44 protein-coding genes (1 of these 44 cut by a window edge) are annotated in these 57,671 nt (G+C 69.2%); 19 read left to right on the top strand and 25 right to left on the bottom strand.

Features of this window, described 5'->3' with window-relative positions; all coding sequences use genetic code 11:
* Window positions 1–1,669 carry the 5' portion of a hypothetical protein gene (locus PZE19_RS09415; RefSeq protein WP_277860334.1) on the bottom strand. Its footprint begins 545 nt before the window's first position, so only the first 1,669 of its 2,214 coding nucleotides appear in the window; its start codon is at window positions 1,667–1,669; its stop codon lies beyond the left edge, outside the window.
* A gap of 492 nt (window positions 1,670–2,161) precedes the next feature.
* Between PZE19_RS09415 and PZE19_RS09410 the strand changes: the two genes are divergently transcribed.
* Together PZE19_RS09410 and PZE19_RS09405 are read left to right on the top strand one after the other, a co-directional pair.
* A complete protein-coding gene (locus tag PZE19_RS09410) occupies window positions 2,162–4,216 on the top strand; it encodes a CRTAC1 family protein (RefSeq protein WP_277860333.1) in 2,055 nt (684 codons plus the stop codon).
* Window positions 4,217–4,250: 34 nt separating this feature from the next.
* Entirely contained in the window at window positions 4,251–4,691 is a 441-nt protein-coding gene (locus tag PZE19_RS09405; RefSeq protein ID WP_277860332.1) for a hypothetical protein, read from the top strand.
* A 27-nt stretch (window positions 4,692–4,718) separates the two neighbouring features.
* Here PZE19_RS09405 and argJ read toward each other — a convergent pair whose 3' ends face one another.
* The gene (argJ, locus tag PZE19_RS09400; RefSeq protein ID WP_277860331.1) at window positions 4,719–5,909 is read right to left on the bottom strand and encodes a bifunctional glutamate N-acetyltransferase/amino-acid acetyltransferase ArgJ; all 1,191 of its coding nucleotides are present in this window, start codon (window positions 5,907–5,909) and stop codon (window positions 4,719–4,721) included.
* A 463-nt stretch (window positions 5,910–6,372) separates the two neighbouring features.
* Between argJ and PZE19_RS09395 the strand changes: the two genes are divergently transcribed.
* Window positions 6,373–8,589 carry a hypothetical protein gene (locus PZE19_RS09395; protein ID WP_277860330.1) on the top strand — a complete coding sequence of 739 codons (2,217 nt, stop codon included), beginning with the start codon at window positions 6,373–6,375 and terminating at the stop codon, window positions 8,587–8,589.
* Between the two features lie 137 nt (window positions 8,590–8,726).
* Here the strand turns inward: PZE19_RS09395 and rdgB are convergent, their stop codons facing one another.
* The 6 genes from rdgB to argB all read right to left on the bottom strand — a co-directional run bounded on the left by rdgB (window position 8,727) and on the right by argB (window position 14,770).
* Window positions 8,727–9,383 carry an RdgB/HAM1 family non-canonical purine NTP pyrophosphatase gene (rdgB, locus tag PZE19_RS09390; RefSeq protein WP_277860329.1) on the bottom strand — a complete coding sequence of 219 codons (657 nt, stop codon included), beginning with the start codon at window positions 9,381–9,383 and terminating at the stop codon, window positions 8,727–8,729.
* Between the two features lie 151 nt (window positions 9,384–9,534).
* A complete protein-coding gene (locus PZE19_RS09385) occupies window positions 9,535–10,584 on the bottom strand; it encodes a hypothetical protein (protein ID WP_277860328.1) in 1,050 nt (349 codons plus the stop codon).
* A 212-nt stretch (window positions 10,585–10,796) separates the two neighbouring features.
* Window positions 10,797–11,501 carry a ribonuclease PH gene (gene rph, locus PZE19_RS09380; RefSeq protein WP_277860327.1) on the bottom strand — a complete coding sequence of 235 codons (705 nt, stop codon included), beginning with the start codon at window positions 11,499–11,501 and terminating at the stop codon, window positions 10,797–10,799.
* Window positions 11,502–11,514: 13 nt separating this feature from the next.
* Entirely contained in the window at window positions 11,515–12,483 is a 969-nt protein-coding gene (gene argF / locus PZE19_RS09375) for an ornithine carbamoyltransferase (protein WP_438269969.1), read from the bottom strand.
* An 83-nt stretch (window positions 12,484–12,566) separates the two neighbouring features.
* A complete protein-coding gene (locus PZE19_RS09370; protein WP_277860325.1) occupies window positions 12,567–13,781 on the bottom strand; it encodes an aspartate aminotransferase family protein in 1,215 nt (404 codons plus the stop codon).
* Between the two features lie 104 nt (window positions 13,782–13,885).
* Window positions 13,886–14,770 carry an acetylglutamate kinase gene (argB, locus tag PZE19_RS09365; protein WP_303652570.1) on the bottom strand — a complete coding sequence of 295 codons (885 nt, stop codon included), beginning with the start codon at window positions 14,768–14,770 and terminating at the stop codon, window positions 13,886–13,888.
* Window positions 14,771–15,120: 350 nt separating this feature from the next.
* On the opposite strand from argB, the gene PZE19_RS09360 reads away from it, so the two are divergent.
* Window positions 15,121–16,413 carry a citrate synthase gene (locus PZE19_RS09360; RefSeq protein WP_277860323.1) on the top strand — a complete coding sequence of 431 codons (1,293 nt, stop codon included), beginning with the start codon at window positions 15,121–15,123 and terminating at the stop codon, window positions 16,411–16,413.
* A gap of 66 nt (window positions 16,414–16,479) precedes the next feature.
* On the opposite strand, the gene PZE19_RS09355 is transcribed toward PZE19_RS09360, so the two are convergent.
* Window positions 16,480–19,848: a glycoside hydrolase family 38 N-terminal domain-containing protein gene (locus PZE19_RS09355; RefSeq protein WP_277860322.1), complete on the bottom strand. Its 3,369-nt coding sequence runs from the start codon at window positions 19,846–19,848 to the stop codon at window positions 16,480–16,482.
* Between the two features lie 273 nt (window positions 19,849–20,121).
* On the opposite strand from PZE19_RS09355, the gene mscL reads away from it, so the two are divergent.
* Window positions 20,122–20,532, top strand: coding sequence for a large conductance mechanosensitive channel protein MscL (gene mscL / locus PZE19_RS09350; RefSeq protein WP_368411287.1), 411 nt, complete (start codon window positions 20,122–20,124; stop codon window positions 20,530–20,532).
* On the opposite strand, the gene PZE19_RS09345 is transcribed toward mscL, so the two are convergent.
* A complete protein-coding gene (locus PZE19_RS09345) occupies window positions 20,492–21,421 on the bottom strand; it encodes an FAD:protein FMN transferase (protein ID WP_277860320.1) in 930 nt (309 codons plus the stop codon). The two genes, mscL and PZE19_RS09345, sit on opposite strands and share 41 nt — an antisense overlap.
* 190 nt (window positions 21,422–21,611) lie before the next feature.
* Here PZE19_RS09345 and PZE19_RS09340 point away from each other — a divergent pair, with 190 nt between their 5' ends.
* The 5 genes from PZE19_RS09340 to PZE19_RS09320 all read left to right on the top strand — a co-directional run bounded on the left by PZE19_RS09340 (window position 21,612) and on the right by PZE19_RS09320 (window position 28,031).
* Entirely contained in the window at window positions 21,612–22,661 is a 1,050-nt protein-coding gene (locus PZE19_RS09340; protein WP_277860319.1) for a formylglycine-generating enzyme family protein, read from the top strand.
* Window positions 22,662–22,811: 150 nt separating this feature from the next.
* Complete coding sequence (locus PZE19_RS09335) at window positions 22,812–24,077, top strand: Gfo/Idh/MocA family oxidoreductase (protein ID WP_277860318.1); 1,266 nt, start codon at window positions 22,812–22,814, stop codon at window positions 24,075–24,077.
* A 174-nt stretch (window positions 24,078–24,251) separates the two neighbouring features.
* A complete protein-coding gene (locus tag PZE19_RS09330) occupies window positions 24,252–25,136 on the top strand; it encodes a ThuA domain-containing protein (RefSeq protein WP_277860317.1) in 885 nt (294 codons plus the stop codon).
* Window positions 25,137–25,314: 178 nt separating this feature from the next.
* Entirely contained in the window at window positions 25,315–27,318 is a 2,004-nt protein-coding gene (locus tag PZE19_RS09325; RefSeq protein ID WP_303652567.1) for a M13 family metallopeptidase, read from the top strand.
* 173 nt (window positions 27,319–27,491) lie between these two features.
* Window positions 27,492–28,031: a hypothetical protein gene (locus PZE19_RS09320; RefSeq protein WP_277860315.1), complete on the top strand. Its 540-nt coding sequence runs from the start codon at window positions 27,492–27,494 to the stop codon at window positions 28,029–28,031.
* A 22-nt stretch (window positions 28,032–28,053) separates the two neighbouring features.
* Here the strand turns inward: PZE19_RS09320 and PZE19_RS09315 are convergent, their stop codons facing one another.
* The 4 genes from PZE19_RS09315 to PZE19_RS09300 are packed head-to-tail and all read right to left on the bottom strand — an operon-like array spanning window position 28,054 to window position 32,089.
* The gene (locus PZE19_RS09315) at window positions 28,054–29,205 is read right to left on the bottom strand and encodes an HlyD family secretion protein (protein ID WP_277860314.1); all 1,152 of its coding nucleotides are present in this window, start codon (window positions 29,203–29,205) and stop codon (window positions 28,054–28,056) included.
* A gap of 33 nt (window positions 29,206–29,238) precedes the next feature.
* Window positions 29,239–29,991 (bottom strand): ABC transporter ATP-binding protein, encoded by a 753-nt coding sequence (locus tag PZE19_RS09310; RefSeq protein WP_277860313.1) that lies wholly within the window; start codon window positions 29,989–29,991, stop codon window positions 29,239–29,241.
* Window positions 29,992–29,997: 6 nt separating this feature from the next.
* Window positions 29,998–31,437 (bottom strand): ABC transporter permease, encoded by a 1,440-nt coding sequence (locus PZE19_RS09305; RefSeq protein ID WP_277860312.1) that lies wholly within the window; start codon window positions 31,435–31,437, stop codon window positions 29,998–30,000.
* Window positions 31,438–31,447: 10 nt separating this feature from the next.
* Window positions 31,448–32,089, bottom strand: coding sequence for a CerR family C-terminal domain-containing protein (locus PZE19_RS09300; protein WP_277860311.1), 642 nt, complete (start codon window positions 32,087–32,089; stop codon window positions 31,448–31,450).
* Between the two features lie 179 nt (window positions 32,090–32,268).
* Between PZE19_RS09300 and holA the strand changes: the two genes are divergently transcribed.
* Window positions 32,269–33,273, top strand: coding sequence for a DNA polymerase III subunit delta (gene holA / locus PZE19_RS09295; RefSeq protein ID WP_277860310.1), 1,005 nt, complete (start codon window positions 32,269–32,271; stop codon window positions 33,271–33,273).
* Window positions 33,274–33,521: 248 nt separating this feature from the next.
* Window positions 33,522–33,770 carry a BON domain-containing protein gene (locus PZE19_RS09290; protein ID WP_277860309.1) on the top strand — a complete coding sequence of 83 codons (249 nt, stop codon included), beginning with the start codon at window positions 33,522–33,524 and terminating at the stop codon, window positions 33,768–33,770.
* Window positions 33,771–34,083: 313 nt separating this feature from the next.
* On the opposite strand, the gene PZE19_RS09285 is transcribed toward PZE19_RS09290, so the two are convergent.
* Entirely contained in the window at window positions 34,084–34,995 is a 912-nt protein-coding gene (locus tag PZE19_RS09285) for a hypothetical protein (RefSeq protein ID WP_277860308.1), read from the bottom strand.
* A gap of 276 nt (window positions 34,996–35,271) precedes the next feature.
* On the opposite strand from PZE19_RS09285, the gene PZE19_RS09280 reads away from it, so the two are divergent.
* The 5 genes from PZE19_RS09280 (at window position 35,272) to PZE19_RS09260 (ending at window position 41,970) form a co-directional block, all read left to right on the top strand.
* The gene (locus PZE19_RS09280; RefSeq protein WP_277860307.1) at window positions 35,272–36,891 is read left to right on the top strand and encodes a hypothetical protein; all 1,620 of its coding nucleotides are present in this window, start codon (window positions 35,272–35,274) and stop codon (window positions 36,889–36,891) included.
* 128 nt (window positions 36,892–37,019) lie between these two features.
* Window positions 37,020–37,280: a hypothetical protein gene (locus PZE19_RS09275; protein WP_277860306.1), complete on the top strand. Its 261-nt coding sequence runs from the start codon at window positions 37,020–37,022 to the stop codon at window positions 37,278–37,280.
* A gap of 537 nt (window positions 37,281–37,817) precedes the next feature.
* Window positions 37,818–38,366 carry a helix-turn-helix domain-containing protein gene (locus PZE19_RS09270; RefSeq protein WP_277860305.1) on the top strand — a complete coding sequence of 183 codons (549 nt, stop codon included), beginning with the start codon at window positions 37,818–37,820 and terminating at the stop codon, window positions 38,364–38,366.
* A gap of 145 nt (window positions 38,367–38,511) precedes the next feature.
* Window positions 38,512–38,982: a hypothetical protein gene (locus PZE19_RS09265; protein ID WP_277860304.1), complete on the top strand. Its 471-nt coding sequence runs from the start codon at window positions 38,512–38,514 to the stop codon at window positions 38,980–38,982.
* Window positions 38,983–39,108: 126 nt separating this feature from the next.
* Complete coding sequence (locus PZE19_RS09260; protein WP_277860303.1) at window positions 39,109–41,970, top strand: tetratricopeptide repeat protein; 2,862 nt, start codon at window positions 39,109–39,111, stop codon at window positions 41,968–41,970.
* Window positions 41,971–42,061: 91 nt separating this feature from the next.
* On the opposite strand, the gene PZE19_RS09255 is transcribed toward PZE19_RS09260, so the two are convergent.
* From PZE19_RS09255 to PZE19_RS09215, 9 genes are all read right to left on the bottom strand, one after another.
* Window positions 42,062–42,445, bottom strand: a complete 384-nt coding sequence (locus tag PZE19_RS09255; RefSeq protein ID WP_277860302.1) for a hypothetical protein — start codon at window positions 42,443–42,445, stop codon at window positions 42,062–42,064.
* A gap of 185 nt (window positions 42,446–42,630) precedes the next feature.
* The gene (locus PZE19_RS09250) at window positions 42,631–43,743 is read right to left on the bottom strand and encodes a Gfo/Idh/MocA family protein (protein ID WP_277860301.1); all 1,113 of its coding nucleotides are present in this window, start codon (window positions 43,741–43,743) and stop codon (window positions 42,631–42,633) included.
* Window positions 43,744–43,793: 50 nt separating this feature from the next.
* Window positions 43,794–44,609 carry an acyl-ACP--UDP-N-acetylglucosamine O-acyltransferase gene (lpxA, locus tag PZE19_RS09245; RefSeq protein WP_277860300.1) on the bottom strand — a complete coding sequence of 272 codons (816 nt, stop codon included), beginning with the start codon at window positions 44,607–44,609 and terminating at the stop codon, window positions 43,794–43,796.
* Between the two features lie 79 nt (window positions 44,610–44,688).
* Window positions 44,689–46,035, bottom strand: a complete 1,347-nt coding sequence (gene fabZ, locus PZE19_RS09240; protein ID WP_277860299.1) for a 3-hydroxyacyl-ACP dehydratase FabZ — start codon at window positions 46,033–46,035, stop codon at window positions 44,689–44,691.
* Between the two features lie 161 nt (window positions 46,036–46,196).
* Window positions 46,197–46,946 carry an OmpH/Skp family outer membrane protein gene (locus tag PZE19_RS09235; protein WP_277860298.1) on the bottom strand — a complete coding sequence of 250 codons (750 nt, stop codon included), beginning with the start codon at window positions 46,944–46,946 and terminating at the stop codon, window positions 46,197–46,199.
* Between the two features lie 271 nt (window positions 46,947–47,217).
* Window positions 47,218–47,631 carry an ArsR/SmtB family transcription factor gene (locus tag PZE19_RS09230; protein ID WP_277860297.1) on the bottom strand — a complete coding sequence of 138 codons (414 nt, stop codon included), beginning with the start codon at window positions 47,629–47,631 and terminating at the stop codon, window positions 47,218–47,220.
* A gap of 332 nt (window positions 47,632–47,963) precedes the next feature.
* Window positions 47,964–48,857, bottom strand: coding sequence for a 4-hydroxy-tetrahydrodipicolinate synthase (gene dapA, locus PZE19_RS09225; protein ID WP_277860296.1), 894 nt, complete (start codon window positions 48,855–48,857; stop codon window positions 47,964–47,966).
* Window positions 48,858–49,068: 211 nt separating this feature from the next.
* Complete coding sequence (locus PZE19_RS09220) at window positions 49,069–49,824, bottom strand: pyridoxine 5'-phosphate synthase (RefSeq protein ID WP_277860295.1); 756 nt, start codon at window positions 49,822–49,824, stop codon at window positions 49,069–49,071.
* A 32-nt stretch (window positions 49,825–49,856) separates the two neighbouring features.
* Window positions 49,857–52,145, bottom strand: coding sequence for an ATP-dependent helicase (locus PZE19_RS09215; protein WP_277860294.1), 2,289 nt, complete (start codon window positions 52,143–52,145; stop codon window positions 49,857–49,859).
* 198 nt (window positions 52,146–52,343) lie between these two features.
* On the opposite strand from PZE19_RS09215, the gene acpS reads away from it, so the two are divergent.
* The gene (gene acpS / locus PZE19_RS09210) at window positions 52,344–52,772 is read left to right on the top strand and encodes a holo-ACP synthase (RefSeq protein WP_277860293.1); all 429 of its coding nucleotides are present in this window, start codon (window positions 52,344–52,346) and stop codon (window positions 52,770–52,772) included.
* A gap of 23 nt (window positions 52,773–52,795) precedes the next feature.
* Here the strand turns inward: acpS and topA are convergent, their stop codons facing one another.
* Window positions 52,796–55,492 carry a type I DNA topoisomerase gene (gene topA / locus PZE19_RS09205; protein ID WP_277860292.1) on the bottom strand — a complete coding sequence of 899 codons (2,697 nt, stop codon included), beginning with the start codon at window positions 55,490–55,492 and terminating at the stop codon, window positions 52,796–52,798.
* A gap of 245 nt (window positions 55,493–55,737) precedes the next feature.
* On the opposite strand from topA, the gene PZE19_RS09200 reads away from it, so the two are divergent.
* On the top strand, window positions 55,738–57,621 hold the full coding sequence (locus PZE19_RS09200) for a SurA N-terminal domain-containing protein (RefSeq protein ID WP_277860291.1): 1,884 nt from the start codon (window positions 55,738–55,740) through the stop codon (window positions 57,619–57,621).
* The last annotated feature ends 50 nt before the right edge of the window (window positions 57,622–57,671 follow it).

Genomic DNA, 57,671 nt, shown 5'->3' with positions numbered 1-57,671 from the left:
AGCCGCGGGCGTCGGCGGCGAACTCGGGCGGCTGCGAGGGCCGGCGGATCCGCAGGGCCTGCACCTTGGGGTTGTTGGCCTTGCGGGCCTCGTCGACGGCCTTCAGGTAGGTCGGGAAGTCGACGTTGCGGGTGATCGTCGCGGCCTGGGCCGGGGGCGTGCCCGGGGGCACGTCGTGGGTAACGATCATCAGGTTCTCGACGGCCTGGACGTCGGGACGCCGGAAGAGGGCGTCGACGGCGCTGGTCATGACCGAGCCGACGTGGACGTCGGCGGTCAGGCCGGCGTCGGGGGCGGCGAAGCGCGTCGGCTGAGGGGCGTCGGCCCCGCGCTGGGTGTCGCCGGTGCGGGACTGGAAGAGCCCGCCGACGTACACGGCGTCGGGCCGCGACCGCAGCGACAGCCCGGAGACGAGGAATTCCTGGATGGCCAGCAGGTCGTTGCCGATGAGGAATCGCTGGATCTGGGCGTTGCGCTGGGCGGTCTCGCCGGCGATCCGCTCCATCGCTTCTTCCTGGGCCTCCTGGGGGATCCGTTGCTGGAACTGGGCCAGGGCGTTCTGGTAGACCTCGTTCGTGATCCGGTTCTGGCCGTATCCGACGAGGCCGGCGATCGCCCGGGTCAGGCCGCCGCCCGGCTGCGGGGTCGAGCAGATCTGGGCGTTGACGTTGTGCGACGCCTGGGGCGTGAGCGACAGGCCCGAGGTGCTGATCGTGGCATAGACGGTCTGCTCGGCCGAGTCGAGGCTCGTGGCCGTGAACTGGTACATCTTGGCCGCCCGCTGGCCCTTCTGGTCGGAGGCGACCTGGTTCTGGAAGTCGGTGATCGGCGTCGTGCTCTGGAGCATCTGCTTGTTGTAGAACACGATCCCCTGGTCGCTGGGGAGCAGGCCGAAGCCCGTCTTGGGGCCGGCCGTCACCTGCGACCAGTAGCCCTTGCGGAAGATCGGCCCGGTCGTCACGAGCGGGGCGTCGAACAGGGGCTGGACGATCGAGAGGTCGGCGGTGATGTCCAGGTTGGGCTGGTTGAACAGCCCGCTGATGGCATTCTGGAGGTCGGCCGACGGCTGCCAGGGCTGCGCGGCGTTCCGCTGGCTGAGGGCCGTCAGGGCCTGGTGGATCGCCTTCAGGCCCTCCTGACGCTGGCCGACGGTGGTCGCGCCATGATACTTCGTCAGCGCCTGGGCGAGGTCGCCGGCGACGAACGTGGACCAGGCCTGGCGGTTCGCCTGCACGGCGGGGTCGTTCGTGGGCGGGAGGCCCTGGAGCCTCTCATTGATGCGGCGCTCGGCCCAGGCGAGCTGGACGCGGGGGCGGAGCCAGGCCCGCAGCTCCTCGCGGATCGTCTGGGCCGGCTGCCAGGGGACCGGGGCCAGGGCGGCCGACATCTGGTAGAGCTGGTTCAGCGGCCCGACGCGGTCTTCGGGCGTCTGGGCCTCGGTGTACGCCTTGAGCTGGCCCAGCATCGCGTCGAAGAAGACGCCCCAGCCGGGGGCGTTGGGATCCTTGGGGACCTCGGGCCGCGACCAGGCTGCGTTGAGGTCGCGGATCGCCTTCTCGACGTTCGCATAGGTGGAAGGCGCCGGCGCGGCCGACGCGCGTGGCTGGCCGAAGGTCCCCAGGGCGACGGCTATCGCCGCCAGGACCGCGGTCGACACGAGACGTTGCATGTATTCGCTCCCAGGTTGATTTCGCACCCGCCGCGAGAGGGCCATTGGACTCTCTATCGCTCGGGTGCGACTGTCGGATGATCGATTCCCCGACGAGGCACGACGAGGAGGACGCAACCTGACCGTCCCAACGGATGTACGGGGCCGATCGAGATCGACTATGGGTAAGATACACAATCTGTACCGACGCTGGAAGGACGCCGCCGCCCCGCGTGCGGGATGGGGGTTTTGAGCGATCCTTGGCGATCGTGACGACCGTCGACGTTGCGAACGACGTTCCAGTCGTCGGAAAAGCGGGAATCGAATCGCCGTGCCCGAGCGTCGCGAGGGCCTTCGCCTGGCGCGGCCGACCGTGATACGATCGATCCCGCGTCGGCCCGTCGTGTGCGACGACGTCCGCGAGCGACGGCGGGATCCGGGTGCGGGCCGGCGACGATCTCATCTTCCATCATCAGCGCCGCCGGGATCCCGCGGGCGAGAAGAAGGTACGTCATGAGAGGCACGACTCGATCCGGGCCGGGCACCCGCGTCGCCGGCTTATCCCGGGGGCTTGCGGGGGCGGCGTTCGCGGCCCTGCTGGCGCTCGCAGGCTGCGGCGGGGGGGGCGGCGGGCCCGACCCCGAGGCTCGACCGGCGGGCAAGGTCGCCGCGGCTTCCGGTCGCCCCGGCCCCACGTCCAAACCCTCGACTCCCCGCCCGACCGCCAAGAAGCCGGCGCAGGCGGTCTCCTCGATCCCCGGCGACCGCGTGACGCTCGTGACCAGCTCGGTCGTGCTGTCCAAGCAGACCGAGTCGAGCCCCTTCCGCTTCGCCGAGGTCTCCAAGGAGTGGGGCGTCGACTTCGTCCACTTCTCGGGCATGGTCGACGAGAAGCACTTCCCGACCGCCAACGGCTCGGGCGTGGCGATCTTCGACTACGACGGCGACGGCCGGCTGGACCTCTATTTCGCCACCCAGACCCTGCTCCCCCTGGGGACCGCCGAGAAGGGCTCGAACCGGCTCTTCCGGAACCTCGGCGACGGCCGATTCGAGGACGCCACCGAGCGTTCGGGCCTGGGCTTCCGCGGCTTCTGCCACGGCGTCGTGGTCGGCGACGTCGACAACGACGGCGACCGCGACGTCTTCCTCTGCAACTACGGCCCCAACAGGCTCTACCGCAACAACGGCGACGGCACGTTCCTGGACGTGAGCGCCAAGGCCGGCGTCGACAGGCCGTCGTGGTCCTCGGGCGGGGCCATGCTCGACTACGACAACGACGGCGACCTGGACGTCTACGTCGCCAACTACGGCCGCTGGAACTACCCCGAGGACCACGCCCGCGTCGGCGACGCCGAGAAGAAGATCTGGCTCTACGCCTCGCCCCGGTCGATCGTCCCCGTCAAGCACATGCTCTACCGCAACAACGGCGACCTGACCTTCACCGACGTCTTCGACCAGGCCATCACCGTCGAGACCGAGGTCGTCACCGGCCAGAAGGAGGAGGTCGACCCCAAGACCGGGGCCAAGAAGAAGGTGGACGTCGTCGAGAAGAAGCGGGAGCCGCACCCCCGGGCCGACGGCCACGGCTTCGGCGTCGTCGCCGCCGACCTGAACGACGACGGCCTGGTCGACCTCTACGTCGCCAACGACATGAACCCCAATTTCCTCTTCTTCAACCGCGGCGACGGCACCTTCGACGACGCCACCGAGCTGTCGGGCGCGGCCTTCGACTACAACGGCGTCGCGCAGTCGGGGATGGGGGTGGACGCCGAGGACGTCGACGGCGACGGCTTCCCCGAGCTGTTCGTGACGAACTTCGCCCAGGAGTACGCCACGCTCTATCAGAACTTCGGCAACCGAGGCTTCTTCGACAACACGGCCTTCTTCGGCCTGGCGTCCGACACGATGCCGTTCGTCAAATGGGGGACGGGCCTGGTCGACTTCGACGCCGACGGCTGGCCCGACGTCTTCATCAGCAACGGCCACGTCGACGACAACCGCCGGAAACTCGGCCAGCCGATCGACTACGAGGAGCCCGCCCAGCTCTTCCGCAACATGGACGGCAAGCGGTTCCGGCTCTCGACCCGCGACGTCGGCCCGTACTTCGAGCAGAAGCACGTCGGCCGGGGCGCGGCGTTCGGGGATATCGACGACGACGGCGACGTCGACATCGTGGTCAACGAGAAGGACCGCCCCGCCGCGATCCTCCGCAACGACACGCCGACGAAGAACCACTGGATCCGCCTGGCCCTCCAGGGGACGAAGAGCAACCGCGACGCGGTCGGCTCGCTGGCGATCGTCGAGACCCCGAAGCGGACGATCTACCGGCAGCTCAAGGGGGGCGTCAGCATGGAATCCGCCAACGATCCCCGGCTGACCATCGGCGTCGGGGCCGACCCCATCGACCGGCTCACGATCGTCTGGCCCTCGGGGATCGTCACGACCCTGGAGAAGCCCGACCTCGACAGGGAGCACAGGCTCGTCGAGCCCGCCGACCAGGCCCCGACCATGCTCTACGGCCAGCCCCGCGTGAAGCGCGAGCCCGCGAAGGATCCGGCCGCGAAGTGACGTGCCGACGCGAATGCGAGGAGACGAACCGACCGTGGGAATGGAATGGTCGCTCAATCTCGTCGAGCCGGTGACGTTTCGGGACGGCCCCGGCGAGCGGTTCGTCCCGAGTTTCAGCCCGATCCAGCTCGACGCCATACTGGTCGGGCGGGACGAAGGACCCGTCTCGGAGTTGCTGGACAGCGGAAAGGTCTCCTGCGATCACGACCGTGCGGGCATCGACTGGTCCCGTCACATGTGCCCGCCGCCGACCATCCCGGTCGAGGCCGTCCGGCGATGCGCCGCTCGACTCTCGAACGTAACGCAACGCGACTACGCTCCGATGGATTTCGCCTTGTCGAAGATGTCCTGCGACAGGCTCGACTCGGTGAGGCGTGCACTGTATGCGGCCGTCGCCGAGGAGGCCGATCTATTCCGCAAGTTCATCGCCGAGGCGGCGGATGGGGGCTGGGCGTTGCGCTGCTGGATGCGATGACGCGACGCCCGCCCGGATCCCGCCCGATCAGGTGGTGTAATCGGCGTTGAGGTGGACGTACTCGGCGGTGAGGTCGCAGGTCCAGAAGCGGATTGCGGCCTCGCCGCGGGCGAAGAGGAGGCGCATGGTGACGTCGCGGCGGCCGCGGATGTCGGCCGAGAGGGCGTCGGCGTCGAAGGTCGTCGGCGTTCCCTTCTCGTAGACGCAGACGCCGTTGAGCCAGAGCGACAGCTCGTTCTCGTCGAACGGGATCCCGGCGTAGCCCGCCGCCGAGACGATCCGGCCCCAGTTGGGGTCGGCCCCGTGGATGGCGGTCTTCACCAGCGGGCTGTCGGCCACGGCGCGCGCGAGCGTCCGCGCCTCCTCGCGATCGGCCGCGCCCTCCACGTCGATCGTGATGAAGTGGGTCGAGCCCTCGCCGTCGGCGGCCATCTCCATGGCGAGCGTCCGGCAGGCGGCTCGGACCGTCTCGGTGAACTCTTCGAGGGCGGGGCCTTCCAGCTCGCCGCCCGGGGCCAGGCCCGAGGCCAGCAGCAGCACCGTGTCGTTCGTGCTGGTGTGGCCGTCGACCGAGACGCAGTTGAAGCTCTCGTCGACCACCTCGGAGAGGATCCGCTGGAGAGTCTCTTCCCGCACCTTCGCGTCGGTCGCGAGGAACGCCAGCATGGTCGCCATCCGGGGGCCGATCATCGCCGCCCCCTTGGCCATCCCGAACAGCGACCACGGCCCGCGCGTCTCCGAGACGATCTTGGTGCGCGTGTCGGTCGTGAGGATCGCCTGGGCGGCGGTCCGGAAGCTCTCGGGGTCGGCTGAAAGCGCCGGCGCGGCCGATCGGAGCCCGGTCTCAAGGCGGTCCATCGGCAACTGATGGCCGATCACGCCCGTCGAGGCCACGAGGACGTCGGTGGCCTCGCAGCCGATCAACTCGGCCGCGAGCGCCGCCGTGCGGGAGACGTTCGCGTTGCCCTGATATCCCGTCGCCGCGTTGGCGTTGCCGGCGTTGACCACGATCGCCCGGACCGACGACGAGGGGAGCGTCGACCGGCACCATTGCACGGGAGCCGCGCAGACGCGGTTGGTGGTGAACGTGCCGGCGGCGGTGCAGGGGACGTCGGCGACCAGCATGGCGAGGTCCAGGCCCCCGGAGGGCTTGATGCCGGCCTTCACGGCCGAGGCGCGGAAGCCGCGGGGGACGACGATCGGCGACGCTTCGCTCATGGACCACGACCTCGGAATCAAATGCAGCCACACCGGGACGACCTCGCCCCGCGCCCCTCGAAAATACCCGCCGCCGACGGCGATGGCCAGGCGTCGGCGAGGGCCCCCGATCGACGCGCGAGCGGTCCGCCTGGTTCGGTCGCGGCGATTCTGGCGCGCCTGCGGGGAACGCCGACTGCGAGAATCTTGTGGCTTTTGGGGGTGCTTGCGTTAGGGAGGTAACGAATGTAAGAGGCATGCACCCTGGGCAGCCTGGATTGCTGGGTTATTTGGATAAACACCCTAAGGGGGCGATTGGGGAAGGACGATGAGTAGGGTTGGTTGGCGGCTCAGGGTCCCGAGGCGGAGTCTCGGATCCGACGGCCGTATGAGCGCCGAAGTCAGTCGGGAGTGTACCGTGGAGCGTCCGATGTTGAGAAAACTACCGTGGCTCGCCCTGACGGTCCTAGGATTGGGACTCGGGGTGGCTGCGCGCCCGGCCCAGGCCAGTTACGGCGGCGGCGCCTCGTCGCGCTGCTGCCCGGCCCCCCAGGAATGCGGGGGGCACGTCCAGTATCAGCTCCAGCGTCGGACGGTCCTGCAGAACGTGCAGGAGACCGTCTATGAGACGCAGCAGGTGCCCAGCGTCCGGATCGTATCCGAGACGGTGATGCAGCCGCGGACGGTCCAGTCGGTCCGCAACGTCGTCGAGAACCACGTCCGCCAGGAGCAGTACACGGTCAGCCGCCCGGTCTACCGGACCGTCAGCCAGATCGTGAACTACACCGTCCAGAAGCCGGTCACCCGGACCGTCTGGAAGGACGTCGCGTACACGGTCAGCCGGCCGGTCCGCGAGACCCACTACGAGACCCGCTCCTACACGGTCCAGCGGCCCGTGAAGGAGACGAGCTTCCGGACCACGTACTACAACGTCAACCGCCAGGTGCGCGAGACGTCGTTCAAGGACGTGACGTACACCGTCAGCCGCCCCGTGCAGGAGACGATCTTCAAGACCGTCAACGAGGTCGTCTGCACCCCGGTGCAGGAGACCGCGTACAAGACCGTCTGCTACACCGTCAGCCGGCCGGTCCAGAAGACGTGCTACCGCACCGTGCCGTTCACCGTCCAGGTGCCGGTGCAGACGACCGTCATGCAGCAGCAGCCCTACACCGAGATGGTCCCCGTCCGGCAGACCGCCTACAAGGAGGTCGCCTACACGGTGTCCCGCCCGGTGCGCGAGACGGTCATGAAGGAGTGCCGGTACACCGTCCAGGTCCCCGTCCAGCGGACCGAGTACAAGACCTGCACCTACACCGTCAGCCGCCCGGTGCGCGAGACGGTCATGAAGGAGTGCCGCTACACCGTCTGCCGCCCCGTCCAGACGACCAGCATGAAGACGATCTCGAAGACGGTCTGCCAGAACGTCACCGAGACGGTCATGAAGGACGTCTGCGAGACGGTCTGCGTCCCCAAGACGGTCGTCAAGCAGGTCGCGAAGACGGTCTGCGAGCAGGTCGTGCAGTCGTACTACGTCCCCGGCAAGACGGTCTGCGTCAACGGCTGCCTCGTCGAGACGCCCGGCCAGTGGTGCCAGAAGACGGTCTCCTGCCCGCGCACGGTCGTCGAGAACGTCGAGTGCACGGTGTACGAGTCCCAGGCCGTGCGCAAGCAGGTCCCCGTGACGGTCTGCCGGTCGGTCCCCACGACCGTCACCGAGCAGGTCCCGGTCACCACCTGCCAGATGGTCTCGGAAGAGGTCGTCAAGCAGGTCCCCGTGACCGTCTGCCGCACCGTCCAGGAGGTCCAGTCGAAGCAGGTCCCGTACACGGTCTGCGAGTACGTCCCCCAGGAAGTGGTGAAGCAGGTCCCCGTGACCGTCTGCCGCACCGTCCAGGAGACGTGCACGAAGACCGTCCCGTACACGGTCTGCACGATGCAGCCCCGCACCGCCACCCGCTGCGTGCCGGTCAGCGTGACCAAGATGTGCGCCAAGACGGAGTATCGTCAGGACCCCTACCAGGTCACGACGTACGTCCCCGAGACGCTGTCGAAGCAGGTGCCGTACACGTACACCCGCATGCTCCGCGAGACCCGCGCCAAGCAGGTGCCGTGCACGATCACCCGGATGGTCCCGCAGACCTGCGTCAAGCGCGTCCCGATCACGACCTGCCGCACCGTCACCGAGACCTGCGCCAAGCAGGTGCCGGTGACGACCTGCCGGATGGTCGCCGAGACCCGCTCGTGCCAGGTGCCGGTGACGACCTGCCGCATGGTCCAGGAACAGTGCGTCAAGCAGGTCCCCCAGACCGTCTGCGACATGGTGACCGAGCAGCGGACCAAGTGCGTGCCGGTGACCGTCTGCGAGACCCAGCAGGTCGTCTGCACTCGCCAGGTCCCCTACACGACCTGCCAGCAGGTGGTCGACACCAAGGTCGTCCACTGCCCGGTGACCGTCCAGCGCGAGGTCGCCGAGACCAAGACCGTCTGCGTCCCCCGGACCGTCTGCAAGCAGGTGCCGGTCGAGGTCTGCGTCAAGGTGCCCGTCGTGACCCACTGCGAGCCGGCGGTCATCCCCTCGGCCCAGAGCGTCGTCGCCTCGCCGCAGGCCACCAGCCTGCCGATGACCACCCTGCCGGCGTGCGACGCGTGCGACGCCAAGCACCCGTTCTTCGCCAAGAAGGGCTTCGGCCTCTTCCACTGAGACTGAGCCGGGCGGTCGGACCGCCGGCGTCGATCCAACCCTCCGTTTCAGAACCGTCCTTCGGCGCTCCCTGAACGGCGAACGCCCCCCGGTGGGAAACCACCGGGGGGCGTTTTCGCATTCTTGAGGGGCGAAGATCAGCCCTCGATGGTCGCGAGCACGAGCTTCTCCAGGCCGGGCGTGAGGTGGGCGAAGGCCCGCGAGCGGTGGCTCAACTGGTGTTTCACCAGCGCGGACAGCTCGCCGAAGGTCTTGTGATATTCGGGGATCAGGAACATCGGGTCGTAGCCGAAGCCGCCGGGGCCGCGGAGCTCGCGGATGATCCGGCCGCGGACCGAGCCCTCGGCTTCGAGGCGGATGCGACCCTCGGGATCGGCCACGGCCAGGGCGCATCGGAACGCGGCCCCGCGGCGGTCGTCGGGCGTCGAGGCGAGTGCTTCCAGCAGCTTTCGGCAGTTGGCCGCGTCGTCGCAGGGCTCGCCCGCGTAGCGTGCCGAGTACACGCCCGGCGCGCCGTCGAGCGCGTCGACGGCCAGGCCCGAGTCGTCGGCCAGGACCCAGGCGCCGAGGGCCAGGGCGGTCTCCGAGGCCTTCTTGCGGGCGTTTCCGGCGAAGGTGTCGGCGTCCTCGACGACCTCGGGGACGTCGGGATAGGCCGCGATCGATTCGACGGCGACGAGGTCCATCCACGGCCGACGCTCCCAGGGGGGCGCGATCAACTCGGCCATCTCCTGGCATTTCTTGCGGTTCCGCGAGCCCAGGACGAGGCGGATCGGCGAGGGGGAGGCGCTCATGGTCGGTCGTCGATCCCGGGACGGTCGCCTCGCGCCCGGGGCCGCGAGGATGCCTTGAAACGCGAAGTCGCCGCCCTTCGCGAGGAGGGGCGGCGACTCATTCTCTCCGACGTCGAGGAGGGCGGGAAGGGGCGGGCGTCGGCCCCTCCGCTCATTTCTCGAAGTTCTGCTTGATCGGCGTCAGGTCGGTCAGGCCGGTGGCGGGCGCGATCATGGTGTCGAGCGTCTTGGCCCGGGTCTTGGCGTCCATGAGCGGCACCGCCAGCTTGACGAGCCCTTCCCGCGTGGCCCCGGCCCGAGGGTCGTTCGGGGCGTCGAACGCGCCCACGAAGACCCGGCTGGAGGTCCGGTCGTGGTAGACGTAGACGGGCTGGCCGATCTGGACGACGTCCTTGTCCTTCCGCAGGGTCGCGGCGAGCTTCTCGGCGTCGCTGGCCGCCGTGCGGAGCGGGCTCTTCAGGAGGTTCCAGTTGCCCTGAAAGGTGGAATCCTTCTCGTTGAACGTCGACCTGCCGCTGAACTCGGCGACCTGCAGGCTGTAGCGGCCCGGGCACTCGGCGATGCTGCCGGCGCCCGAGTTCATCTCGACGACGAGCCGGTCCTTCTTGACCGTGTAGAGGTGCTGGGCGGCGACGTACGGGTTGGTGGTGCGGGTCGCGTTGCTGAGTCCCTTGCGCCAGTGGAAGACCGAGGAGACGTTGTCGAGGCACTTCGGGCTGATCTTCTTGACCTGGTGGAGCAGGTCGGCGGTCGCCTTCTGGGTCTTCTCGTCGCCGACGAGAACGGCCGCCTGGTCATAAGTGCGGACCTTCTCGGGCACGCCCACGCCGGCCTGGACGACGGCCGCATCGGCCTGGGGCGGGATGCCCCGGATGTTGCTGCCGCCCGGCCAGTCCTTGCTGCGCAGGACGTACGCCGGCAGGTTGTACTCGCTGCGCAGCTCCTTGACGAGCGCCAGCGCCATCCGCTGGGAATCGGGGCCCTGGAAGGTCTTGGCCAGGACCATGAACGGGCCGTTCTCCTTGGTCAGGAGGTAGGGCTCGATCGGGTCGTCGGGCAGGTCCATCGTGGGGGCCTTGAGCTGATCGACGGGCGTCGGCTCGGGCACGGTCTCCACGGCGGTGGAGGGAATGGACTGCGCCCAGGCGGGCCCGCCCGCCAGGGCTCCCAGGAGTGCCATCGTGGCAAGAGGCTTCTTCATGGACGATCCCCTTCCTTGTCGGATCATCGACGCCCGGGCCGGCCCGGGGCCCGAGGGGGCCGCCGTTCCGAACTCCAGATTTCATCCCGTAGATCGCCGCGCGAGGCGGGGGCGAGTCCGATGGACGAGCCCCCCCGGCGGAACATGCGCGGAACTCTAGCAAAAACCCGGAAAGCCGCCCAGATCGATCGGCCCGGGAAATCCGCGGGCGATCACGCCCCCTCGATCGCCGCCTTCTGGAGCGCGGCGAGGCGGTCGATGCCGGCCTCGGCCAGATCGAGAAGCTGGTCGAGCTGGCCCCGCGAGAAGACGCCCCCTTCGCCTGTGCCTTGCACCTCGACGAGGCCGCCCGAGCCGAGCCGGACGACGTTGACGTCGACCTCGGCCTTCGAGTCCTCGGAGTAGTCCAGGTCGAGCAGGGGCCGGCCGGCGACGATGCCGACGCTGACGGCCGCGACCGACTCCTTGAGGACCTCGGCGGCCTTCTCGGGGCCGAACCGCTTGCCGAGGCCGATCGCGACGGCGACGTAGGCGCCGGTGATGGCGGCGGTCCGGGTGCCGCCGTCGGCGTTGATGACGTCGCAGTCGACGTGGACCGTCCAGGGGCCGAGGGCTTGGCGGTCGACGATCGCGCGGAGGCTCCGGCCGATCAGGCGCTGGATCTCCGTGGCCCGGCCGTCGGTCCGCCGCGAGATCCGGGTCGGGGTGCTGCCCGGGAGCATGGCGTACTCGGCCGTGAGCCAGCCCACGCCCTTGCCTTCCAGGAAGGGCGGGACCGTGTCGGCGATCTGGGCCGTGACCAGGACGGTCGTCCCCCCGCACGAATAGAGCACGCTGCCGGCGCAGTTGACCGCGAAGCCCGGCGCGATCGTCACGGGCCGCAGCTCGTCGTCGCTTCGTCCATCCCGGCGAGTCATGTCGCGACGCTCCTCAATACCGGAGTCGATCCTCGGCGGTGCGGTCCTGCACCAGCCATTCGAGAAGGGCCATCTGGAAGTACATGCGGTTGGCCGCCTGCTGGAAGACCCGGCTGCGGGGGCCGTCGAGCACGCCCGAGGTCACCTCCTCGCCGCGGTGGGCCGGCAGGCAGTGGAGGAAGACGGCGTCGGGCCGGGCGAGGTCCATCAGGTCCTCGTCGACCTGGAACGGCGCGAAGATCTCGCGGCGCTGGTCGGCCTCGTGCTCCTGGCCCATGCTGGCCCAGACGTCGGCGTAGACGGCGTCGGACCCCTCGGCCGCCTCGCGGGCGTCGTGGACGACCTGCAGCGGGACGTCGGGGAACCGCGCGGCGAAGGCGGCGGTGAAGGTCTCGGGGTACTCGTAGCCCTCGGGACAGGCCAGGACGAAGTCGACGTCGAGCAGGGCGGCGGCCTCGGCCAGAGACATCGCCACGTTGTTGCCGTCGCCCACGAAGGCGAGCTTGATCCCCGCCAGGTCCGGCTTCAGCTCCCGCAGCGTGAGCATGTCGGCCATGGCCTGGCAGGGGTGGGCGTCGTCGGAGAGGGCGTTGACGACCGGGATCGCGGCGTATTCGGCCAGTTCTTCGAGCATCGAGTGGGCGAACGTCCGGACGGCCAGGGCGTCGACGTACTGGCTGATGACCCGGGCGAAGTCGGCCACGCTCTCGCGGACGCCCATGCCCACGTCCTTGCCGCGGAGGAAGATCGAGCTTCCCCCCAGCCGGGCGAAGGCGGCCTCGAAGCTCACGCGGGTCCGCAGCGAGGGCTTCTCGAAGACCAGGCCGAGGTTCCTCCCCAGCAGGGGCGGCGTCCAGCCGGGCTCGACGCGGCCCGACTTCAGCGTCGCGGCGCGGTCGAGCAGCGCCCGGGCGCGGTCGGGGTCGATGCCTCGGAGGTCCAGGAAGTGGCGCGGCCCGGGGCGGCCGTCGCCGCCGGTCAGGGAGGCGCGGACGGCGGCCGGGGCGTCGCCGTTGCGGCGGGCGGGGGCGGCGGGGGGCCGCGGCCCGTGTTTCTTGGAGCGACTCAGTGCTGGGCCTCCCGCAAGACGTCGGCCAGGATGGCGCACCCCTGGTCGATCTGTTCGTCGCTGATGGTCAGGGCCGGCAGCAGCCGGACCACGTGTCCGTGGGTCGCGTTGATCAGGAGCCGGCGCGACAGGCACTGGGCCACGACGTCCGAGGCGTCGAACGTCAGGTCCAGGCCGATCATCACGCCGAGGATCCGGATCTCGCGGATCTTCTCGGGGATCTCCGCCTGCAGGGCCTCGAACTGGGACCGGAACCGCTCGCCGATGGCGGCGCCCCGGGCCAGCAGGCCTTCTTCCTCAATCGTCTCGACGGTGGCCAGCCCGGCGCGGCAGGCGATCGGGTTGCCGCCGAAGGTCGAGGCGTGCATGCCAGGCTTGAGCACCGCGGCGATCTCGGGCTTCGCGATCATCACGCCGGCCGCGATCCCCCCAGCCAGGGCCTTGGCGCAGGTGAGGACGTCGGGCGTGATCCCGGAATGCTGGTAGGCGAACCACGACCCGGTGCGGCCCATGCCGGTCTGAACCTCGTCGAGGATCAGGAGCGCCCCGCGGTCGTCGCACAGCTTGCGGAGGCCCGGCAGGAAGTTGCGCGAGGGGATCTTGACGCCCCCTTCGCCCTGGATCGGCTCCAGCATGACCGCGGCCGTCTGGTCGTCGATCGCGGCGGCGACGGCCTCCAGGTCGTCGTACTTCATGTAGACGAAGCCGGGGACCATGGGCTCGAAGCCCTCGTGGTACTTGGGCTGGGCCGTGGCCGTCAGGGCGGCGAAGGTCCGGCCGTGGAATCCGCCTTCCATGGTGAGGATCTTGAACTTGCCCCGGGGGTGGCCGTAGGCCCGCGCCAGCTTGATGGCGGCCTCGTTGGCCTCGGCCCCGCTGTTGCAGAAGAAGGACTGGCCGCCGAAGCTCCGCTCGGAGAGGGCCCTGGCGAACTCGCCCTGGGCCTCCATGTACCACGTGTTCGGCACGTGGATCAGCCGGCCGACCTGGTCCCGGACCGCCTCGACGACGCGCGGGGGGCAGTGGCCGAGGAGGTTGCAGCCCCAGCCGGGGAAGAAGTCGAGGTAGCGACGCCCCTCCGCGTCCCAGATCCAGGAGTTCTCGCCGCGGACCAGCGAGACCGGGTAGCGGCGATAGTTCGGCACGACGTAGCGGTCGAACTCGGCGATGGTCTCCTGCGAGGTCGGGTGCGTGGTCTGAGCGTGTGCCAAGGGAAAAGCTCCAGGGGGGACGCGACGATGGGCCGTCGCGCGCCTCGCGTCGCGGTGCGGAGACGTCGAGAAGTCGGGAGCGGTCGTCGCCCCGGGCGGTCGGGTCAGCGGACGAGGACGGGCCGACGGCCCGGGGGGGAGGCCCTGTCGGTGTGTTCGTCGGCCGCGATCTCGGTGCCGACGCCGCTCTCGGTGAAGATCTCGAGCAGCAGCGAATGGCGGAGCCGGCCGTCGATGATGTGCGTCTTGCGGACGCCCGCTTCGAGGCTGGTGAGGCAGGCCTCGACCTTGGGGATCATCCCCTTGTCGACCACCCCGTCCCGGATCAGATCGCGGCAATCGTCCGGGGTCAGACCCCGGATCAGGGTCGAGGGTTCGTTGCGGTCGCGGAGGATCCCCGGGGTGTCGGTCAGGAAGACGAGCTTGTCGGCGCGGAGGGCCTGGGCGACGGCCGCGGCGGCCGTGTCGGCGTTGACGTTCAGGAGCTTCCCCTCCTCGTCCTCGTCCTCGGCGAGCGAGGGGAGCACGGGGACGACGCCGGCCAGGCAGAGGTTCTCGAGCACGGGCGCGTCGACCTCGACGACCTCGCCGACCCGGCCCAGGTCGGTCGGCTCGCCGTCCTCGACGGGCATGAGCAGGCGACGGCCGAAGAGGCACTGGCGCGTCTTGTGGTGCAGCCCCGAGGCCCGGCCGCCGAACTTGTTGATGTGCCGCTCGATGTCGGCGTTGATCTCCTCGGCGAGGACCCGCGCGACGATCTCGAGCGTGGCGTCGTCGGTGTAGCGGCGGCCCTTGACCCACCGCGGCGTCAGCCCGGCCTTCTCCATCGCCACCGTGATCGCCTTGCCGCCGCCGTGGACCACCACCGGCCGCATGCCGACCGTCTGCATGAACACGATGTCGACGAGCAGCGCCTGCAGCGACTCGGGGCTCTCCATCACCGAGCCGCCGAGCTTGATGACCGTGTACCGGCCGTGGAACTTGCGCATGTAGCCCAGAGCCGCGATCAAGACGTCGGCTTTTCGGATGGCCTCTTCATACACGGCTCGGCCCCTCGACCCGGAATTCGATCCCCGCGCGCCCCGCCAGCAAACCGTCATTCTGCCCGCCGGCGTCGCGAAAGTAAAGACGGTTCGCCGCCGGATCGGCGGCGCCGGCCGCGGCGGGCCGGTCGCCCCCGGCGCAAGCGTCGAAAGGGGCGGAAGGCGGGGACTTTCCGGCGGCGGCGAATCATTCCCAAGTCGAAAACCGCGTGTAGAATGAAAGAATCGACGGGTGCGTTCTGCGACGAACTTTTGGCGGCTGGGCCTGCCGGTGAAGCCGCGTGGAGATTGAGGCGATGGCGCGGACTGCGACCTTGACGTTCGAAGACCGGTCGATCCAGTTGCCGGTCGTGGAAGGCTCCGAAGGGGAGCTGGGGGTGGACATCGCCAAGCTGCGGTCCGGGACCGGCCTGATCACCCTCGACCCCGGCTACGGCAACACCGGCGCCTGCACCAGCGCGATCACCTTCATCGACGGCGAGAAGGGCATCCTCCGCTATCGGGGCATCCCGATCGAGCAGCTCGCCAAGAACTCGACGTTCGTCGAGGTCGCCTGGCTCTTGATCTTCGGACGGCTCCCCTCCCAGGCCGAGCTCGACGACTTCCGCGAGCGACTGGTCCGCAGCGCCCCGCTCCACGAGGCGTTCAAGCACCACTTCGAGGGCTTCCTGGTCGACGCCCCGCCGATGGCCATCCTCTCGGCGATGGTCAACACGATCGCCTGCTTCCCCCGCCGGGGCGCCGAGTCCGAGAGCCCCGAGGAGAACTTCCTCGAGAACGCCGCCCAGCTCATCAGCAAGGTCCGCACGATCGCCGCCTACTCGTACCGGCGGTCGATGGGCCTCCCCTTCATCTATCCCGATTTCAAGCTGCCGTACGTCGCGAACTTCCTGCACATGATGTTCTCGACGCCCTACGAGCAGCACATCGCGTCGCGCGAGGTGGTCGACGCGCTGAACCTGATCCTGCTGCTGCACGCCGACCACGAGCAGAACTGCTCCACGTCGACCGTGCGGATGGTCGGATCCAGCCAGGCGAACATCTACGCCTCGTGCGCCGCGGCCGTCGGGGCGCTGTGGGGGCCGCTCCACGGCGGGGCCAACATGGCCGTCCTCGACATGCTCGAGGCCATCCACAAGGGGGGCATCAGCGCCGCCAAGGCCGTCGAGATGGCCAAGGACCCCAACGACGACTTCCGCCTCATGGGCTTCGGCCACCGCGTCTACAAGAACTTCGACCCCCGCGCCAGGATCCTCAAGCAAGCCGCCGACAAGGTCCTCGGCCAGCTCGGCGTCAACGACCCGCTGCTCGACGTCGCCCGCCAGCTCGAGGAACTGGCCCTCGAGGATTCCTACTTCGTCGAACGCAAGCTGTACCCCAACGTCGACTTCTACAGCGGCATCATCATGCGGGCGATCGGCATCCCGACCAACATGTTCACGGTCATCTTCGCCATCGGCCGCATGCCCGGCTGGATCGCCCAGTGGAAGGAACAGCACGACGACTCCAAGGCCCGGATCGCCCGCCCCCGCCAGATTTACACCGGCCCCAACGAGACGGAGTACGTCCCCATCGACAAGCGAAAGTGACCCCGGCCGGCGAATCGACCGCGAAGGAGCGACGCCGGGGCGTTCCCCCGGCGTCGCTTCGCGCGCTCAGTCCGCAAACTCGGCCCTCAGGGTGATGATGGATCGGGCCGGGACCGTGATCGCGTCGCCGACCTCCTGATTCGGCTGCTCGCCGGTACCGCTCAGGCGGACCTGCGTGGGCGTCAGGCCCCAGGTCAAGCGGACGCCCCTCGGCTCCTCGGCCCCCATCAGGCGGACGACGATCGCCCGGCCGTCGTCGCTCGGCTTCAGCTCGGCGACGAGGACGTCGGGCGGGTCGACCTGGAGCAGGGGGGCGGACGCCGGCGCGCGGCCTCGGCCCGGGACGACCACCAGGGGCTGGGTCAGGGCGACGGCGAACCGCGAGGCCTCGGCGTCGGCGACCCGGCCCTTGTGGGGGCGGACGACGTATCGGAAGACCGCCGGGCCCTCCTGGTACGCCTTGTAGTTGGTCCCCCAGTGGTTGTTCATGGCCCACGAGTCGACCTCCTGGGTGGGCCCGATCTTCTGCCGCCAGACGGCGGGGTCGCCCTGGGAGTTCAGCAGGTTGGCGGTCAGGCCGCCGAGCTGGACGAGCGGCGCGTCGAGCGTCGCCCAGGTCGCGCCGAAGTCGGCGTTGGCGACGTCGACCCAGCGGCCGACGGTCAGCCAGTTCTTGCACGAGCCCGCGAGCTGGTCGACCTCGGGGCGGAATACGGTAAGCGGGGCGTCGATCCGGATCTCGCCGCCGGGGACGTGGAACGGGAAGGCGAAGTTCAGGCTCTCCTTGCCTTCCTTCGACATGTAGCTCGCCGCTTCCAGGCGCTTCTTGTCGACGGTGTTGATCATCTCGACGTGGCCCGAGCCGGCCGCCAGGCGGATCTCGCGCGAGAGCCTGTGGCAGCCGGGCGCGGTCGACTCGATCGTCAGGGAAGCCACCAGCGGGCCGTTGTTCCGCACGCCGATCGTCACCGGATCGTTGCGGCGGGCCGCCGCCGGGTCGTCGCCGGTGAAGTACAGGTAGTCGTTGAGCGCGTGCCCCCCGCTCGAATCGACGAGGTTCGCGTCGATCCCCTCGGCGCGCAGCTCGGCGATCGCCCCGGTCGTCTCGTCGATGAGGACGCGGAGCTTGTCGTTGGCGAGGACGGCCCCAGCGGCCGTGGCCGGGGCGGGAGGCGTCGACGACGGCGAGGCGTCCGCGGCCCGAGCCCGGATCGTGTAGCGCCGGCCCGAGAACGGGGGCAGGTCGCTCACCAGGAGCGCCAGCTCGTCGTTCGCCAGCCGTTGCGCCGGGACGGCCTTGCCGGCGTCGTCGGTCGCGAAGTCGCCCGCAGGAGCGACCTCGCGGGGGATCGACACGACCTCGGTTCGAGGCCAGGACGAGGTGTTGTAGACGTCGATCCGGCTGACCCGCGCGGCCACGTCGTCGCCGCGGACGGCGGGGTCCGGTTCGAAGCCGTTCGCCCCCATCGCCGCCCGGCCGAGCAGCCTGCGGGACTGGAGGTTCGCGGCCGTCGCGAACGACTGCTTGATGGCCCACTGGTCGGTCGTGAAGGGGATCGCCGGCTGCGTGACGCTGCAATGCGCCCCCCAGGTGTGCTCCGAGAAGAGCAAGACGTCGTCCCACGCCCTGTCGAACTCGGCGGCGGGGAAGCGGCGGGGCTGGAGCATCGCCCAGAGGGCCTCGGCCTGCGCCAGCCGGTCGGACGCGGCGCGGTTGAGGGCCATCTCGACCGCCGTGGAGCCCGCGCCGTCTTCCCAGTAGGCCGTCCAGTCGCCGCGGACCTCGGGCAGCTTGTCGCCGTACTTCGCCTCGAACGCGCGGAAGGCGAGGCTCGTTGAGGCGATCACGAATCGGGGCGAGGCGTGCGTAGCGTTCCAGTCCTTGACGAAGTCGCAGATCGACCCGTCGGGCGTCGCGTTGTCGCCCAGGCCGGACCAGCGGATGTAGGCGATGTCGTAGGGGTATCCCCGGCGCTCCAGGTCCTCGCAGAACTCGCGGGCGAACCGTTCCGACGGCTCGTGGTAGAGGTGCGAGAGCGCGTAGCCCTTGCGGGGGATCCAGACGAGCACGCGCGAGGTCCCGTCGGGGCCGACCCACCAGAACGGCTTGTTCTCCCAGTTGGCGAGGATCCCGCCGATCCGGTCGAAGAAGTTGGGCGCGACCGAGAAGTAGCGGATCCCGGCCTGGTTCATGGCCGAGACGGTCCCCCAGGTGTAGCCCGGGACGTCGCTGATCATGGCCGCATCCACGGGCTTGCCGGTCAACTCGCCCAGCCTCGCGGCCTCGCGGAAGAGGCGGAGCAGCTCGGCGGGACGGCAGAGGCCGGTCAGCGTGTTGAGCAGCATGCCGTTAAGCCCCACGGAGCCGTCCTGGACGCCCTTCACGAACGCGGCGCGTTCGGCCTCGCCGAGCCGCTCCAGGAAGATCTTGGCGACCCAGGTGCCCTCGACGTTCCAGACGAAGCGGGCGCCCTCGGGGAAGTCGGCGGTCCGGCGTGCCTCGGCCATCCCCTGGAGCAGGTTGTTCACCTGCTTCTCCTCGATGTCCGACTGGATCCCGGTGTAGCCGACGTCGGTGTGCGAATGGGGCAGGACGTAGATCGTCAGCGGCCGAACGGGCGGGAGGTCGACCGTTCGCGAGGCGACGGCCTCGCCGCCGGCCTCGATCGCGACCTGGATCGTGCGGGCGGAGTCGGCCGCCGGGATCGGGAAGGACTCCACGCGACGGCCGAAGGCCAGGTCGACCGGCCGGGGCTCGCACCCTGCGACCCTCAACGTCGCCTGGACCGGCTCGACGTAGGGACACGCGATCGCGACCTGGAGCGTCTGCACGACGCCGGCGGGCGTCTTCGGGAGGATGGCGTCCGCCTTGGCCTCGACGCCGAGCTGCGTCGGCTTCGGGTCGGTCCCTGCGACAGAGAAGAACTCGACGCTCTGGCCGCCGACGTTGGGCGAGCTGCCCGGGATCAGGGCCTTCACCTGCCAGCGGACGTAGCGGGCGCGGACGGGCGCGAAGGCCGAAGTGGTCGTCGCCCCCGGATGGGGCTGGTGGTGGATCGCGACCCGGGCCAGTTCCTTCGAGAAGTCGGGCACGTCGCTGAAGACGAGGTCGGCCTCGGCGACGACGTCCGGGGTCCGGCGCTGGATGTGGCGGAAGGCCCCGACGGCGGTCGGCGCGCCGAAGTCGAAGTCGACGAACGTCGCCGCGCCGGCCGCGTGCGAGGCGTACTCGGGATGTAGGCCCCAGCCGGCGGACGGCGTCGGCTTGAGGAGGTTCTCGGCACCGTAATCGCCCGGGAAGGCCGGCGAGGAGGCGACCGCCTTGACGGCCGCGGGGGCGAGCCGCGTGTAGCCGTCTGCGAGGGCCGGGCCGGCGGTCACGGCGACAACGAACGCGAACGCGGGGATTCTCAAGGCGAGCGAGGAGCGTGGCACGATGGGCCTCCAGGGGGGGAGGGGCCCTCGCGGGGCGGGAGGTGGCGGCGTCGCCAGGTCGCGCGGGGTGAGGGCGGATCCGGGGGGAGGCGGCGCGTCGGTCGGTGGGACGCCGCCGTCACCAGATATAGCCGCGCCCGCCGCCTCCCGCAAGGACGCCGCCGCCCGGCCGGCACGTCATGTGCGATCCCTGTCGGCCGGATTCACCAACCCGATACAGGAGGAGTCGGCATGGGACTGAAAAACATCGACCCCACCAGAGAGGTCTGGTCGCTGCTGGAACAGTTCAAGAAGTTCGCGTTCAAGGGAAACGTCGTGGACCTGGCGGTGGGCGTGGTGGTGGGCACGGCCTTCGGCAAGATCGTCGACTCGCTGGTCAAGAATATCATCATGCCCGTTCTGGGGGTCTTCCTGCCCGCCGACCAGGGCTATCAGCACTGGGCCTGGACGATCGACGGCAAGACGATCCCCTACGGCCAGTTCCTCGCCGAGATCGTCAATTTCCTGATCGTGGCCGCGGCCCTCTTCGTCTTCGTCGTCAAGTTCCTGGGCTGGCTGACGAGGAACAGCAAGGAGGAGGCGGCGAAGCCGACGCCCGCGCTGACCAAGGACCAGATGCTCCTGGAAGAGATCCGCAACCTGCTCAGGGAGCGGGTCGAGGCCGGGCTCGAGGCACGTCCTTGAACCGGGACGACTCGTACCGCCGGAGGCCCTCGGGCGTCTCGCGGGTGAAGACGCCCGCCGCGCCGGGGACCGAGTCGATCAGGGCCAGGCCCTTCTCGGGCCCGAGCATGTAGGCCGTGGTCTCCAGCGCGTCGGCCGTCGCGCCGTCGGGGGCGACGACGGTCACGCTGGCGCGGTCCTCGATCGCCCGGCCGGTCTTCGGGTCGATGATGTGAGAATACCGGCGGCCGTCGATGACGACGAAACGCTCGGCGTCTCCCGAGGTGGAGACGGCCTGGGCCTTGAGCGACAGGTAGATCTCGGGCTCGGTCTTCGAGGGCTCCAGCGTGGCGACGCCGATCGTCCAGCCCGGGGCGTCGGGCGGCGGGCCGGAGACGGCGATGTCGCCCGCGCCGGCGACCAGGGCCCGGTCGATCCCCTGGGCGCGGAGCACGTCGATCGCCGCCTGCGAGGCGTAGCCCTTGGCGATGCCGCCGACGTCGAGCTTCATGCCGGACTTCGTCAGCCGGACGGTCCGGGCCGCGGGGTCGAGGACCAGCTTGTCCATGCCCACGAGCGGCAGGGCCTCGGCGAGCTTGTCGGGCTCGGGGAGCTTGCGCTCGCGGCGGGCGCGGCGCCACAATCGGCCCACGGGCGCGATCGTCGGATCGAGGCGCCCTTCGGTCCTGTCGTACCAATATCTGGATCTCTCCAGCACGTCGAACAGCTCGGGGCCGACCGCGACTGGGGGGCCGCCGGAGGCCGCCGAGAGCCGGGAGAGTTCGCTGTCGACGTCATAGTCGCTGAGCACCGCGTCGAGCCGGGCGATGCGATCGAACGCGGCGCGGGACGCGCGTCTGGCGGCGGTTTCGTCGGTGGAGTATAAAAGAATCTTGAACGAGCTTCCCATGTGCGTCTCGACGAACTCGAAACGCCCAAGCTCGCCCGCCGACCCCGAACCGACGAGAGTCGAAACCAGGACCAAAGCGCTCAGGCGAACGCTCATGGGTGACGGAGCCACGGTATCCCCCCCTGACGATCCCCATTCGCCGTCCGAGCGCGCGTCTCGGTCGGAACTCGACCTGCTGGAGCATATCAAAGTGAGCCGCTCGACGCACGCCCCCCGCCTCGCCGTGGCCCTGGCCCTCGCCTTCTGCTGGGCCTGGTCCGGCCCGGCCGCGGCCCAGGCCCCCGTCGTCAAGACCGAAGCCGAGATGAAGGCCTACAACCAGGCCATCCCCGGGACCGACGTGAAGTTCGACCTGGTGCCGATCCCCGGCGGCCAGTTCCTGATGGGCAGCCCCGATTCCGAGGAGAAGCGCGGCGAGGACGAGGGCCCCCAGCACCCCGTCGCCATCGCCCCGTTCTGGATGGGCGCCCGCGAGGTCACCTGGGACGAATACGATCTCTTCTGCTTCTCGCTCGACCTCAAGAAGAAGACCCGCGAGGGCGTCGACCTCAAGAACCAGGTCGCGACCGAGATGAAGGCCGACGCGGTGACGCGGCCGACCCCGCCCTACGCCGACATGACCTTCGGCTACGGCCACAAGAACCAGCCGGCCATCTGCATCACCCACCACTCGGCCATGGAATACTGCCGCTGGCTCTCCGAGAAGACGGGCCTCGTCTACCGCCTGCCGACCGAGGCCGAGTGGGAGTACGCCTGCCGCGCCGGGACCAAGACGGCCTACTTCTTCGGCGACGATCCCGCCGGGCTCGAGGAATACGCCTCGTACGTCGAGAACGCCGAGAAGCCCCAGCCGGTCGGCAAGAAGAAGCCCAACCCCTGGGGCCTTTACGACATCCACGGCAACGTCGCCGAGTGGTGCCTGGACCACTACGTCCCCGACTTCTACAAGCAGTTCGCCGGCGACAAGCCCACGCTCGAGCCGTTCGCCCCCCCCACCGCCAAGGAGTATTCCTACGTGGTCCGGGGCGGCTCGTGGGACGACGACGCCGAGAAGCTCCGCAGCGCGGCCCGACGCGGGTCGGACCTGGAGTGGAGCGTGCAGGATCCCCAGCGTCCCCAGAGCATCTGGTGGCACACCGACGCCACCTTCGTCGGCTTCCGCGTCGTCCGCCCTCTGAACGAGCAGGAGTCCCTCAAGGGGCTCAAGTCGCTCGTGGTCAAGGGCAAGGGGACCCGCTGAGGCCCGCCTTGCGATCCCGATCGGAGTCCTCATCCCATCGAGAGTCCAGATCGTAGCGAGTGGCAACCTTCAGTCCGGGGCGGAGACGTCGCCCGACCACGTGAGGCCGGCTGCGTCCCGCCTACCCCTTCCCCCCGGAGTCGTCGAATCATGACCGGTCCCAATCGTCGCACCTTCCTGAAAACCTCGTCCGCGGCCGCCGCGGGCCTCGGCCTCATGAGCAACGCCCACGCCCGCGGCAACGACGTCATCAAGGTCGGCGTCGTCGGCTGCGGAGGACGGGGCACCGGCGCCGCCGACAACATCTGCGAGGCGGCCGGCACCACCTACAACATCAAGATCCACGCCCTGGGCGACATCTTCGAGGACCACCTCAAGAACTGTCGCGAGAGCGTCAAGAACAGCCAGAACTCGAAGGAGAAGTACGACGTCGCCGACGACCGCTGCTTCGTGGGCCTCGACGCCTACAAGAAGGTCATCGACTGCTGCGACCTCGTGATCCTCGCCACGCCTCCCGGCTTCCGCCCCGGCCACATCGAGGCCGTGGTCAAGGCCGGCAAGCACCTCTTCGCCGAGAAGCCCGTGGCCGTCGACGGCACCGGCATCCGCCGGGTCATCGCCGCCGCCGAGGAGGCCAAGGCCAAGAAGCTCTCCGTCGTCGTCGGCACCCAGCGCCGCCACCAGCCCGGCTACCTCGAGAGCATGAAGCGGATCCACGACGGCGCCATCGGCGAGATCAACGGCGGCCAGGTCTACTGGAACCAGGGCGCCATCTGGGCCAACAAGCGGCAGCCGAGCTGGAGCGACGTCGAGTACCAACTCCGCAACTGGTACCACTTCGTCTGGCTCTGCGGCGACCACATCGTCGAGCAGCACGTCCACAACCTCGACGTGGCCAACTGGGCCATCGGCGCCCACCCCGTCCGCGCCGTGGGCATGGGCGGCCGGCAGACGCTAGCCGGGCCGGAGTTGGGCCAGAGCTACGACCACTTCGCCGTCGACTACGAGTACCCCAACGACGTCCACCTGATGTCGATGTGCCGCCAGATCCCCGGCTGCGAGAACAACGTCTCCGAGACGATCGTCGGCACCAAGGGCCGGTTCCAGAGCGGCGGCTACCGCTTCTCGGGCGCCAACAAGGAACGGGTCCGCGTGCAGGACGGCAACGCCTACGTCCACGAGCACACCCACCTGCTGGAGAGCATCGTCGCCGGCCAGCCGCTCAACGAGCTGAAGCAGGTCGCCGAGAGCACCCTCACCGCGATCATGGGCCGGATGTCGGCCTACACCGGCCAGGCCGTGACGTGGGAGCAGGCGCTCGAGTCCAAGCTCGACACCTTCCCCAAGTCGCTCGACATGAAGGGGAGCATGGCGGAGCCCGAGTTCCCCCGGCCGGGCGTCACCGAGCTGATCTGACCTCTCTCGGACGGCCCCGGCCGCCCCGAATCGCCTGACCACCGACGATGGGGCGGGGCGTCGCGAGGACTTCCTCCCGGCGCCCCGCCCTTTTCCTTTCGCAGCCCGTCGGCGAGCCCCGCCGACGCCCCTCCACGATTCCCCCCCCTTGAGACACCCAGTCGAGGACGCCCCATGACGCGGTATCGCTTCGTCGGCCTCGCGGCCCTCCTCCTCGCGGCGACCTTCGTCGCGAGGGCCGAGGCCGCGGACCCGACCAAGATCGTCCTGATCGCCGGCCGGCCCAGCCACGGCCCCGGCGACCACGAGTTCAACGCCGGCTGCAAGCTGCTCGCCAAATGCCTGGCCGAGGTCCCGGGCGTCGAGCCCGTGGTCGTCGCCGGCGGCTGGCCCAAGGACGAGTCCGTCTTCGACGGCGTCAGGGCCCTGATCTTCTTCATGGACGGCGGCGGCGGCCATCCCGCCATCCAGGGCGACCACCCGGCCAAGCTCCAGAAACTCGCCGAGAAGGGCGTCGGCCTCGGCTTCATGCACTACGGCGTCGAGGTCCCCAAGGGCGAGCCCGGCGACAAGTTCCTCGACTGGATCGGCGGCTACTACGAGACGGCCTTCTCGACCAACCCCCACTGGAAGGCCGCCATCGAGAGCCTGCCCGACCACCCGATCGCCCGCGGCGTGAAGCCGTTCGCCGTGGTCGACGAGTGGTACTACAACATCCGCTTCCGCCCGGAGATGAAGGGGGTGACACCGATTCTCGTCGCCAAGCCGGACGACGCCACCCGCGACAGCTCGCACACGTCGCCGGCCGGCCCCTACAAGCATATTCAGGATGCCAAGGGCCGCCCCGAGGTCCTCGCCTGGGTCGTCGAGCGGCCCGACGGCGGCCGGGGATACGGATTCACCGGCGGCCACGCCCACGCCAACTGGGGCGACCCGAACTTCCGCAAGCTCAACCTCAACGCCATCCTCTGGACGGCCGGCCTCGACGTCCCCGCCGGCGGCGTCGCCTCCGAGGTCACGCCCGAAGAGCTGAAGCAGAACCTCGACCCCAAGAAGTGACGCGGGCCGAGCGGGCGGCCCAGTCGCCTTGATTTCGCCGCCCGCATCCCCGAACCTAAAGGCTCCGGCCGCGCGCCCGGGCCCGGCCCCGCCGGGCGCGGGCGTCTCGCTTTCGAATCCTCATCAGGGAAGGACCATCCGCGTGTTCCAGCGCTCAGGACCCCGCCTCGCCCTCATCCTGGCGGCGGCCGCCGCCGTCTCGCCCGCGGCCCGGGCCGACGACCCGGCCCCGCTCCGCTCGGGGGTCGACCCGACCGGCTTCGACAAGTCGGTGCGCCCCCAGGACGACTTCTTCCGCTACGTCAACGGCGGCTGGATGGAGCGGACCGCGATCCCGCCCGACAAGTCGCGCTGGGGGACGTTCGACCAGCTCATCGACGAGAGCGACGCCGCCATCCGGGCCATCGTCGAGGAGACCCAGAAGGCTGACGCGCCCGCCGGCTCCGAGGCGCGCAAGGTCGGCGACCTCTACAGGAGCTTTCTGGACGAGGCCCGGGCCGACGAGCTGGGCGTCAAGCCCCTCGCCGCCGACCTCGCCCGCGTCGAAGCCCTCACCGACAAGAAGGGCCTGATCGCGCTCCTCGGCCAGCTCCAGCGCCAGGGCGCGGGCGGCCTGTTCGGCGCCGGCGTCTCCGTCGACGCCAAGAAGTCCGACCAGTACGTCACCTACATGGGGCAGGGGGGCATCAGCCTCCCCGACGAGTCGTATTACCGCGACCCCAAGCAGCAGGAGATCCGCGACAAGTTCGTCGCCCACGTCGCCAGGATGCTGACGCTCGCGGGCGTGCCCGACGCCCCGGCCGAGGCCGCCGCCGTGCTGGAGCTGGAGACGGCGATCGCCAAGAACCACTGGGACCGCGTGAAGCGCCGGGACCGGACCCTCAGCTACAACAAGAAGACGTTCGCCGAGCTGGAGACGCTCGCCCCCGCCATCGACTGGAAGACCTGGTTCGAGGGCCTGGGGGCGCCCAAGCTCGACGAGATGGTCGTCGCCCAGCCCGACTTCTTCGCGGCCGCCTCCAAGCTGGTCGAAGAGGTCCAGCTCGACCGCTGGAAGACCTGGCTCCGCTGGCGGCTGATCCACGACGCGGCCCAGTACCTGAGCAAGCCGTTCGTCGACGAGGACTTCGCGTTTTTCGGCAAGACCCTCTCGGGCACGCCTGAGCTGCGCCCCCGCTGGAAGCGCGGCGTCGGCCTGGTCTCGGGCTCTCTGGGCGAGGCCGTCGGCAAGCTCTACGTCGAGAAGCACTTCCCGCCCGCCGCCAAGTCGCGGATGAAGGGCCTGGTCGACAACCTGATCGCCGCCTATCGCGAGGACATCGGCTCGCTCGAATGGATGAGCCCCGAAACCAGGGCCAAGGCCATCGACAAGATGGGCAAGTTCAACCCGAAGATCGGCTACCCCGACAAGTGGCGCGACTACTCGAAGCTGGAGATCAAGCCCGACGACCTGCTAGGCAACGTCCGCCGCGCCGACGCCTTCGAGAACGACCGCGACTTCGCCAAGCTCGGCAAGCCCATCGACCGCAGCGAATGGGGGATGACGCCGCACACGGTCAACGCCTACTACAACCCGACGCTCAACGAGATCGTCTTTCCGGCCGCCATCCTCCAGCCGCCGTTCTTCGACCTGGATGCCGACGACGCCGTGAACTACGGGGCCATCGGCGCGGTCATCGGCCACGAGATCGGCCACGGCTTCGACGACCAGGGTTCGAAGTCGGACGGCGACGGCAACATGGTGAACTGGTGGACCGACGCCGACCGCAAGGAGTTCGACGCCCGCGCCCAGAAGCTCATCGAGCAGTACGGCGGCTTCGAGCCCAAGCAGCTCCCCGGGCAGAAGGTCAACGGGGCCCTGACGATCGGCGAGAACATCGGCGACCTGGGCGGCCTCACGATCGCCTACAAGGCTTACAAGCGGTCGCTCGCCGGCAAGGAGGCCCCGGTGATCGACGGCCTGACCGGCGACCAGCGGTTCTTCCTGGGTTGGGCCCAGGCCTGGCGCGGCAAGATCCGCGACGCCGAGCTCTCCCGCCGGCTGACCCTCGACCCCCACTCGCCGGCCGAATTCCGCTGCAACGGGGTGCTCCGCAACCTGCCCGAGTTCTACGCGACGTTCGACCTCAAGGAAGGGGACAAGCTCTGGCTGCCCCCCCAGGAACGCGTCCGGATCTGGTGACGAAGCGCCCGCCGCCCCGCATCGATGCGGGGCCCGCCCAGGCTCATGACCCGGCCGTCCCTCGCCCCACGCGGGGGCGGCGGGGTCCGTTTCGGGCCCCGTTTGACGAGGCCTGGGAGGTCGGTTAGCGTGGACCGGGGAGGTCCCACAGAGTTCGTCGCGCGGAGGATCGCATGGCCTCGACGCTCGCCCGATGGATGATCCTCGCCGGCCTCGCCGTCGTGACGGCTCCCGTCGCGGCCCAGGTGCAGGAACGGCCCAAGGCGGCCACCGAGCCCGAGATGTCCTTGCGGATCGAGGGGCAGGTCGTCTGCCAGTCGATCGAGGGGTACGAGGACTACGAGGAGCGGCCCGAGGCCGAGCAGACGAGCGACGAGAAGCTCCTCGTCTACTTCCGCCCCAAGAACTACGCGATCGTCCGCAAGGGCGAGGACTACGCGGCCCACTTCACCCAGGACGGCCAGATCCGCGCCCTGGGGAAGAAGAAGGTCCTCCTCCGCAAGGAGAAGCTCCTCGACTACGAGGCCGTCTCGAAGACGCCGCCGCGGAACCTCTACATCAGCAACACGTTCTCCCTGAAGGGCCTGCCCCCGGGCGAGTATGAGTACGACATGATCCTCCGCGACGAGAACCTCGAGAAGGCGACCGTCACCGCCTCGGTGAAGTTCCGGGTCGTCGCCGCCAAGCTCCCCAAGGCCGAAACCGATAAATGAACCGCCGGCCGCGGCCCGGCGGTCACGGGCGGGCGGGTTCCGGCCCCGAGGCGGCGGATCGCTCGCCCAGGTCGAGGAAGACGTCCATCTGCTGGCCGACGTAGACCTTGGACGGCGGGTTGTCGGGGAGCGCGTAGATGACCTGGAGGACCCGGGTGTCGACGCGTTCGGAATTGTCGCCGGTCAGGCTCTTCTTGGGGATGACGTAGGGCTCGATCCGCACGAACTTCAATGGGAACTCGGGGTCGGTGCGGCCCTTGAGCGTGGCGACGCCGGGGACGCCTTCGCGGAAGCGCGGGAGGTCGTTCTCGTCGATGTCCACCCGGACGTGGAGCCGGTCGACCTCGCCGAGGACGACCATCGGCTCCTTCCAGGCCATGGTCGCGATCTGGCCGGGCCGGACGTTGACCTGCAGGATCTCGCTGTCGACGGGGGCGCGCACGGTCAGCCGCTCGATCAGGATCCGCGTGCTGTCGACCTGGCTGCGGGCCTGGAGGACCGCCGCGCGCTGGACCTGCAGATCCTCCTTCCATGCGCCCGCCTGGAGCTTCTCCAGGTCGGCCTTGGCGCGGTCGACGGCGGCCTTGGCGGCGAACTTCGTGTAGCGGTCGCGGTCGTAGTCGCTGGCCGAGAGCATGTTCCGCTGGTAGAGCTGGGAGCTGCGCCCGAAGGCCGCCTCGGCGTCGAGCAGCTTGGCCTCGGCCTCTTCGAGTGCGGCCTGGGCGGGGGGCAGGTCCTCGGCGCGGGGCATCCCTTCCAGCCGATGAAGCTGGGCCTCGGCGGCGGCCAGCGTCGCCTCGCGCGCCGTCAGCTCGGCCTCGAGGTCGCGGCCGTCGATGCGGAAGAGGGGCTCGCCCTTCTTGATCCGATCGCCGACCCACTTGTGGGGCGGGTCGTAGCTCGGGCGGCCGTCGACGTACACTTCCATGACCACGCCCGGGACCGGCGTCCCGATCGGGATGTTCTCGCGCTGGGCTTCCACCAGCCCCATGCCGTGGACGCTCGCCTGGAACCGCGAGGGCCGTTCGGGCGGCGGCAGCAGCGGCTTCGAGGGGGGCGGGACCTTGCTCTTGAACACCGGCCGGCCCGACTCCATGGTCAGGTTGTAGGGCACGACGCTGCGGACCGCCAGCGCGATTCCCAGCAGGGCGACGATCGGCAGAACGATTCGCATGAACATGTTCGTGGTCCCGTAAAGTCGCGGCCGTCAGGCGGCGGAGAGGCTGGGGTCGCGATCCTCGATCTTGACGACCCGGCCGTCGTCCATGTGGGCGATCCGGTCGCCGAAGTGGAAGACGCGGTTGTCGTGGGTGACGACGACCACGGCTCGGTCGGGCCGGACCGCCGCCTCGCGGAGCAGTTCCATCACGGTCAGCCCGGTCTCGTGGTCGAGCGCGGCCGTCGGCTCGTCGCAGACGAGCAGCTGGGGGTCGTGGACGAGCGCCCGGGCGATCGCCACCCGCTGCATCTGCCCTCCGGAGAGCTGCGACGGCAGGCTGTCCACCTTCTTGCCCATGCCGATCGACGTGAGCACCTCGGCCGCACGGGCGACCGCCGGGCCCTTGCGCCAGCCGGCGATCACGAGGGGGATCGAGGCGTTCTCGGCCGCCGTGAGCGCGGGCAAGAGGTTGTATTGCTGGAAGACGAAGCCGATCCGACGGGCGCGGAACCGCGTCTTGGCGCGATCGCCCATCCGCGTGATCGTCTCGCCGAAGACGGCGACCTCGCCCTCGTCGGCGTTGAGGATGCCGGCGATCACCGACAGCAGCGTCGTCTTGCCGCATCCCGACGGGCCGACGATCAGCGACATCCGGCCGGCGTAGACGTCGAGGTCGACCTTGTCCAGGGCGACGACGCGTTGCTCGCCCGAGCCGAAGCCCTTGGACAGCCCCCGCACGCGGACGGCGATCGTCCCGCCCCGGGCCGTCTCGTCGACCGCCGTTGAAGTCGCGACGGACATGGCGAATCAGCTCCGGAAGACGACGGCCGGTTCCAGTCGGACCACCCGCTGGACGCTCACCAGGCTCGCCAGGACGCAGATAAAGAGGATGGCCGCCGCCGTGATCGGCAGGAGCTGCCAGGGGGTGAAGTACGCCAGCTCGGTGGGGTTGCCCCAGCGGTCGAGCGTCTTGAAGCCGAAGAGCGTGGAGAGCCCCACGCCGATCCCGTAGCCGATCGCCCCCACCACGGCCGCTTGCAGGAGGATCATCGAGACGATCCGCCCGTTCGACGCCCCCATCGCCTTGAGCGAGCCGAACTGCTTGATGTTCTCGATCGTGAAGTTGTAGAACGTCTGGCCGGCGATGGCCGTTCCGACCAGGAAGCCGAGGAACACCGTGATGCCGAAGTTGATCGGGATCCCGGTGTAGATCAGGTAGTACTTGATCGTGCGGAACATGAAGTTCTCGCTCGTCCACGACCCCAGCCCCGTGTCGCGGCGGATCCGCTCGGCGACGACCCCGGCCGACAGCTTACGGCCGGCCCCGTCGTCGGCCGTCTGGGCCAGGATGAACGTGAGCATCTTCCGCTCCATCGGCATGAACCGCTTGGCCCGGCTGTACAGCGTGTAGACGACCGGGTTCGACTGGAACGTCCGCGTCGCCTCGCAGACCCCCACGATCACGGCGCGATGGTCGTTCATCTCGATCTCGGGGGCCGCCCGGACGAAGGCCCGCAGCCGATCGGCGTAGGCCCGCTCGCTCTCGGGCGGGTCGTCGAACGGGTCTTCCAGGTGGCAGCCCGGGAAGAGCTTCCTCAGGCCGACGCGGTCGACGATGATCGACTCGGGCCGGCGCAGGTCGGCGAGCCCGCCGACCCACATGCGGCCCTTCGCGCCCTCGCCGATCATCGGCCCGTCCGGCGGCGCGCCGACCATCGACGAGTCGTCGACCCCGATCAGGTTTACGGACTCGACCACGTTGACTTCGGCGGGGTCGTACCAGCGCGGCGGCGGCGTCGAGAAGTCGCCGGATGAGGGCGCGAAAAGGTCCAGGACCTTCGTGAAGACGTTCGCCGGCGACCCCGACCTCGCCGCCTCGGCGCGCTCGCGGGCCAGCGCCTCGGCCGGGTACGTCTTGGCCTTCAGCTCGTCGGGGTCGAAGATCAGCTTCGCCCGGCCGTTGCCCTTGTAGAGCGGGACGGCCCATTTCACGCCGGTCACCCCCCGGACCCGGTCCAGGTTGTTCTCCAGCATCGGCTTCACGTCGTCGACGAACCGGACGCCCGGGTCCATCACCCAGAGGTCCGCCCCGGTGACGTCCGAGATCAAGGCGCAGGTGCGGAGCATCAGGCCGCAGAAGATCGAGCCCTGCTGCGTGATCAGGGCGGCCGCGAACGTCAGGCCGATCACGATCCCCGCGAACTTGGCCCGGTCGCCCACCAGCATCTTGATCGCGATCCAGTTCATGCCGTGATCCTTATGCTCGCGGATCCGCGTCCCGCCCCGCCGGGGGCCCGAGGCCCAGCGCCGCGAGCGAGAACGTCGCGACGTGGTCGGCGAGATAGGCGATGTCGAGCCGCCCCAAACCCTCCGGGCCGATCAGCCTTCCCGTCACCTCGCGAGTCATCCGGTACATGAGGCACTGGCCGACGATGCTGAAGCAGAGCACGTTCAGCCGGCGGTCGTCGGCCTCCGGGCGGATCTCCCGCACGATCGACTTCAGCAGCTCGAACCGCGGACGGATCCACTCCTGGATCACCGCGTCGAGCGCCGAGGTGGGGGAGAAGATCTCCCGCATGATGAGCTGGGCCTGCCACGTGTCCTCGTCGGAGCCGGCCACCACCTGCTCGAAGAAGAAGCGGATGAACGCCCGAAGTTTCTCCGCCGGGGGGACGTCGCCGATCGTCGGGGTCACCACCGAGCTTCGCCGCTTGTACGCCTCCAGCAGCACGGCCCGGTAGAGCTGCTCCTTGTCGCCGAAGTGGTAGTTCACCGCCGCCAGGTTCGCCCCGGCCCGGTCGCAGATCGTCCTGATCCGGGCCAGTTCGAAACCCTTCTCGGCGAACTCCCGCCCCGCCGCCTCAACCAGTCGCGCCTTCGTCGTGTCCGGAATGGCCATTCGTCCCTGAAGCGTCTAAAACATGGGTTTCAAACGAGCGTTTCAATCGATTGTATATCTCGTCCAATCGCGGTCAAGGTGATTCCGGCGGAATCCGTCGCGGGCCGACCGCTCTCGTCAGCGGTGCGGGAATCTGGCAGGATGCGGGGGGATCGGACGCGGTGCGTTCGGGAGGTGCGATGAGGGGCCTGGACTGGTTGAAGCAAGCCTCGGGACCGGGCGGAAGGCCCGTCTACGTCGTGTACGGCGACGACGCCTACCTGCGCCGGGAGGCCATCCGGCGGTCGATCCGGGAGGAGATCCCCGGCGACGAGGCGGACGTCGGCGTGGTGCGGTTCGAGGGAGCCTCGGCGAAGCTCGCGGACGTCGTCGACGAGCTGCGCACGCTGCCGTTCTTCTCGAAGCGCCGGGTGGCCCTCGTCGAGGAGGCGGACCCGTTCGTGACCGCGTATCGCAAGGAGCTGGAGGCCTACGTCGACGCCCCCAGCTCTTCGGGATGCCTGATCTTGGCCGTCCGCACGTGGCCCAGCAACACGAGGCTCGCCAAGTCGGCGGCCAAGGCGGGGCTGCCGATCGACTGTTCGAGCCCGAGCGAGTCCGACCTGATCCGCTGGCTCCCCGCCTACGCGACGAGGGCCGAGTCGAAATTGGGACCGGACGCGGCGAAGCTCCTGCTGGAACTGGTCGGGCCCGAGCTGGGGATCCTTGTCGCGGAGGTCGAGAAGCTGGCGATCGCCACGGCCCACGTCGGCGAGATCCGCCGCGAGGACGTCGCCCGATTCGTCGAGGCCGGGCGCATCGAGGAAATCTGGGACGTCGTCAACGCGGCCACCGAAGGACGGGGCGAGCAGGCGGCCCGACTGCTGGACGACCTGATCGCCAAGGGCGAACATCCGGTCAAGCTGCTGGCACAGATGTCCTCCACGCTGATCCGCGTCTACAACGCCGGCCGGCTCCGGGCGGCCAGGCTGAGCGTCTCGGAAGCCTGCAAGGCGGCCGGCGTCCCGCCGTTCCTGGAGCAGCAGGTCGTCCGCCAGCATACCCACCTCGGCCCGAGCCGCGTCGATCGGCTCCCGGCCGACCTCCTCCAGGCCGATCTCGACGTCAAGGGGGGGAGCCAGCTCAACCCCCGCGTGGTCCTCGAAATGCTGCTCATCCGGCTCTCGCGGCCGCGCGAGGATTGAGCAGGCCCGCTATCGCCTAAAGTCGCGCGAACTCAGGCGACGGATCTTTCGGTCGCCCTCTCGTCGGCCCGTGTTTTGCTTGATCATGTTTCCAGTTCATGAATAACGAAGGAAAAAGCCGACGGCTTTTTCCTTGTGTTCTAGGCTGGTCGTGTCAAGCTGGATGGACGACCGCGTTCGTGAGACCGGCTTGCCTCTTGCTTCATGATTGTCATCACGAATCGTCTAATTAAGTGGAGTCAGGTTCCATGGAGCCTCTCGAACCCGTGGAAATGACGTCGCTGACGGAGCAGGTGGCGGATCAAGTGCGTCGCTACACCTACGGGCGCATCCGGAACCTCATGGTCGAGGAGACCCGTGGCAAGGTGGTGGTGAGCGGCGAGGTCCGGACCTGGCATTCCAAGCAACTCGCATTGCAGGCGGCGCTCGAATTGCTGTCCGGGGATCGTTTCCGCGAACGGATCACCGTCGTCGGGCCCGGCTACTCGTCGCGCTGACGCCGCCGGCCGTCGCCGTTGGAGAACATTCGGGCGTCCCGCTCCTCGCGAGTCGGACGCCCTCGGTGTTTCTAGACCGTGGAAGACCCGGGAAACGCGGTAGACTCGTCCGGTCGCGAAGGCGTGGCGATCTCAGCGGCCTGGGGAAGACGAAGGGGCCATAGCAAGAACAGGGAAGGGGGGCGGCCCGTATCTAGGAAAGGGGGGAATCCGAGCCGGCGGCGGGACCGATGAAAAAAGCGGCGACCCTTGGATCGGGCCGCCGCTTCGCGCAGGGATGCGTTCTATGCCGTGTTTCGACAACCCTCAGACCTCAGGCGACGCCCTTGGCCTTGCGGCCGCGGGCCTTCCAGGCGAAGCCGCCGACCACCAGGGTCCAGGCGAGGACCGTCGTGGGTTCGGGCACGCCGATCTGCGGGGCCAGGCCCGAAACATAGGTCCAGCCCATGTAGGTCTCGCCGGCGACGCCGTCCAGGCCCGAGCCGGCGTACGCCGTCACCCAGAAGCCCTTGCCCGGCGCCAGGCCGACCAGGTCTTTGAAGTTGGCGACCGTGAATTCGAGTTGGGGGTGCGAAGGAGAGGGGTCGTAGGCCAGGTTGCCGAGGTACTTATTCATCGGCGTGCCGAACATGTAGGCCAGGCCGCCCGAAGAGCGGTTGAGGTCGACCTGCGAGACGGTGTAGCCGTTCGTGCCGAGGCCGTTGAGCGACTTGTCGGCCGGCACGCCGGCGATGGCGACGACCTCGCCCGGTTTCGTGGGATCGGTCGGGTTCTCCTTGGCGATCACCAGCGCGAACGACTTGTCGCTCGTGGGCGTGCCTGCGCCCAGGTGGGCCGGGTCGTAGGCCGTGGGCGTGCCCGAGGGGTCGCCGTTGGCCTGGCCGAACGGAGCGTACGTCCCGCTGCTGTTCGCCCAGGTGTTGAAGCCGACGGCCAGCGAGTTGTTGCCCGCCGAATCCTCGCCGTAGCTGAAGCGGATGTCCTTGACGTTCCAGCCCGAGACCCAGCCGTTCTGGGTGATCCAGCTCGACTGGCCGATGGTCGTCGGCGAGGACGTCACCTCCTGGGTGAAGACCTTGCCGGATTCGGCGGTGCCGCCCCCGCTGGGGAAGTCTTTCTCGACGAAGCCCGTGAGGTTCACGGGGACGGCGAGGCAGACGGCCGGACCGGAACCGATGAAAGCGCCGAGTGCGAGGCCCCACAGGCCCAAGCGACGGTAAACCATGACGAGACTCCTTCTACGTATGGTCGTTTCGTCCCGCGGAAGCCGGGTGGGGCGTGACGCTGTCCTCGCGTCAGCCGGGACGAGTAAGCCAGGCGTTGATGCGACCAGGGCCTGGCGAGCAAACCACGACTCAGCCAGATGGTCAAGTTGATGGATCGATTCGCTGTTTCCAGCCGACGGGAATGATCGGGGCTCGTGCCCGGCTCGCTCGCGCTCGGCTCACCACCGTCTCCCTCGTCGGGGGATCGGGATCTCGCTAGAAAGGACGATGGCGCGATGTCGCTATTCGCAAGACTGCTGCAAGCTGTTCGCTCGTGGCGCCGCCGTAGCGGCCGCGTCAGGACGGTCCGGAACTCCAGCGTCGCGATGGAACAGCTTGATCATCGGCAAATGCTCAGCGTCACCTTCACGGGAAACGTCGCAACCGATTTTCCCGCCACACAAACTCCAGGCGTTGTAATCCTACCCGACAACGCCAGCGTCCAGCATCCGACGATCCCGGCCAACCTGCAGGGCCTGATCGGGGTCTCCGGCTTCGACATCACGAGCCTCCGGGTCAGCTACTCGCCCGAGAACAACGGGACGCTGTCCATCGGCATCGAGCAGCCGGCGAATCCGAAAGATTCGGCCGGGCGGCCCGTGATCGCGACGGATGCAGACAATAACGGAAATTGGGGAACCGTCAACCCCGCTGTCACGGCCGTTTCGCCGGGATTCCAGGACGTCCCCGACATCGGCGGCACCGAGTTCATGGGGGTCTATCTCGACTTCCTCGGGACCGGCACCGGCCAGGTCGTCGCCGGCTTCTCGCAGAACGTCCCTTCCGGCCAGGACGCCAAGGTCTTCCAGGTCGCGACCGCCAATCAGGCCGGCCCCAACGTCGCGCCCACGTTCGGCACCCCTCTGCCGCAGTTCCGCGGCAACATCTACACCCAGAACGACCCCAACCACCCCAACATCGAGATGTCGCTCGTCAACTTCGACACGCTCTATCAGTCGATCACGGGCTCGGCCATCGTGCCGACCTCGGTGTTCAACGTCGGCGCCTTCGCCGGCTCGGCCCAGGACGGGCCGATCAGCGAGGCGTTCTTCCCCGAGCAGCCGGTCCTCCTGAGCGCCGCGACGCCGCCGACCCCCGAGCCGCCGGTCTGCCCGCCGATCTCGCCGCCGATCCTCATCAATCCCCACGAGCATCGGATCATCGACACCGCGCACGCCGACCTGGTGCGGGTCTACATCCAGGGGACGTCGGGCTTCGACCCGGCCACGATCGACCCCGCGACGGCCCTGCTGAACGGCGCGTCGCCGGTCGCCACCCAGGTGCACCACTTCCCCCGCAGCCCCTATGCGGCGCAGGTCTTCATTTTCAAGGCCAGCGACATCCAGGCCGATCCCGGGCTCCAGACCCTGACCTTCACGGCCAAGACCTTCGACGGCCAGCAGATCATCACCTCCAACCAGGTCGTGAACATCACGAACTCGGCGTCGGCCGCCGGCCGGCTGAAGTTCCTGATGAACCGCAACGTCGACAGCCAGTACACGGCGCTGAAGCGCGTCGCCCGCAGCAACCCCGATGCGATCCTCGACTGGAGCGTGTTCGACCGCTCGGCCGGGACCGCCGCCGCGGGCGCGACGGCCTCCCCGGCGACCGTCAACCTAGGGACGGCCTCGGCGAGCGTGGCGTCGGCCCTGACCGTCGACTACTCGTCCACGGCCCGTCAGGGCATCCTCACGCCGGTCGCCGCGCCGCGGCAGGTCGTGAATGTACAGACGGAGCAGGGCGCGTCGAGACTCTCCGGGCGGCTGAAGAACAGCCTGGCGAGCTACCTCGACTCGGTGACCCCCTCGACGGCCCCCGCCGCCCCCATGGAAGCCGTCCTCAGCGGCGCGAATTGACGCGGATCGCGACGTTCACGCCCGACGGGCCCGTGGGACGCCGCCCACGGGCCCGGGCTGGCGGCCTCCGCCGGCGGTCGCTAGGATGATCGCCCGACGACCAGGATCCCCGCCCGAGAGCGAACATCATGGCCGACCACTCTCCGTATCAGAAGAAGATCATCAACCGCTATTACAAGAACTTCGACGCGATCACGTTCCAGCGGCTCTCCGAGCTGGCCTCGGACCTCTATCTCGCCGAAGGCAAGCAGAAAGATCGACTCTGGAAGCGCGTCGAGGACGCCCTGCGGAAGATCGAGTTCTCGGAATCCCGGATCGTCCATTTGATGGAAAAGCGAGACCCGCAACTCCTGGTCGGCGTGCTCAAGGAACTCGACGGCAAGGCGTGACGCGGGCTCGACTCGACGGTCTCGCAGCGCATGGCCTGGGACGATTTCCGGTGGAATTTCGAGTTCTTTCGGAGTTGACCGGTTCTCCTGGGCCTGTCCGGAGTCCTACAATTCATCGGAAGGAACGCCGAAGAACGCACCCTTCGATCTGCGAGGGCGTTTCAACGGGAATCTTCCTACTCTCGCAGTGAAGGTCTCGAACAGATCACGCCCTCGCCGCCGAGCGGATCGCGTCTAGCTGTCTTAATGTGCCGATTTATCGATTTGAATGCAGTGAACCGATCCGGACTTCGGTCTCAAGTTGTGGGTGGGGCGGATCTTGAATCGGCACGCTAGCAGGCGGTACTGACTTACTTTGGCGTATTTTAAGGTCTTTCTTGACAAGCAACGCTGCGTTTTGTACAAGTTCGACTTATCCGATTTCCTTATTTTGAAGACGACAGGGAATTTTGGCGACTCCATGGGGTCGCCGCGCTCTCAAGCGTTCCTCCACAGACCCGATCGGCACCTCTCTGAAACCCTGCGTCGGGGGCATCCATGATGACATTGGCTCAGCGCGTACGAGATTTTCGATACGCCAAGGGGTGGGGCCCCGACGAACTCGCCAACCGGGCCGAGATTTCGCGCACCGCCCTGTACCAGATCGAGAGCGGTAAGACGGGCCTCCCCCGCGCCGGCACGCTGCGCCGGATCGCCGTGGCGCTCGACGTGTCGATGGACGACCTGTTGAGCGAGGACGAGGCTCCCGCCTCCCCGCCCGCGCCAGGCGCGGTCAAACCGCAGGCCACGTTCCGAACACGCGGCCTCGACCGTTGGTTCCCCGCCGAGGGGGGGCCCCTCTCCCTCCCCGCGACCACGCATGCCGGCCTGGGCGGCGGGCACGCCGAAGACTTCCGCGAGAAGGGCCGGCCCATCCCCGACGCCGTGCATCGTGGGACGCTCGCGACCCAGGAAAGCGCCCTGCTGCGTGAGGGCGAGCTCCTTTCCAAGCTGCATGATCTGCTGCATTCTCCGATCGGTTCCGCCGTCGCCCGAGTCCTGGACGAGTTGCACGGGCTCCTCCCACGGTCGCGCAACACGGTCTGAGATCGGCCGCGAAATCCTCGGATTCGGCGAAACGCCTCCCTCCCGGGGATTCGAAGGGTAGATTTTCTCAAGTCGCCTCGTCGGCCCGTCGAGGGCGCAGCCCGGCGTATGCAGCTTGAGATGTCTCCCACCCGAGATCGCAACCATGAATCCGAATCTGCGACCGTTCCGCGCGACGCGATGCCGCGTCCTGGCAGCCGGCCTCTTCATGATCGCCGGCATCCACCTGCCCGCATCGATTCGCGCCCAGCAGCCGGGCATGGTCGATGAGCCCCCAACCCTGGGGACCTTCGAGCCGACGCCCTATATCATGGTGGGGGCCGCCGCCCCGACGTCGAACGGATATTCGCCGCTGGGGACGTTCGGCGACACCTCGTTGTCGCTCAACGGGCCGGTCTCGTCGCTGCGCTCGATCGCGGCCCCTGTGGTGACGTACAATCGCGGCTACGATGGCGTGGTCCGCGCGGTGCCGGGGACGTCTTCCTCGACGCCCAACCTGCCGATCCTGTCGCCGTTCGTCTATCCGACCCGGCGCAGCAACTACTACGCGCCCCGAACACCCCGCCCGACGCCGCCCTGGTGGACCAGCGGGGCCTACTGGATCGACCAGAACTGAGGTCCTTCCAGCCTTCGGCGGGCGTCTCGACCCCCTTCGAGCCCGGGTGGTACACTCAGGGACCGGGCCGAGGCCGCGCCCGGAGCCGTCGGGGTCGAGGCCGCCGTCCGGGTCGGGAGTCGGTTGATGTCCGAGGTTCGTCCTTCGCCGCCCAGGCCTCGATCCTCCACGTCGGATGCGGGACGGCTGGAAGGACGTCCGGCCGGCCCGGCCTGGGGACTTCGCCTCTTCGATGCCGTGCTGATCGGGTTCTTCCTCGCTCTGGCCTTCCTGCTGGGCGTCTTCCGGCTGAAGGACACCGATTTCTACTGGCACCTTCGGACGGGCGACCTGATCCGCAAGTGGGGCGAGGTCCCCCGGGTCGACTTCTACACGTTCACCCGCGTCGGCGCGCCCTGGATCGACCTGCACTGGATGTTCCAGGTCGGCATCAGTTGGGTCTTCGAACGCGGGGGCGTCCCCGCTCTGACGCTGGCGAAGTGTCTCATCACCTGCTCCGCCCTGCTGCTGCTCATCACCGCGAGGCGTCGCACGTGGCCCGTCTGGGCGATGATCCTGGCGTGGCTCCCCGCGCTGCTGGTCCTCTCGGGTCGCATGTACATCCGCCCCGAGACGTTGACGCTGCTCTACCTGTCGATCTTCCTGGCGGTTCTATGTCGCTGGGAGCGTCGCCCGGCGCTGGCCTGGGTGCTGCCGTTCGTGCAGGTCGCGTGGGTGAACTCGCACGGCCTGTTCATCCTGGGGCCCATCGTCCTGGGGTTCGCCCTCATCGACGCCGCCATGCGACGCGGGGCCCTGTCCACGGCGCGACGAAAGTGGTGGACGACCGTCGTGCCGGCGTCGGCCGCGACGGCGCTGGCGTGCCTGCTGAACCCTTACGGGATCCGCGGCGCGTTCTACCCGCTGGAGCTGGCCGGGACGATGAGCAGCCCGGACTTCTCCAGAACGATCGCCGAGCTGAAGCCGATCCCGGACTTCATCCGGGAGACCGGCTTCGGCAACCTCCCGCTCCAGATCCACTTCGCCACGATCGTCCTCGGGGCCCTGAGCTTCCTCGTGCCGATCCTCGCCGCCGGGGCGTCACGCGTCCGCAGCCTCCGTCCCGATGCTTCGGCGGCCGTCGAGGATGCGTCGCCGACGCGCAGGAAGGGCGTCAAGGGGCCGGACAAGGCGGCGAAGAAGGCCGTCGCGACCCGGAAGAAGAAGGGTGCCGTCGACGTCGTCGAGGAGCCCCGCGAGGACGTCTGGCGGGTCAGCGTGCTGCGCCTGCTCCTCTTCGCGGCCTTCTCGCTCCTGAGCTTCCAGGCTACGCGCAACAGCCACCAGTTCGCGGCCGTCGTGGGGACCGTGACCGCCTGGAACTTCGCGGAGTGGATCGGCTCCCGAGAGGTCGCACGAAGGGTGCGTGGAGGCGAAGTCGCGGCTTCGGACGGCGTCCGGCCCAGGCTCATCGCCTTGACGGCCCTGATCGTCCTGACTTTCGCGGTGGGGAGCGGGTCGCTCTACGCCTGGGCCGGGGAGGGCCGGGTGATCGGCTGGGGCGAGGAGCCGCTCTGGTTCCCTCACGAGGCCGCGAAGTTCGCGGGCGGGCCCGGAATGCCCGAGCGATTCCTGAGCTTCCACAACGGCCACGCCTCGCTGTTCATCTACAACCACAGCCCGGAGAAGCCCGGCGGGCCGGGGAAGACCGTGTTCACCGACCCCCGGCTGGAGGTCAGCGGCCAGGAATTGTATCGCCGCTATCTCGACCTCAAGGATTGGATCGTCAAGGACAACGAGAGCCCGCGATGGCAGCGAGAGCTGGACGCCGAGGGCCGGCCGTCGATCCTGGTCGACCATGATTACAATGCGGAGGTCGGCGCCGCCTTGCTCCAGAGCGGGCGGTGGCGATGCGTCCGGTTCGACGCCATCTCGGCCGTCTTCCTGCACGACTCGTACAAGAGCGCGGTGGGGGCCCACGAGGTCGATTTCGGGGCCCGCCATTTCCAACCGAGCGCCGGCATCGATCCCCAGGGAGTCCCGGCCCTCATCGCCGCGTCGAAGGGACTGCGGAACTACGCCAACTTCCTGAACGCCGGGTCGCGGCCCGACCTCGGTCGTCCCATGCTTTGGCTGGCCCTCGACTACGCCCGACGGGTCGTGGCCGCCGATCCCGAATCGCTGGAGGGCTGGAAGTCGATCGGCTACATCGAGCTGATCCGCGAGCCGACGGCCCCGGCCGCCCGCTGCCGCGTCCCGTTCGACCCCATCTTCGACCTCGCGCCCGCCCGGACGACGTACGCGCTCCGCCGCGCCGCCGCGATCGCCCCCCGGGACTTCCTGACGCTCGCCTTGCTCCAGCGGACTTATGAAAACCGGGGCATGCTCGAACCCCTGCAAGAGATCCTGGGCCGCATCCTCAGGCTGAACACGATCAACCCTCAGCAGGCGAACCTCCAGAAGTCCGTCCAGGAGACGCAACTTCAAATCGCCAATCGCCTCGACGAGCCTGTGCCGACGACCTGGCGGAACCTCGACGAGCTGGACCGGCTCGTGAACCACGAGCTGGAGCTGGGCCGGGTCGAGACGGCCGTGAGGCTCCTGGAGGGCGCCAACCCCCCCGGCCGGGGCGGTTGGGACGCGGTCGAACGGCTCTCGACGCTGCTGCTGCACCTCGGCGAGCCCGATCGGGCCCGTCGCCAGCTCCAAGAGGCCGTCGACGTGCCCCGGCCAGCCCTCCGCGACGCCCGCCTGGCCGTATGCGACCTGGTGGAGGGCCGATTGGAGGAGGCCCGCCAGCAATTCCGGAAGGCGATCGACGTCGAGCCCCGGCTGTTCGAGGCCCGATACGGCCTGGCCGTCCTGGACCAGGACGACGCCCGGGCTCAGGAAGCCTATGAACAGGCCACGGCCGCGATGGAGTGCGCCCCGAGCGACGCGGCGCGGGGCGTGGCGAATGCCCTGGCGTCGGCGGTCCGTCGCTTCGCCCGCCGCGAACGGGCCGACTGACGACGAGCAAGGCGGTCGAGAAACGAGGCCGCCCGGGGCGTCGGGGTCATGACCCCGCTCGGCCCGGGCGGTCGATGCATTCAGCGACGGCTCAGACGGTGGTCGCCTTCTTCTTCGGGCCCTTCTCGCGGGAGACCTTCCAGTCCTGGAAGAGCGACTTGAGCTCCTCGACGGTCACGCCGCCGTGGTCTTCGCCGCTGTTCCAGCGGGCGAAGAGGGCCGTGTGGCGGTCGCGCAGCGGGCCGCGGGGCAGGAACCGGCCGTGGAATTTCTTGACGAACTTGAGGCGGGGATCGGCGGGCGGCCGCGGGGCCTCCGGCTTCTTCTCGACGACGGGGGCGGCCTCGGCGGGGGCGGCCTCCTTCGGCTTCTTGGGCTTTTCCTTCGCCTGGGCCTTGTTGGGATCCTTGCTGGGGTCCTTGTGGGGCTTCTTGGGCTTGTCTTTGTCTTTGTTCTTGTCGTCTTTATTGGCCATCGAACGGATCCTGCAACGACTTCGCGCGGTGGAAAGAGAAAAAGACCGCCGGGCGGCGGTCGCAACACATCCCGCGCGGGTCGGCCGGACGAAACGGCCGGACTCCGGGCGCAGGCTTCGACCGGGACAGTCTAATCCAAACCCGCCCCCGCTGGCAAGCGCACGGAGCGGCGATGGGCGACGCCCTAGCTCGTCGCGCGGGAGCGGCGATCCAGGCGGGCGCGGCTCCAGGCGTGGGGCCCGCGGAGGGCGGAAGCGGCCTGGGCGGGGAGGGCGGGGGAGGTCGCGGCGTCGCCTTCCCAGCGGTGGGCGTCGAGGCTGCGGACGATCCGGTCGGCGATCCGGACGGCCTCCAGGGCGGCCGCACCGGTCACACGGGGCGTGATCTCGCCGCGGGCGGCCGCGACGAACTCCTGCAGCTCCAGAGTGAGCTGGTCGCACGTCGGCGGCTCGACTCGGTCGACGCGGAGGACCTTGCCGAAGAGGTGCTCCTTGATGGCCGAAGGTTGGGTCAGGTCGACGCCTTCGAGGTCCACGCCGCCGGCGAGGAACTCCTCGGACGGCCTCACGACGGTCGCCTGCTTGGCTCCGAAGTCGAGCGAGGCGTAGCCCTCGGTCCCCCAGATCCGCATCTTCCGCGACGTTGCGTAGCTGGCGCGGCTGGCGGTCAGGTTGGCGACGGTGCCGTTCTCGAACTCGATCCGGGCGTCGGCCACGTCTTCGTGGTCGCCGAAGAGGCCGACGCCGACGGCCGAGACCGACCGCACGGGGGAGTCGACCAGGCTCAGGACCAGGTCGATGTCGTGGATCATCAGGTCGAACACGACCCCGACGTCGGTCGACCGGAAGGTGTAGATCGCGAGCCGCTCGGCGCTCAGGAATTTGGGCCGGATCGGCGAGGCCTGGAGCGCGGCCAGGGCGGGGTTGAAGCGTTCGATGTGACCGACCTGGAGCACCGCCCCCGACGCCCGGGCGATCGCCACCAGCTCCTCGGCCTCGGCGGGCGAGCCGGCCAGGGGCTTCTCGACCATCGCCGCGATCCCGCGCTCGAGGAACGCGCCGGCGACCTCGCGATGGAGGACCGTGGGCACGGCGATCGAGACCGCGTCCACCTGGCCGATCAGCTCGCGGTAGTCGGCCACGGCGCGGGTCTTGAGGCCCTCGGCGATGATCCGGGCCTGCTCGGGACGGGAATCCGCCACGGCGACGAGTTCGACCCCGGGAAGGGCCCCCAGGATTCGGGCGTGATGCCGGCCAAGGTGGCCGACGCCGACGACGGCGACGCGAAGCGGTTTCATCGGTCGGACTCTCCGTGTCTCTTCGTGGGATGCAGCGATCCGCCCGGCGCTCAGGCCGAGGCGGAGAGGCGGGCGCGGTCGCGGCCCCGGCCGTGGCGGCCCTGCTGCTGGACCTCGATGAAGTCGAGCAGGCGGCGGACCTCCGGGCAGATCTGGCCGTTGGCCTCGAGGATCTCGTTGGCCTGGCGGGCGATCATGCGGGCGCGGTAGATGAGGCGATGGGCCTCGTGCAGCGCCGTGATGGCGTCGGCGGCGATGCCGTGCCGCTTCAGGCCGACGATGTTGATGCAGCGGACCTTCGAGGGGTTTCCCTCGACCAGCATGAACGGCGGCGCGTCGTGGTAGATCCGCGAGAGGGCCCCGATGTAGCTGTACTGGCCGACGGTGACGAACTGGTGCAGGCCGACGCCCGCGGAGACCGTCGCGTACGACTCCATGTGGATGTGGCCGGCGAGCATCGTGTTGTTGGCGATCAGGATCCGGTCGCCGAGGATGCAGTCGTGGCCGACGTGGACGTTGGCCATGAAGTAGTTGTGCGAGCCGATCCGGGTGATGCCCTCTTCCTTGCAGCTGCCGCGATGGATCGTGACGCCCTCGCGGAAGGTGTTGTCGTCGCCGATCTCCAGCAGGGTGGGCTCGCCCTTGTAGGTGAAGTCCTGGGGGTCGCCGCCGAGCACCGTGTTGGGGTGGACGACGTTGTTCTCGCCGACCGTCGTGTGGCCCAGGATGCACACGTGCGCGATCAGCCGGGTGCCCCGGCCGACCTTGGCGTCGGGGCCGATGACGCAGTACGGGCCGATCTCGACGTCGTCCGCGATCTCGGCGCGAGGGTCGATGCAGGCGGTGTCAGCGATCATGGTGGCCATGAGTGTGTTCCTACAGCCGGTCAGCGGGATATGGTTAAACGTGGCTGTGTCGAGGGGATCTCGTCGGGGCCTCGTCGTCTCACGCGACGGCCGGGGCGTCGATCAACACGAAGCGGATCCGGGCCTCCGCGGCGATCGCGTCGTCGACCCGGGCGACGGCGGCGACGCTGGCGTACGACGTCTTGATCTTCAGGGCGTCGACTTCGAGCCTGAGCTGGTCGCCGGGGACCACGGGGCGTCGCAGCTTCACCGCGTCGATCGAAGCGATGACGGCGGCCCGCCCCGAGCGGTTCACGGTCGACGCGATCAGGACGCCGGCGGCCTGGGCCATGGCCTCGATGATGAGCACCCCCGGCATGATCGGCCGGCCGGGCCAGTGGCCTTGAAAGAACGCCTCGTTGGCGCTGACATTCTTGAGCCCGACCACCCTGCGGCCCTCCTGCAGCTCGATCACGCGGTCGAGCAGGAGCATAGGGTAACGGTGGGGGAGGATTTCGAGGATGCCCTGGATGTCGATCGTGCCGTCGGCGCGGATCGGCAGGGCGGCGCGGGGCCGGGCCTCCTTCTCGCGATCCTTCTCGACCGCCTGCATCAGCTTGCGGACGAGCGAGGCGTTGGTGTGGTGGCCCGAGCGGTGGGCCACGACGAAGCCGTGCAGGTCCATCCCCAGCAGGGCGAGGTCGCCCACCATGTCGAGGATCTTGTGGCGGGCGCACTCGTCGGGGAACCGCAGGCTGTTGCCGACGACCCCGGCGGGGCCGAAGAGCAGGACGTCGGCCTCGGTGGTCCGCAGTCCGATCCCCGCCTCGCGGAGCCCCTTGGCCTCCTGCTCGAGGAGGAAGGTGCGGCTGGAGGCGACCTCGTCGCGGAAGGTGTCGGGCGTCAGGGCGACCAGGACGCTCTGGTTGCCGATCGGCGAGGCCTGGCCATAGTCGAGGTGGTACGAGAGCGTGAGCCCCTCGGCCGAGTTGGGATGGGCGGCGAGCACCGCGTCGCCCTCGCGGACGACGAACGACCGCTCCAGCGTGAGGGCCTGGCGCGGGCGGTCCTGGTCGACGGTCCCGACTTCGTCGAGCAGCTCGACGTAAGCCTTGCTGGATCCGTCGAGGCCGGGGCATTCGGGGGCGTCGATCTCGATCGTGCAGTTGTCGACCTGCATGCCGGCGAGTGCCGCCATGACGTGCTCGATCATCTCGACCTTGGCGGGGCCGTCCTGGACGGCCGTGCGGCGCTGGGTTGGGACGACCTGGTCGATCCGCGCGGCGACCCCCGGGCGGCCGGGGAGGTCGGTGCGGACGAAGCGGATCCCGGCGTCGGGCTCGGCGGGCAGGAATCGCATGGCGACGTCGGCGCCGTGGAAGAAGCCGATCCCGCCGATCGCGGCCTCGCGGGCGAGGGTGCGCTGGGGTCGCTTGGAGATGAGCATACCTTCCCTGGTCCTTTCGCCCGCCTGGCGGCCGATGCGGCGCCGGAGCGGCGGGCTTCCCGTGGAGGTCCCGATCGGTCCGTGATCGGGACGGCGCCCCGGAGCGCGGCGGAAGCCGCGCCGGGGGAGGCGGGGGCGGGCGCGACGCCCGCCCCGTCGGCTCAGCGGACGGTCGCCTTGGGGGCGGCGGCGGCGGCCGGGGGCGTCGCGGCTGCGGGGGCCCCGAGGGCGGCCTTGGCGGCCGGCGCGGCGACGCCCTTGGCGATCGGGCCGCCGGCGTCCTTGTAGACCTTGTTCAGGTTGTAGACGACGTCCTGGGTGATGTCGTTGGCGGGGTCGAAGTAGATCATCGGGTTGGCCATCGCGGCCATCACCGAGTTCGGGTTCGTGCCGCTGGGGGCCTGGTTGGTGACCTTGACGACGTAGGTCATCTTGCGGCTCTTGGCGACCCGCTTGGCCACCTCGGTCACCTCGTTGTAGAGGCTGGCCATGGCCTCGGCTTCCTTCGACTGGAACTCGCGCTCGGCCTGCTCGCGGCCGGCCTCGATCTGGGCCTTCAGGACCGTGAGCTTGTTTTCCTGCTTCTTGTATTCTTCCTGGCCCGGGGCGTAGCGCTGGAGCAGCTCGGCCTCCTGGGTCATCTCCTGCTGGATCTTCATCAGCTCGTTGCGCTTGGCGAGCAGCGAGGCCTGGAACTCCTCGTTGGCGTACTTGACCTTCTCGTAGTTCTTGAAGACGCCGTCCAGGTCGATCGTGCCGATGACCGGCGGGGTCCCTTCCTTGAACTGCGAGGCGCCGCCGTTGGTCTTGCGGACGGCCCCGTCCTGCTGGCCCTGGATGGGCGCGACCAGGAGTCCGGCTCCCACGACGCCGAGACCCGCCGCCACGATCAAACGAGATGAGAGAACCATCGGGAAACTCCTTTTTGCACCGCTGGTGATCGCGGGCCGACGCCCTTGCTCGCGCTCGCCCGCGAACTCCATCGCGGGCGGATCGACGCTCGCGCATCCGGGCGAGGTCCGACGCCCCGGCGAGCCGACGCGGGCATTCTGCGCCGAAGCCCCGAGGGGGTCAAGCCGAACCGAACGGGGTCGATTCGAAAGGGGCCGGACCAGAGCCGTCCGGCCTCGCGGCGTCGGGGGCGGGGTGAGGTCGCCCCCCGAGGTCTCGCGAGCCTCGGCGTCAGGCGCCGGTGTAGTTCAGGACGAAGTCGTGGAAGCGGTACTTCTTGTTCTTGGGCGTCTCGCCGGCGGCCGAGAAGAGGCTCAGCAGCAGCTCGCCGAAGTGCTCGGTGCGCACGCTGTAGAAGTTGTGCTTGCCCTCGCGCCGGGACTCGATGAGGCTCGAGACGCGAAGGAGCGCCAGGTGATGGCTCACGGCCGGCTGGCTCTGGCCCAGCCGATTGCACAGCTCGGTCACGTGCAGCTCGCCGTTCTGCGAGAGCGCCAGGTAGAACAAGATCCGCAGTCGCGTCTCGTCGCTCAGGAGCTTGAAAACCTGGGCGAGCTCGCGGATCGACTGGTCGGAGACCTCCGGGGCCTGTTCCTCCACCTTGCCGTTGCCGTTGCCGTTCGTGGACGTCGTTTTGCGAGCCATGGCGAGATCCCTTTGCAAGAGAGTCCGAAGCGGTCTGGTTCGAGGTCGAGGCGTTTGGACGCGAGCGATGAACTAAGGAATTCGGAGCGAGCGTCGTGGAGAGAATCGTCGCGGGGCCCCCGAACCGTACGCGGGAGGGCCGAGACGTGGAGGCTGCGGATTGTGGTTGATGTTGTCGGTCGGGCCATCGAGGAGAGGTCGAGGCCCACGGCGGCGGAGGAGTGAAGGCGGCTGACGGACGAACAGGCGACTCGGAGCGGAGGCGTTGCGACTTAAGAATAATCCATTTTCAGGATGCGTGCAGATCAATCTCGGGATCGGTTGCGATCGGGTCAGGACTCCAGCAGGCCGTAGCGGGCGAGGGCGCGGGAGAGCTTGGCGGCGGCCGCCTCGTCGAGCGGGCAGAGCGGCAGGCGGATCTCGCCGTTGCCCCGGCCGAGGAGGGCGAGCGCGGCCTTGAGCGGGACCGGGTTGGGCGCCAGGCCGAGCAGGTCGCGGCAGAGCGGGAAGAGCCTGGCGTGGCGCTCGCGGGCGGCCGGGGCGTCGCCGGCGTTGAAGTCGTCGATCATGCCCCGGATGTCGCGAGGGACCAGGTTGGCCGCCACGGAGACGACGCCCTCGGCGCCGATGGCGAGCATCGGCAGCGTCAGGCTGTCGTCGCCCGAGAGGACCGTGAGGTCGGTGCGGGCGAGGATGTCGCTCACCTGGTCGAGCGACCCGGCGGCCTCCTTGATGGCGACGATCGAGTCGATCGCGGCCAGCCGCTCGATCGTCTCGGGCTCGACGTTGCGGCCCGTCCGGGACGGGATGTTGTAGAGCACGATCGGCAGGTCGACGGCCTCGGCGACGGCCGCGAAATGGCGGTAGATCCCCTCCTGGCTGGGGCGGTTGTAGTACGGAGCGACCATCAGGGCCCCGTCCGCCCCGGCGCGGGCGGCGAACTTGGTGAGCCGGATCGCCTCCGTCGTGGCGTTCGAGCCCGTGCCGGGCACGACCTTGGCGCGGCCCGCGGCGGTCTCCACCACGATCGCGATCACCCGCTCGTGCTCGAGGTGCGAGAGCGTCGGCGCCTCGCCGGTCGTTCCGACCGGGCTGAGGATCGGCGTCCCCTGCGCGACCTGCCACTCGACCCAGGAGCGGAGGGCCGGCTCGTCGACCTCGCCGTCACGAAATGGTGTCGCCAGCGCCACCGTGCAGCCGGCGAACATCCGTCCCTTACTCGCCATGGAAGAAGCACCCACCGTCGTTCGCCGTCGATCCGGACTCGACACATGAAGATTGACGACGGCTTTTTGCAGTAACATGACACCATGAGAAGCATGCAACGCCGCATACCAGCGATAAATCTTAGGGCCCGGCCCCACACGAGGGAAGGGGGCTGGCTCCCCGCTTAACGAATTGATACACAAGGCCGTCCGCGCCGCGACTGAAGGCGGCCTAGACCGCGGCCTCGATGCGGCCCTTCATCTCGCGCACGGCCCGCTCCAGGCCCACGAAGACGGCCCGGCAGACGATCGCGTGGCCGATGTTCAGCTCGGCCATCGCGGCGATCGAGGCCACCTCGCCGACGTTGCGATAATTCAACCCGTGGCCCGCGTGCAGGCCGACTCCGGCCGAGACGATCCGCGCCCCGGCCGCGCGCAGGGCCTCCAGCTCGACGTCGCGGGCCCGGCCCTCGCGGGCGTCGGCGTAGCGGCCGGTGTGCAGCTCGATCGCGTCGACCCCCAGGGCGACGGCCGCGTCGATTTCCGACGGGTCCGGATCGAGGAAGGCCGCCGCTGAGATGCCGGCGTCGCGCAATCGTGACACGGCCTCGCCCACCCGGTCGCGCTGGGAGGCCACCGCCAGCCCCCCTTCGGTCGTCACTTCCTGGCGACGCTCGGGGACGAGCGTGACCTGGTCGGGCCGGATCTCCAGCGCGATCGCGAGCATCGACGGCTCGACCGCCAGCTCCAGGTTCAGGCCGACCTGGACGGTCCGGCGGAGGACCCGGACGTCGCGGTCCTGGATGTGCCGGCGGTCCTCGCGGAGGTGGACGGTGATCCCGTCGGCCCCCCCCAGCTCCGAGGCGACCGCCGCCCAGACCGGGTCGGGTTCGACGCCCTGCCTCGCCTGCCGCAGGGTGGCCACGTGGTCGATGTTCACCCCCAGGCGGGGCGGCCTTCGTTCGGAGTTGGGCGTGGAGGCGGTCATGGGTTTCGTCCTCGTCGTCTGCCGACCGGGCGTCATCGCGGCCCCGCGCCCGACTTGCCCACCAATTTCAAGGGGGACTTGGCCAGGACGAACGTCCGCTCGCCCGCCAGGGTGAAGGCGATCCGCCCCTTGCGGTTCGGCCCCGCCCCCTCGATCGCGACGATCCGCCCCAGGCCGTACTCCGGGTGTAGGACCGACGCGCCGGGGCGGAACGCGTCCAGGTCGCCCGGGGCCGCGATCGACGACGGCCCGCCCCCCGCGAGCTGGGCCGCGGTCGTCAACCGGAAGCCGCCCGCGGACGGCGTGGGCATGGGCGTCCGGGTCGGCTGGGGGCGACGGGGTGCGTAGCCGGACTGGCCGCTCCACGACGCCTGGCCCCAGCGCGAGTCGCCCGAAGAGACGCCCGAGCGGTCGTCGTAGGTCAGGAAGTCTTCCGGCAGCTCCATCAGGAACCGCGACTGCGCCGTGGCCTGCTGCTGGCCCCGGAACGTCCGGATTCGACACCGGCTGATATAAAGCTCTCGTTGCGCCCGGGTGATGCCCACGAAGAAGAGCCGGCGCTCCTCCTCCAGCTCGTTGGGGTTCTCGAAGGCCCGGCTGTGGGGCAGCAGGCCTTCTTCCAGGCCGATGATGAAGACGACCGGGAATTCCAGGCCCTTGGCGGCGTGCAGGGTCATCAGGGTGACGGCGCCGGTCTGCTGGTCCCAGCGGTCGACGGGCGAGGCCAGCGTGATGTCGGCGAGGAAGTCCTGGATCGTGGCCCCGGCGTGCTCCAGGTCGAACTCGCGGGCGGCGGTGATCAGCTCTTCGAGGTTCGCCAGCCGGTCCTCGCCCTCGCCCCGCGACTCGTCCTTCAGGTGCTGGCGATAGCCCGTCTTCTCCATCGTCTGGAGGATGACCCGCTCGGCCGCGTCGTCGCGCAGGGCCCCCAGCTCGTCGTAGAGGGCGACGAAGTCGAGGAACGAGCGGATCGCCTTGTCCTTCAGCCCGGGCGCCTCGCGGGCGCGGCGGGCCGCCTCCAGCAGGGTCAGGCCGTGGTCGCGGGCGAAGGCGGTCAGGCGCTCGAACGACGTCTTCCCCAGGCCCCGGGGGGGGACGTTGACGACCCGGCTGAACGCCAGGTCGTCCTTGGGGTTGTTGATGAGATTCAAGTACGACAGGACGTCCTTGACCTCCTGCCGCTCGTAGAACGACACCCCGCCGACGATCTGGTACGGGATCCGCGCCGAGCGGAAGGCCTGCTCGAACGTGCGCGTCAGGGCGGTGATCCGGCAGAAGACGGCGACGTCGGAGTAGTTGTACGAACCCTCGCGGACGAGGCTCGCGATGCGGGCGGCGACCCCTTCGGCCTCCTCGGACTCGCGGGCGTAGACGGTGAGCTGGACGGGCTCGCCGCTGGGGTTCTCGGTGATCAGGTCCTTCGGCTTGCGGTTGACGTTGTGCTGGATCAGGTGGTCGGCGACGGCCAGGATGCTCTTGGTGCTGCGGTAGTTGTGCTCGAGTTTGACGACCCGGACGGCGTCGTAGTCCTTCTCGAACTCGAGGATGTTCGACAGGTTCGCCCCTCGCCAGCCGTAGATCGACTGGTCGGGGTCGCCGGTGACGCAGAGGTTGGGGTGGTTGACCGACAGGGCCCGGACGATGGCGTACTGGGCCATGTTGGTGTCCTGGTACTCGTCGACCAGGACGTAGCGGTAGCGGGCGTCGAGGTTCTCGCGGACGTCCCGGTGCTCCTTGAGGATCTTGACGACGTGGACGAGCAGGTCGTCGAAGTCGACGGCCGACGCGGCCTTGAGGCGCTCCTCGTAGGCGGCGTAGACCTTGGCCACGAGCCGGTCGCGGTCGTCGCGGGCGCGGTGGGCGAGCGACTTGGGGGTGGCCAGGTCGTTCTTGGCCCGGCTGATCGCCCCCTCGATCTTCTCGGGGGTGATCGGCGGCTCCTCGACCCCCATGGCGTCGAGGACGTCGCGGACGGTCCGCAGGCGGTCGGCCTGGTCGTAGATGGTGAATGACGAATCGAGCCCGACCAGCGACCCGTGGCTCCGCAGCAGCCGGGCGCAGAAGCCGTGGAAGGTGCCGACCCAGACCTTCGCGCCGGGGACCAGGACTTCGATGCGTTCCCGCATCTCGCCGGCCGCCTTGTTGGTGAACGTCAACGCGAGGATGTTGTGGGGCGACACGCCCTGCTGGAGCAGGTGGGCGACCCGGCGGGTGATGACCCGGGTCTTCCCCGAGCCCGCGCCCGCCAGGACGAGGAGGGGGCCGTTCACGTGGGTCACGGCTTCGCGTTGGGGCGGCGTCAGGTCGGCGAGCAGGTCCATCGCGGTCCTTGCTTTGGCGAGGGCGTCCGGGTCCGGGAGGCGATGCCCAAAGTATAGCGGCGACCGCCCCGCCGGGCGATCCGATTCCCGCCCCCGAGGGGGCCCGGGGCCGTCGCAATCGGCCGCATCCTACTCGCCCGCCGGGACCTCCGGTAGACTGGAGCGGTCAACCCGGGAAGGCGCAGGAGTTCGACGCGGATGGAGATCGTCGGGATCGGGACGGACATCGTCGAGTGCCCCAGGATCGGCGGCATGATCCAGCGCCATGGGGAGCTGTTCCTGCGCCGGATCTACACGGAGCGCGAGATCCGCCACTGCCAGTCGCGCAGGCATGCGATCGAGCACTTCGCGGCCCGGTGGGCGGCCAAGGAGGCCGTCTTCCAGGCCCTCGGGACGGGCCCGGCGGAAGGGGTCTCGTGGACCGACCTGGAGATCCGCGTCGGCCCGCGGGGGACGCTCAAGGTCATGGTCGCAGGCGCGGCGAAACAGGTCGTCCGGAAGCGGGGCGTCGGCCAGGTCCTGGTCTCGATGGCCCACTGCCGGACGTACGCCACGGCCTACGCCATGGCGATCGCCCGGCCCGCCCCGGGCACTCCTTCGCCGCCGCCGCCCCCCCCCGAAGCCTAGGCCGCCTTGGGGGGGCGTCGCGGTCAATCGGCCGCGGCCGCGGCCTCGGCCGACTCGGCCTGGACGACGGCCGCGTTGATCTTCTCCAGCGTCTCGGCGCTCGGCTCCTTGGTCCCCTTGCACTTGGGGTACTTCGAGCAGCCCAGGAAGTAGCCCCGCCGCCCCTTGCGCGGGGTCATCGGGCCGCCGCAGTCGTCGCAGGTCTCGTCGATCTCGAGCGACTTGAAGTCGGGCCCCTTGGCGGCCGCCGGGGGCGGGGCCAGCTTGGCGACCTCGTCCTTCAGCTCGTCGGGGACGGGGACCGCGTTGCGGCACTTGGGGTAGCCGGTGCAGCCCAGGAAGGCCCCGCGCTTGCCCTGGCGGACGGCCAGCGGCTTGCCGCACTTCTCGCAGTTGATGTCGATCTTGACGGTCGGCAGGGGCTTCCCCTCGGCGTCGACGGCCACGATGTTGCGGCACTTGGGATAGCCGGTGCAGCCCAAAAAGGGCCCGCGCCGGCCGTTCCGCAGGGCCATCGGCTTGCCGCACTTCTCGCACTTCTGGTCGGTCTCGGTGAGCTTGGGGACGGGGTTCCCCTGGTCGTCGATGTCGAACGACTCCTTGCACTCGGGGTAGCCCGAGCAGGAGAGGAACTTCTCGCCCTTCTTGTTCTCGCGGATCAAGAGCGGCTTGGCGCACTTGGGGCAGGCGTGGCCGCTGTCGACGGCCTCGGCGCGGGGCTGGCCGCCGATCGGCCGGGTCGCCTTGCAGTCGGGGTACTTCGAGCAGCCCAGGAACTCGCCCGTGCGGCCGAACTTCATGACCATCGGCGCGCCGCAGACGTGGCAGATCTCGTCGGTCGCGATCTGCACCCGTTCCATCTGGGTCTCGGCCGCCTTGAGGGCGTCCTGGAACGGGTAGTAGAACTCGTCGAGGACCTTGATCATGTCCTCCTTGGCGGTCGCGATGTCGTCGAGCTCGTCCTCCATGTGGCCGGTGAACTTCAGGTCCAGGATCTTGGGGAAGTGCTTCACCAGGACGTCGGTCACGACCATGCCCAGCTCAGTCGCGAAGAACCGCCGGTCCTTGTGCTCGACGTACTTGCGGTCCTGGATCGTCTGGATGATCGGGGCGTAGGTGGAGGGCCGGCCGATGTTCTCCTTCTCGAGCGCCTTGATCAGGGTCGCCTCGCTGTAGCGCGGCGGCGGCTGGGTGAAGTGCTGGGTGGCGTCCAGGTTCTGGAGGTCCAGGGGGTCGGCGACCTTGATCGGCGGCAGCAGCGCGTCCTCCTGCTTGCCGGACGCGGCCCAGACCCGGCGGTGGCCGTCGAACCGGAGGATCTTGCCCTGGGCCTTGAAGAGGCCCGGCCCGGCCTGGATGACGACGTCGGTGACCGTGAAGACGGCCGGCGTCATCTGGCTGGCGACGAACCGGTTGTAGATCATCTGGTACAGCCGGAACTGGTCGTGGCTGAGCCGCTCGCGGACCCGCTCCGGCGAGAGCGCCAGGTCGGTCGGGCGGATGGCCTCGTGGGCCTCCTGGGCGTTCTTGCCGGCGGCGTAGCGGTTGGGCTTGGCCGGCACGTAGCGGTCGCCGTAGCGGTCCTTGATGAGGTCGCGGACGCTGGTCACGGCCTCGTCGGAGACCCGCAGGCTGTCGGTCCGCATGTAGGTGATGAGGCCGGTCGGGCCCGAGCCGTCGACGTCGATGCCCTCGTACAGCTCCTGGGCGGTCCGCATCGTCTTCTTGCCCGAAGACCGCAGGCGGATCGCCGCCTGCTGCTGGAGCGTGCTCGTCTTGAACGGGGCCTCGGGCCGGTCGAGCTTCTCGGCCTCCTCGACCTTGGCGACGACGTAGGGCGCGGACGCCAGGACGTCGCGGACCTTGTGGGCGTCGGCCTCGGTCTTGGCCTCGAACTTCTTGCCCTCGTACTCGGTCAGCAGGGCCTCGAACCGCTCGTCCTCCTTGGCGGAGCCGGCCGGCGAGACGGTGGCGGTGATCTTCCAGAACTCCTCCTGGACGAACGCCCGGATCTCCCGCTCGCGGTCGACGATCAGCCGGGTGGCCACCGACTGGACCCGCCCGGCGCTCAGGTTGCGGGCGACCTTCTTCCAGAGCAGGGGGCTGAGCTGGTAGCCCACGAAGCGGTCGAGGAACCGCCGGGCCTGCTGGGCGTTGACCATGTCCATGTTGATCGGGCCGACCTTCGTGAAGGCCTCCCGCACGGCCCGCTCGGTGATCTCGTGGAACGTCACGCGGCGGACCCGGTCGTCGGGCAGGTCGAGGGCGTGCTGGAGGTGCCAGGCGATGGCCTCCCCCTCGCGGTCGGGGTCGGTCGCCAGGTAGACGACGTCGGCCCGGGCGGCGTCCCGCTTGAGGTCGCCGATCGTGTCCTTCTTGGCCGGGACGACCTCGTACGACGGGGCGTAGCCGTTGGCGACGTCCAGGCCCAGCTTGCGCTTGGGGAGGTCGCGGACGTGGCCCATGCTCGCCTTCACGATGTAGCTGGAGCCCAGGAACTTGTTGATCGACTTGGCCTTCTTGGGGCTCTCGACGATCACCAGCGAGGGGCCGGTGCCCGGCGTCCCGGCGGAAGCGGAGGCCGCTTTCGTTCGCGAACCCTTGCCGGCCGCCCCCTTGGCGGACGCCGTCTTGGCGCGGGGCGTGGCGGTCTTGGCCGCCTTGGGCTTGGCGGCGTCGCCGGACTTGGGCGCGGACTTGGGAGAGGACTTTGGAGGCACGTTGTTATCCTATGGTCTTTCCTAGAAGTCAGATCCGTCGATCCGTCCGGGTTCCGCCGGAATCCGCCCGGCACCCCTTTGAGGTTGCTCCGGGCGGCAAGTTTGCTACGATGGGGGCTTCCTGGGCCGTCGAGCACGACTCCGCATCCTTCACATTAGCGGCATAGCTAGGGTAACGGGGTCTGTCAAGGGGGGGGACGCCGAGGAGGCCCTCCCGAAGCCTCTCAGCAAGCACCGAGGATCCCATGCCTTTCGAGGTCTTCCGCCGCCACCAGCGTAAGATGCTGGCCATCCTCGCCATCCTGGCGATGTTCACCTTCGTCCTCGCCGACAGCCTGCCCCGCCTGCTGAGCCCCAGCTACGCCGCCCGCGACGTGGAGGTGGCCAAGCTGTTCGGCCGCACCGTCCACCGCAGCGACCTCGGCCAGATGGCCCGCCAGCGTTCCCGCGCCAACCTGGTCGCCAACGCCCTGAACCTCTTCCCGTTCAGCCGCGACGCCTTCGGCGGGCTCAAGGAGCGCGACCTGATCGACGCCCTGATCCTCGAGAAGGAGGCCGACCGCCTGGGGATGCCCGCCGACGCCGCCGCCGGCCGCGAGTGGCTGCTGGCGGCCACCGGCGGGCGGATGAACCGCGAGGTCTTCGAGTCCCTCTACAGCCGCTTCAGCAACGAGATCAGCCAGGAAGACCTCCTCGCCGACATCGCCAACCAGGTCCGGATCGCCAAGGTCCGCACCCTGCCGGGCCGGCCCCTGGTGACCCCCTACGACGCCTTCCAGGCCTACCGCGGCCAGGGCGAACGGGTCGCCGACAAGGTGGTCGAAATTCCCGTCGAGAATTTCCTGGGCAAGGTCGGCGAGCCGTCCCAGGCCGAGGTGCAGGCCCTCTACGACAAGTACAAGGACGTCCTGCCCGACCCGGCGCTCGCGACGCCCGGCTTCAAGGTCCCGCGGCGGGTGCAGGTCGAGTTCGCCACCGTCGAAGGCGACGCCAAGGCCCGCGCCCTCCGCGACAAGCTCCCCGCCGCCGAACTCCAGGCTTTCTACGAAAACCATAAGAACGAGTTCAAGGTCCCCTCGGAATTTCCCGACGACCTGTTCGCCGACGCCCCCGACCTGACCCCCGCCGTGATCCAGCCCTTCGCCGAGGTCCGCGAGCTGCTGGCCAGCCGGCTCGCCGACGAGAAGGCCCAGGCCGAGATCAACGACCTCTTCAACAAGATCCGCGACGAGAAGCTGATCCCGTTCGCCGACGCCTACCTGACGATGCTCGACGAGCAGGCCTCCGCGCCCGGCGCCAAGGTCGAGGCCCCGAAGGACGTCGACCTCAAGGCGATCGCCGCCGCGGAGGGCCTCGCCTACGAGATCTCGCCGCTCCTGTCGCGCGAGCAGGCCGCCCGCTACGGCCTCATCGCCAACTCCCAGGTCGGCACCGCCCGCTTCAGCGGCGGCCGCAAGTTCGTCGACGAGTTCTTCGACCCCAAGGTCGGCCTCTACGAGCCGGTCGAGCTGACCGGCATCACCGGCGCCCGCTACCTCGCCCGCAAGATCAAGGACGAGGCCCCCCGGATCCCCTCGCTCGACGAGGTGAAGGCCGACGTCGTCCATGCCTGGAAGCTCGACAAGGCCCGGCCGCTGGCCGAGAAGGCCGCCCAGGAGCTGGCGGCCAGGCTGAAGGCCGACAAGAAGGGCAAGATCGAGGAGGACCAGGTCGACGGCTACAACGTCCTGGCGATCGCCCCCATCACCCGCAAGCAGATGGGCGGCGTCGGGGCCAACCCGTTCGAGTACGTGGCCCAGGCCGAGACCCCGATCCCCGACGTCCCGTTCGCCGGCGAGGCCTTCCGCAACGCCTACTTCGGCCTGCGAGACGGCGAGACGGCCGTCGCCCCCAACGAGCCCAAGACCTCCTATTACGTGCTCGCCCTCGACCGTCGCGAGCCGGTCGACTTCGCCCAGCTCTACGCCCCCAACGGCGAGGAGATGCGCTACCGGGCCCTGGCCGGCGAGGAAGCGGCCGCCCACCAGGACGAGTCCTGGATGAACCGCCTCCGCCGCGACGCCGGCCTCCCCGCCGACTGGGCTCCGCCCGACGAGAACGCCAAGGACGACGACGCCGCCCAGAGCTGAGGCGCTTCCTCCGGGATCGGCTTCGAATTGGCTTCCTTCGCCCCGCGTGC

Origin of the sequence: Paludisphaera mucosa (assembly GCF_029589435.1) — a bacterium.
In the GTDB taxonomy this organism is placed as follows: domain Bacteria; phylum Planctomycetota; class Planctomycetia; order Isosphaerales; family Isosphaeraceae; genus Paludisphaera; species Paludisphaera mucosa.
The sequence above is the reverse complement of the archived record's forward strand: the minus strand, read 5'-3'. Positions and strand labels throughout refer to the sequence as shown.

Bases quoted from the DNA above. Each gene is read 5' to 3' on its own strand.
- PZE19_RS09280 (WP_277860307.1), top strand. From the start codon at position 35,272: ATGTCGCTATTCGCAAGACTGCTGCAAGCTGTTCGCTCGTGGCGCCGC.
- PZE19_RS09290 (WP_277860309.1), top strand. From the start codon at position 33,522: ATGGAGCCTCTCGAACCCGTGGAAATGACGTCGCTGACGGAGCAGGTG.
- fabZ (WP_277860299.1), bottom strand. From the start codon at position 46,035: ATGCTCATCTCCAAGCGACCCCAGCGCACCCTCGCCCGCGAGGCCGCG.
- PZE19_RS09300 (WP_277860311.1), bottom strand. From the start codon at position 32,089: ATGGCCATTCCGGACACGACGAAGGCGCGACTGGTTGAGGCGGCGGGG.
- PZE19_RS09335 (WP_277860318.1), top strand. From the start codon at position 22,812: ATGACCGGTCCCAATCGTCGCACCTTCCTGAAAACCTCGTCCGCGGCC.
- PZE19_RS09345 (WP_277860320.1), bottom strand. From the start codon at position 21,421: ATGGGAAGCTCGTTCAAGATTCTTTTATACTCCACCGACGAAACCGCC.
- PZE19_RS09235 (WP_277860298.1), bottom strand. From the start codon at position 46,946: ATGGTTCTCTCATCTCGTTTGATCGTGGCGGCGGGTCTCGGCGTCGTG.
- PZE19_RS09285 (WP_277860308.1), bottom strand. From the start codon at position 34,995: ATGGTTTACCGTCGCTTGGGCCTGTGGGGCCTCGCACTCGGCGCTTTC.
- PZE19_RS09360 (WP_277860323.1), top strand. From the start codon at position 15,121: ATGGCGCGGACTGCGACCTTGACGTTCGAAGACCGGTCGATCCAGTTG.
- PZE19_RS09215 (WP_277860294.1), bottom strand. From the start codon at position 52,145: ATGGACCTGCTCGCCGACCTGACGCCGCCCCAACGCGAAGCCGTGACC.
- PZE19_RS09220 (WP_277860295.1), bottom strand. From the start codon at position 49,824: ATGACCGCCTCCACGCCCAACTCCGAACGAAGGCCGCCCCGCCTGGGG.
- holA (WP_277860310.1), top strand. From the start codon at position 32,269: ATGAGGGGCCTGGACTGGTTGAAGCAAGCCTCGGGACCGGGCGGAAGG.
- PZE19_RS09320 (WP_277860315.1), top strand. From the start codon at position 27,492: ATGGCCTCGACGCTCGCCCGATGGATGATCCTCGCCGGCCTCGCCGTC.
- PZE19_RS09385 (WP_277860328.1), bottom strand. From the start codon at position 10,584: ATGAAGAAGCCTCTTGCCACGATGGCACTCCTGGGAGCCCTGGCGGGC.
- acpS (WP_277860293.1), top strand. From the start codon at position 52,344: ATGGAGATCGTCGGGATCGGGACGGACATCGTCGAGTGCCCCAGGATC.
- PZE19_RS09200 (WP_277860291.1), top strand. From the start codon at position 55,738: ATGCCTTTCGAGGTCTTCCGCCGCCACCAGCGTAAGATGCTGGCCATC.
- dapA (WP_277860296.1), bottom strand. From the start codon at position 48,857: ATGGCGAGTAAGGGACGGATGTTCGCCGGCTGCACGGTGGCGCTGGCG.
- PZE19_RS09275 (WP_277860306.1), top strand. From the start codon at position 37,020: ATGGCCGACCACTCTCCGTATCAGAAGAAGATCATCAACCGCTATTAC.
- argJ (WP_277860331.1), bottom strand. From the start codon at position 5,909: ATGAGCGAAGCGTCGCCGATCGTCGTCCCCCGCGGCTTCCGCGCCTCG.
- PZE19_RS09260 (WP_277860303.1), top strand. From the start codon at position 39,109: ATGTCCGAGGTTCGTCCTTCGCCGCCCAGGCCTCGATCCTCCACGTCG.
- PZE19_RS09305 (WP_277860312.1), bottom strand. From the start codon at position 31,437: ATGAACTGGATCGCGATCAAGATGCTGGTGGGCGACCGGGCCAAGTTC.
- lpxA (WP_277860300.1), bottom strand. From the start codon at position 44,609: ATGGCCACCATGATCGCTGACACCGCCTGCATCGACCCTCGCGCCGAG.
- PZE19_RS09410 (WP_277860333.1), top strand. From the start codon at position 2,162: ATGAGAGGCACGACTCGATCCGGGCCGGGCACCCGCGTCGCCGGCTTA.
- rdgB (WP_277860329.1), bottom strand. From the start codon at position 9,383: ATGAGCGCCTCCCCCTCGCCGATCCGCCTCGTCCTGGGCTCGCGGAAC.
- PZE19_RS09330 (WP_277860317.1), top strand. From the start codon at position 24,252: ATGACGCGGTATCGCTTCGTCGGCCTCGCGGCCCTCCTCCTCGCGGCG.
- rph (WP_277860327.1), bottom strand. From the start codon at position 11,501: ATGACTCGCCGGGATGGACGAAGCGACGACGAGCTGCGGCCCGTGACG.
- argB (WP_303652570.1), bottom strand. From the start codon at position 14,770: ATGCGCAAGTTCCACGGCCGGTACACGGTCATCAAGCTCGGCGGCTCG.
- PZE19_RS09310 (WP_277860313.1), bottom strand. From the start codon at position 29,991: ATGTCCGTCGCGACTTCAACGGCGGTCGACGAGACGGCCCGGGGCGGG.
- PZE19_RS09230 (WP_277860297.1), bottom strand. From the start codon at position 47,631: ATGGCTCGCAAAACGACGTCCACGAACGGCAACGGCAACGGCAAGGTG.
- PZE19_RS09250 (WP_277860301.1), bottom strand. From the start codon at position 43,743: ATGAAACCGCTTCGCGTCGCCGTCGTCGGCGTCGGCCACCTTGGCCGG.
- PZE19_RS09265 (WP_277860304.1), top strand. From the start codon at position 38,512: ATGAATCCGAATCTGCGACCGTTCCGCGCGACGCGATGCCGCGTCCTG.
- PZE19_RS09270 (WP_277860305.1), top strand. From the start codon at position 37,818: ATGATGACATTGGCTCAGCGCGTACGAGATTTTCGATACGCCAAGGGG.
- PZE19_RS09315 (WP_277860314.1), bottom strand. From the start codon at position 29,205: ATGCGAATCGTTCTGCCGATCGTCGCCCTGCTGGGAATCGCGCTGGCG.
- PZE19_RS09255 (WP_277860302.1), bottom strand. From the start codon at position 42,445: ATGGCCAATAAAGACGACAAGAACAAAGACAAAGACAAGCCCAAGAAG.